This window comes from Streptomyces sp. A01, assembly GCF_059026195.1.
In genome coordinates this window covers 172,739-229,029 of record NZ_JBWLKN010000009.1, presented here as the reverse complement: position 1 = coordinate 229,029, position 56,291 = coordinate 172,739, and the positions used below count along the sequence as shown (strand labels likewise).

The 56,291-nt window shown below is 70.8% G+C and carries 51 protein-coding genes, 3 pseudogenes and 1 riboswitch (2 of these 55 running past the window's edge); of the genes and pseudogenes, 27 read left to right on the top strand and 27 right to left on the bottom strand.

Annotated elements, in window-relative coordinates; all coding sequences use genetic code 11:
• Positions 1-384 carry the beginning of a class I SAM-dependent methyltransferase gene (locus AC5P1B_RS15090; protein ID WP_493887590.1) on the bottom strand. The gene continues 399 nt to the left of window position 1, outside the view, so the window shows 384 of its 783 coding nt (coding positions 1-384); it begins with the start codon at positions 382-384; the stop codon falls past the left edge of the window.
• A gap of 94 nt (positions 385-478) precedes the next feature.
• Here AC5P1B_RS15090 and AC5P1B_RS15085 point away from each other — a divergent pair.
• Positions 479-967 (top strand): annotated as a pseudogene (locus AC5P1B_RS15085) (CGNR zinc finger domain-containing protein); the annotation flags it as partial.
• Positions 968-1,011: 44 nt separating this feature from the next.
• Here AC5P1B_RS15085 and sodX read toward each other — a convergent pair.
• On the bottom strand, positions 1,012-1,500 hold the full coding sequence (gene sodX / locus AC5P1B_RS15080) for a nickel-type superoxide dismutase maturation protease (RefSeq protein WP_493887589.1): 489 nt from the start codon (positions 1,498-1,500) through the stop codon (positions 1,012-1,014).
• A 143-nt stretch (positions 1,501-1,643) separates the two neighbouring features.
• Here sodX and sodN point away from each other — a divergent pair, with 143 nt between their 5' ends.
• Complete coding sequence (gene sodN, locus AC5P1B_RS15075; RefSeq protein WP_493887588.1) at positions 1,644-2,039, top strand: superoxide dismutase, Ni; 396 nt, start codon at positions 1,644-1,646, stop codon at positions 2,037-2,039.
• A gap of 385 nt (positions 2,040-2,424) precedes the next feature.
• Positions 2,425-2,796, top strand: a pseudogene (locus AC5P1B_RS15070) (M24 family metallopeptidase); the annotation flags it as partial.
• A 156-nt stretch (positions 2,797-2,952) separates the two neighbouring features.
• On the opposite strand, the gene AC5P1B_RS15065 reads toward AC5P1B_RS15070, so the two are convergent.
• On the bottom strand, positions 2,953-3,303 hold the full coding sequence (locus AC5P1B_RS15065; RefSeq protein ID WP_493887587.1) for a hypothetical protein: 351 nt from the start codon (positions 3,301-3,303) through the stop codon (positions 2,953-2,955).
• Between the two features lie 398 nt (positions 3,304-3,701).
• Here AC5P1B_RS15065 and AC5P1B_RS15060 point away from each other — a divergent pair, with 398 nt between their 5' ends.
• The 5 genes from AC5P1B_RS15060 (at position 3,702) to AC5P1B_RS15040 (ending at position 10,663) form a co-directional block, all read left to right on the top strand.
• Positions 3,702-4,640 carry a GNAT family N-acetyltransferase gene (locus tag AC5P1B_RS15060; protein WP_493887586.1) on the top strand — a complete coding sequence of 313 codons (939 nt, stop codon included), beginning with the start codon at positions 3,702-3,704 and terminating at the stop codon, positions 4,638-4,640.
• A 298-nt stretch (positions 4,641-4,938) separates the two neighbouring features.
• Positions 4,939-6,408 (top strand): magnesium and cobalt transport protein CorA, encoded by a 1,470-nt coding sequence (locus AC5P1B_RS15055; protein WP_493887585.1) that lies wholly within the window; start codon positions 4,939-4,941, stop codon positions 6,406-6,408.
• Between the two features lie 411 nt (positions 6,409-6,819).
• Entirely contained in the window at positions 6,820-7,362 is a 543-nt protein-coding gene (locus tag AC5P1B_RS15050) for an SAV_915 family protein (RefSeq protein ID WP_493887584.1), read from the top strand.
• 12 nt (positions 7,363-7,374) lie between these two features.
• Positions 7,375-8,964 (top strand): diaminopimelate decarboxylase, encoded by a 1,590-nt coding sequence (gene lysA, locus AC5P1B_RS15045; protein ID WP_493887583.1) that lies wholly within the window; start codon positions 7,375-7,377, stop codon positions 8,962-8,964.
• Between the two features lie 760 nt (positions 8,965-9,724).
• Complete coding sequence (locus AC5P1B_RS15040) at positions 9,725-10,663, top strand: beta-ketoacyl-ACP synthase III (RefSeq protein WP_493887582.1); 939 nt, start codon at positions 9,725-9,727, stop codon at positions 10,661-10,663.
• A gap of 83 nt (positions 10,664-10,746) precedes the next feature.
• Here AC5P1B_RS15040 and AC5P1B_RS15035 read toward each other — a convergent pair whose 3' ends face one another.
• Positions 10,747-11,658 (bottom strand): glutaminase, encoded by a 912-nt coding sequence (locus AC5P1B_RS15035; protein ID WP_493887580.1) that lies wholly within the window; start codon positions 11,656-11,658, stop codon positions 10,747-10,749.
• Between the two features lie 405 nt (positions 11,659-12,063).
• Between AC5P1B_RS15035 and AC5P1B_RS15030 the strand changes: the two genes are divergently transcribed.
• Together AC5P1B_RS15030 and AC5P1B_RS15025 are read left to right on the top strand one after the other, a co-directional pair.
• Positions 12,064-12,654: an N-acetylmuramoyl-L-alanine amidase gene (locus tag AC5P1B_RS15030; protein ID WP_493887579.1), complete on the top strand. Its 591-nt coding sequence runs from the start codon at positions 12,064-12,066 to the stop codon at positions 12,652-12,654.
• 208 nt (positions 12,655-12,862) lie between these two features.
• A complete protein-coding gene (locus AC5P1B_RS15025; RefSeq protein WP_493887664.1) occupies positions 12,863-13,885 on the top strand; it encodes a 1-aminocyclopropane-1-carboxylate deaminase/D-cysteine desulfhydrase in 1,023 nt (340 codons plus the stop codon).
• A gap of 275 nt (positions 13,886-14,160) precedes the next feature.
• Here the strand turns inward: AC5P1B_RS15025 and AC5P1B_RS15020 are convergent, their stop codons facing one another.
• On the bottom strand, positions 14,161-15,762 hold the full coding sequence (locus AC5P1B_RS15020) for a Na+/H+ antiporter (RefSeq protein WP_493887578.1): 1,602 nt from the start codon (positions 15,760-15,762) through the stop codon (positions 14,161-14,163).
• Positions 15,763-15,835: 73 nt separating this feature from the next.
• Here AC5P1B_RS15020 and AC5P1B_RS15015 point away from each other — a divergent pair, with 73 nt between their 5' ends.
• The 4 genes from AC5P1B_RS15015 (at position 15,836) to AC5P1B_RS15000 (ending at position 18,314) form a co-directional block, all read left to right on the top strand.
• A complete protein-coding gene (locus AC5P1B_RS15015; protein ID WP_493887577.1) occupies positions 15,836-16,096 on the top strand; it encodes a UBP-type zinc finger domain-containing protein in 261 nt (86 codons plus the stop codon).
• Positions 16,097-16,184: 88 nt separating this feature from the next.
• On the top strand, positions 16,185-16,700 hold the full coding sequence (locus AC5P1B_RS15010) for a GNAT family N-acetyltransferase (RefSeq protein WP_493887576.1): 516 nt from the start codon (positions 16,185-16,187) through the stop codon (positions 16,698-16,700).
• Between the two features lie 272 nt (positions 16,701-16,972).
• Positions 16,973-17,386, top strand: a complete 414-nt coding sequence (locus AC5P1B_RS15005; RefSeq protein WP_116213824.1) for an ATP-binding protein — start codon at positions 16,973-16,975, stop codon at positions 17,384-17,386.
• A gap of 40 nt (positions 17,387-17,426) precedes the next feature.
• Positions 17,427-18,314, top strand: a complete 888-nt coding sequence (locus AC5P1B_RS15000; RefSeq protein WP_493887662.1) for an RNA polymerase sigma factor SigF — start codon at positions 17,427-17,429, stop codon at positions 18,312-18,314.
• 244 nt (positions 18,315-18,558) lie between these two features.
• Here the strand turns inward: AC5P1B_RS15000 and AC5P1B_RS14995 are convergent, their stop codons facing one another.
• Positions 18,559-19,221, bottom strand: a complete 663-nt coding sequence (locus tag AC5P1B_RS14995) for a hypothetical protein (protein ID WP_493887574.1) — start codon at positions 19,219-19,221, stop codon at positions 18,559-18,561.
• 114 nt (positions 19,222-19,335) lie between these two features.
• Here AC5P1B_RS14995 and AC5P1B_RS14990 point away from each other — a divergent pair, with 114 nt between their 5' ends.
• Both AC5P1B_RS14990 and AC5P1B_RS14985 read left to right on the top strand, forming a co-directional pair.
• Entirely contained in the window at positions 19,336-20,304 is a 969-nt protein-coding gene (locus tag AC5P1B_RS14990) for a diacylglycerol/lipid kinase family protein (RefSeq protein ID WP_493887573.1), read from the top strand.
• A 317-nt stretch (positions 20,305-20,621) separates the two neighbouring features.
• A complete protein-coding gene (locus AC5P1B_RS14985) occupies positions 20,622-20,879 on the top strand; it encodes a WhiB family transcriptional regulator (RefSeq protein WP_003953983.1) in 258 nt (85 codons plus the stop codon).
• A 347-nt stretch (positions 20,880-21,226) separates the two neighbouring features.
• On the opposite strand, the gene AC5P1B_RS14980 is transcribed toward AC5P1B_RS14985, so the two are convergent.
• Together AC5P1B_RS14980 and AC5P1B_RS14975 are read right to left on the bottom strand one after the other, a co-directional pair.
• Positions 21,227-22,696 (bottom strand): sensor histidine kinase, encoded by a 1,470-nt coding sequence (locus AC5P1B_RS14980; RefSeq protein WP_493887661.1) that lies wholly within the window; start codon positions 22,694-22,696, stop codon positions 21,227-21,229.
• A 427-nt stretch (positions 22,697-23,123) separates the two neighbouring features.
• Positions 23,124-23,834 (bottom strand): TetR/AcrR family transcriptional regulator, encoded by a 711-nt coding sequence (locus AC5P1B_RS14975; RefSeq protein ID WP_493887572.1) that lies wholly within the window; start codon positions 23,832-23,834, stop codon positions 23,124-23,126.
• 72 nt (positions 23,835-23,906) lie between these two features.
• Here AC5P1B_RS14975 and AC5P1B_RS14970 point away from each other — a divergent pair, with 72 nt between their 5' ends.
• Complete coding sequence (locus AC5P1B_RS14970; RefSeq protein ID WP_493887571.1) at positions 23,907-24,662, top strand: SDR family oxidoreductase; 756 nt, start codon at positions 23,907-23,909, stop codon at positions 24,660-24,662.
• 73 nt (positions 24,663-24,735) lie between these two features.
• Here AC5P1B_RS14970 and AC5P1B_RS14965 read toward each other — a convergent pair whose 3' ends face one another.
• The 5 genes from AC5P1B_RS14965 to AC5P1B_RS14945 form a co-directional block, all read right to left on the bottom strand.
• On the bottom strand, positions 24,736-25,833 hold the full coding sequence (locus tag AC5P1B_RS14965) for an SIS domain-containing protein (protein ID WP_493887570.1): 1,098 nt from the start codon (positions 25,831-25,833) through the stop codon (positions 24,736-24,738).
• 44 nt (positions 25,834-25,877) lie between these two features.
• Positions 25,878-27,455, bottom strand: a complete 1,578-nt coding sequence (locus AC5P1B_RS14960; RefSeq protein ID WP_493887569.1) for a glycoside hydrolase family 3 protein — start codon at positions 27,453-27,455, stop codon at positions 25,878-25,880.
• Between the two features lie 10 nt (positions 27,456-27,465).
• Complete coding sequence (locus tag AC5P1B_RS14955) at positions 27,466-28,332, bottom strand: carbohydrate ABC transporter permease (protein ID WP_493887567.1); 867 nt, start codon at positions 28,330-28,332, stop codon at positions 27,466-27,468.
• Positions 28,329-29,312 (bottom strand): carbohydrate ABC transporter permease, encoded by a 984-nt coding sequence (locus AC5P1B_RS14950; protein ID WP_493887565.1) that lies wholly within the window; start codon positions 29,310-29,312, stop codon positions 28,329-28,331. Before AC5P1B_RS14950 ends, AC5P1B_RS14955 begins: the two co-directional genes overlap by 4 nt.
• A 109-nt stretch (positions 29,313-29,421) precedes the next feature.
• The gene (locus AC5P1B_RS14945) at positions 29,422-30,693 is read right to left on the bottom strand and encodes an extracellular solute-binding protein (protein ID WP_493887563.1); all 1,272 of its coding nucleotides are present in this window, start codon (positions 30,691-30,693) and stop codon (positions 29,422-29,424) included.
• Positions 30,694-30,976: 283 nt separating this feature from the next.
• Between AC5P1B_RS14945 and AC5P1B_RS14940 the strand changes: the two genes are divergently transcribed.
• Positions 30,977-31,771 (top strand): GntR family transcriptional regulator, encoded by a 795-nt coding sequence (locus tag AC5P1B_RS14940; RefSeq protein WP_493887561.1) that lies wholly within the window; start codon positions 30,977-30,979, stop codon positions 31,769-31,771.
• A gap of 150 nt (positions 31,772-31,921) precedes the next feature.
• Here the strand turns inward: AC5P1B_RS14940 and AC5P1B_RS14935 are convergent, their stop codons facing one another.
• Both AC5P1B_RS14935 and AC5P1B_RS14930 read right to left on the bottom strand, forming a co-directional pair.
• Entirely contained in the window at positions 31,922-32,557 is a 636-nt protein-coding gene (locus AC5P1B_RS14935) for a DUF1796 family putative cysteine peptidase (RefSeq protein WP_493887559.1), read from the bottom strand.
• Positions 32,554-34,026, bottom strand: a complete 1,473-nt coding sequence (locus AC5P1B_RS14930; RefSeq protein WP_493887557.1) for a class I SAM-dependent methyltransferase — start codon at positions 34,024-34,026, stop codon at positions 32,554-32,556. The genes AC5P1B_RS14935 and AC5P1B_RS14930 overlap by 4 nt, the downstream gene beginning before the upstream one ends.
• Positions 34,027-34,317: 291 nt before the next feature.
• Here AC5P1B_RS14930 and AC5P1B_RS14925 point away from each other — a divergent pair, with 291 nt between their 5' ends.
• From AC5P1B_RS14925 to mctP, 4 genes are all read left to right on the top strand, one after another.
• Positions 34,318-36,420, top strand: coding sequence for a carbon starvation CstA family protein (locus tag AC5P1B_RS14925; RefSeq protein WP_493887660.1), 2,103 nt, complete (start codon positions 34,318-34,320; stop codon positions 36,418-36,420).
• Positions 36,417-36,665 carry a YbdD/YjiX family protein gene (locus tag AC5P1B_RS14920; protein ID WP_493887556.1) on the top strand — a complete coding sequence of 83 codons (249 nt, stop codon included), beginning with the start codon at positions 36,417-36,419 and terminating at the stop codon, positions 36,663-36,665. Before AC5P1B_RS14925 ends, AC5P1B_RS14920 begins: the two co-directional genes overlap by 4 nt.
• Positions 36,666-36,850: 185 nt before the next feature.
• Positions 36,851-37,117: a DUF3311 domain-containing protein gene (locus AC5P1B_RS14915; RefSeq protein WP_493887554.1), complete on the top strand. Its 267-nt coding sequence runs from the start codon at positions 36,851-36,853 to the stop codon at positions 37,115-37,117.
• The gene (gene mctP, locus AC5P1B_RS14910; RefSeq protein WP_493887553.1) at positions 37,114-38,748 is read left to right on the top strand and encodes a monocarboxylate uptake permease MctP; all 1,635 of its coding nucleotides are present in this window, start codon (positions 37,114-37,116) and stop codon (positions 38,746-38,748) included. The genes AC5P1B_RS14915 and mctP overlap by 4 nt, the downstream gene beginning before the upstream one ends.
• Positions 38,749-38,874: 126 nt before the next feature.
• On the opposite strand, the gene AC5P1B_RS14905 is transcribed toward mctP, so the two are convergent.
• Positions 38,875-39,459: a Uma2 family endonuclease gene (locus tag AC5P1B_RS14905; protein ID WP_493887551.1), complete on the bottom strand. Its 585-nt coding sequence runs from the start codon at positions 39,457-39,459 to the stop codon at positions 38,875-38,877.
• 258 nt (positions 39,460-39,717) lie between these two features.
• Positions 39,718-39,873: riboswitch (cobalamin riboswitch) on the top strand.
• A 159-nt stretch (positions 39,874-40,032) separates the two neighbouring features.
• Here AC5P1B_RS14905 and AC5P1B_RS14900 point away from each other — a divergent pair.
• Together AC5P1B_RS14900 and AC5P1B_RS14895 are read left to right on the top strand one after the other, a co-directional pair.
• Complete coding sequence (locus tag AC5P1B_RS14900) at positions 40,033-42,432, top strand: ribonucleoside-diphosphate reductase subunit alpha (RefSeq protein ID WP_493887549.1); 2,400 nt, start codon at positions 40,033-40,035, stop codon at positions 42,430-42,432.
• On the top strand, positions 42,423-43,448 hold the full coding sequence (locus tag AC5P1B_RS14895) for a ribonucleotide-diphosphate reductase subunit beta (protein ID WP_493887547.1): 1,026 nt from the start codon (positions 42,423-42,425) through the stop codon (positions 43,446-43,448). The genes AC5P1B_RS14900 and AC5P1B_RS14895 overlap by 10 nt, the downstream gene beginning before the upstream one ends.
• 95 nt (positions 43,449-43,543) lie before the next feature.
• Here AC5P1B_RS14895 and AC5P1B_RS14890 read toward each other — a convergent pair whose 3' ends face one another.
• From AC5P1B_RS14890 to AC5P1B_RS14880, 3 genes are read right to left on the bottom strand one after another with little or no spacing between them, the layout of a single operon-like run.
• Positions 43,544-43,726 carry a DUF397 domain-containing protein gene (locus AC5P1B_RS14890; RefSeq protein ID WP_493887545.1) on the bottom strand — a complete coding sequence of 61 codons (183 nt, stop codon included), beginning with the start codon at positions 43,724-43,726 and terminating at the stop codon, positions 43,544-43,546.
• A gap of 29 nt (positions 43,727-43,755) precedes the next feature.
• Complete coding sequence (locus tag AC5P1B_RS14885; protein WP_493887543.1) at positions 43,756-43,941, bottom strand: DUF397 domain-containing protein; 186 nt, start codon at positions 43,939-43,941, stop codon at positions 43,756-43,758.
• A 10-nt stretch (positions 43,942-43,951) separates the two neighbouring features.
• Positions 43,952-44,842, bottom strand: coding sequence for a helix-turn-helix domain-containing protein (locus AC5P1B_RS14880; protein ID WP_493887542.1), 891 nt, complete (start codon positions 44,840-44,842; stop codon positions 43,952-43,954).
• A 251-nt stretch (positions 44,843-45,093) separates the two neighbouring features.
• On the opposite strand from AC5P1B_RS14880, the gene AC5P1B_RS14875 reads away from it, so the two are divergent.
• Positions 45,094-45,540, top strand: a complete 447-nt coding sequence (locus AC5P1B_RS14875) for an ATP-binding protein (protein WP_493887540.1) — start codon at positions 45,094-45,096, stop codon at positions 45,538-45,540.
• Between the two features lie 73 nt (positions 45,541-45,613).
• Here the strand turns inward: AC5P1B_RS14875 and def are convergent, their stop codons facing one another.
• The 8 genes and pseudogenes from def to AC5P1B_RS14835 all read right to left on the bottom strand — a co-directional run bounded on the left by def (position 45,614) and on the right by AC5P1B_RS14835 (position 55,139).
• On the bottom strand, positions 45,614-46,264 hold the full coding sequence (gene def / locus AC5P1B_RS14870) for a peptide deformylase (protein ID WP_493887538.1): 651 nt from the start codon (positions 46,262-46,264) through the stop codon (positions 45,614-45,616).
• Between the two features lie 155 nt (positions 46,265-46,419).
• A complete protein-coding gene (locus tag AC5P1B_RS14865) occupies positions 46,420-47,418 on the bottom strand; it encodes a tetratricopeptide repeat protein (RefSeq protein WP_493887537.1) in 999 nt (332 codons plus the stop codon).
• A gap of 357 nt (positions 47,419-47,775) precedes the next feature.
• A complete protein-coding gene (locus AC5P1B_RS14860; protein WP_493887536.1) occupies positions 47,776-49,269 on the bottom strand; it encodes an HD-GYP domain-containing protein in 1,494 nt (497 codons plus the stop codon).
• A gap of 913 nt (positions 49,270-50,182) precedes the next feature.
• A pseudogene (locus AC5P1B_RS14855) lies at positions 50,183-51,535 on the bottom strand (HD-GYP domain-containing protein); the annotation flags it as partial.
• A 447-nt stretch (positions 51,536-51,982) separates the two neighbouring features.
• Complete coding sequence (rsrA, locus tag AC5P1B_RS14850; protein WP_493887535.1) at positions 51,983-52,414, bottom strand: mycothiol system anti-sigma-R factor; 432 nt, start codon at positions 52,412-52,414, stop codon at positions 51,983-51,985.
• Complete coding sequence (locus tag AC5P1B_RS14845) at positions 52,411-53,160, bottom strand: sigma-70 family RNA polymerase sigma factor (RefSeq protein ID WP_493887659.1); 750 nt, start codon at positions 53,158-53,160, stop codon at positions 52,411-52,413. Before AC5P1B_RS14845 ends, rsrA begins: the two co-directional genes overlap by 4 nt.
• 255 nt (positions 53,161-53,415) lie before the next feature.
• Positions 53,416-54,084, bottom strand: coding sequence for an alpha/beta hydrolase family protein (locus AC5P1B_RS14840; protein ID WP_493887658.1), 669 nt, complete (start codon positions 54,082-54,084; stop codon positions 53,416-53,418).
• Positions 54,085-54,296: 212 nt separating this feature from the next.
• Positions 54,297-55,139 carry an SOS response-associated peptidase gene (locus tag AC5P1B_RS14835; RefSeq protein ID WP_493887534.1) on the bottom strand — a complete coding sequence of 281 codons (843 nt, stop codon included), beginning with the start codon at positions 55,137-55,139 and terminating at the stop codon, positions 54,297-54,299.
• A gap of 316 nt (positions 55,140-55,455) precedes the next feature.
• On the opposite strand from AC5P1B_RS14835, the gene AC5P1B_RS14830 reads away from it, so the two are divergent.
• Entirely contained in the window at positions 55,456-56,169 is a 714-nt protein-coding gene (locus AC5P1B_RS14830) for a M50 family metallopeptidase (RefSeq protein WP_493887533.1), read from the top strand.
• A 102-nt stretch (positions 56,170-56,271) separates the two neighbouring features.
• On the top strand, positions 56,272-56,291 hold the 5' portion of the coding sequence (gene aroA / locus AC5P1B_RS14825) for a 3-phosphoshikimate 1-carboxyvinyltransferase (protein ID WP_493887531.1). It continues 1,402 nt past the right edge of the window; only the first 20 of its 1,422 coding nucleotides appear in the window; it begins with the start codon at positions 56,272-56,274; the stop codon falls past the right edge of the window.

Genomic DNA, 56,291 nt, shown 5'->3' with positions numbered 1-56,291 from the left:
GTGCAGCGCGGTGGCGGTGAGCACGGCGTCGTACGACGCGTGCGGCAGCTTGCCCATCCACTGCGGGTCCCGCAGGTCCGCCGTCACGAACTGGACGCGCCCCTCGCCGGCGAAGTGCCCGCGCGCGATGGTGAGCAGCGCCGGGTCCAGGTCGATGCCGGTGCTCGTGGCCTCGGGGAAGCGGCGGAGCACCCGGTCGGAGATGCTGCCGGTGCCGCACGCGAGGTCGAGCACGCGCGGCGCGGGGCCCACGACGGCCTCCACCATGTCCAGCATGACGCGGAACCGCTCCTCGCGGTCCGGGAGATACCACTCCTGCTGCCGGTCCCAGCTGGCCTGCCAGGCGCTCCAGTCCGTTCCTGCTCCAGCCACGGTGTCCGTCATCCCCACGCCACTCCCTTACGTAATACCCTTTGAGACATAGCAGTCATTACCGATCACCAGTAACGACCCTAGACCGCCTCCGTAAGGACTACAAGTGGAACTGGCCTATTACTCGGACCTCGCTGTCCAGTTGGTCAACAGCGAGGAGCCCGCACGGGGTACCGACAGGCTGACCTCCGTCGATGCCGTACGGGACCTGTTCGGCGCCAGCAAGCAGGCCGCCCGCCGGGCGACCGACGCCGACGTGACCCGGCTGCGCGGCGTACGGGCCAGGCTGCGGGCCATCTTCGAGGCGGCCGACGGCGGCGACGAGGTGCTGGCCGTGGACCTGCTCAACGCCCTGCTCATGGAGTTCCCCGTCAGCCCGCAGATCTCGGGGCACGAGCACCGGGACGAGGACGGGCGCCCCAAGTGGCACATGCACATCGCCGACTACGCGGCCAACGCGGGCGCGGGGTACGCCGCCACCGCCTCCATGGGGCTCGCCTTCCACCTCACCGAACTCGGCGCCGACCGGCTCGGCATCTGCGAGGCGACCCCCTGCCGCAACGCGTATCTCGATACATCGACAAACCGTTCCCGGCGCTACTGCTCCGACCGCTGCGCGACGCGCGCGAACGTCGCCGCTTACCGCGCCCGCAAGCGCTTGGAGAGCGACCGGTCCGGCCTGACCAGCCGTGCGGCCCACCCCCCGCGCCCCGAGCGCACCGGGCGCACCGCCGACGCCGCCCACGAGAGCAGTCCGGTCACCGAGCGCTGATCACCACGCGGCGGCGGCCGCAGCCGCGCCAGCGCCCGGGCCACGACCAGCTCGTCCGGCACGACGCCGAACTCCCGGCTGTCGTTCTCCACATACGGGTTGTCGCCCTGCACCCACCAGCCGCCCGCGCGCCGCTCCACCGCGCGCTTGACGATCAGCAGGTCCTGCCCGAACGGGTGACGCAGCACCACCACGTCACCCGGACGTACGCTCGCGCCGTACTGAACGACAAGCTGGTCACCAGGCCGCAGCGTCGGCACCATCGACGGGTTGTACACCTCGGCGAGCCCGATGCGCAGCAGCCCATGGCGCTCGCGGTCTTCCTCCTGCCCGCGATCGTGCGCCCGCTCCTGCATCCCGGCACCTCCCGGTCCGTTCCTCCACCAGTCCCAGGCTGACACTGGACTTTTGTCCTAAGCACCCCGGGCCACCCGAGAAAAGCCTTCCCTCACGGAGTAATCTCGCACCTGAGAAGACGATCACGAGGAAGGACAGCTCTATGCTCTCCCGCCTGTTCGCCCCGAAGGTGAAGGTCAGCGCCCACTGCGACCTTCCCTGCGGCGTCTACGACCCGGCTCAGGCCCGTATTGAGGCTGAGTCGGTCAAGGCAGTCCAGGAGAAGTACCAGGCCAACGAGGACCCGCACTTCCGGGCCCGCGCCACCGTCATCAAGGAACAGCGCGCGGAGCTGGCGAAGCATCACGTTTCCGTGCTGTGGAGCGATTACTTCAAGCCCCCGCACTTCGAGAAGTACCCGGAGCTGCACCAGCTGGTGAACGACGCCCTTAAGGCCCTCAGCACGGCCAAGGGGTCGACCGACCCGGCCACGGGCCAGAAGGCTCTGGACTACATCGCCCAGATCGACAAGATCTTCTGGGAGACCAAGAAGTCCTGATCTCCGATCAGGCGCTTTGACCTGTGGCTTTTCTCCGCAGAGTCGATCTGTCCGCACCCGGTCTCGCCAAGGACTCCCCACCAGGGGTCCCTGACAGGCCGGGTGCGGTCGTCTCTGCCGGGCCACCGGCCACGGACGCCCGGCATCCTTCCGGCACTCCTGCCCCGACACCCCCCGCACGCCCGCGCCTTCGGGCGCCCCCGCGAGCCTCCGTGAGCTCCTGGACCCCCTTCCGTACGGACATACGATGAACGCCCCACCAGCGGCGAACGGCAGGAGGCAGCCCGTGGCCGACCAGCTCCCCACGGAGACCCCGGAAGAGACGGAAGCGCAGCCGGTCACACAGCGCGAGAACCGTCTGTACCCGGGTGTCTCCGACGAGCTGGTGCTCGCCGGGAAGGTGGTGGATTGGGGCCTGGCCGACGGCCCTGTCGAGCGCGTCCTTGAGCTGGGTCTCCAACGCCGCTGGACCCTGCACGGCACCGGCCACATGCTCGGCATGGACGTCCACGACTGCGCCGTCGCGCGCACCGAGACGTATGTCGAGGGCACGCTTGAGCCGGGCATGTGCCTGACCGTAGAGCCGGGTCTGTACTTCCAGGAGGACGATCTGACGGTGCCGGAGGAGTACCGGGGCATCGGCGTCCGGATCGAGGACGACATCCTGGTCACGGAGGACGGCAACCGGAATCTCTCGCAGGCGCTGCCGCGTACGAGCGCCGACGTCGAGGCGTGGATGGCACGGGCCAAGGGCTGAGCGTCCGCACGACCCACCGGGCCGGGCCGGGCATGGCCTGCTCGCGCGCGCACGTCCCGCCGCCGGCACCCGCCATGCCCGGCCCGCCCGCCGACCGCCCCTCCGACGGTCCTGGCCGCGCTCCCGATCGCGGCGACAACCCGCTCTCGCGTGCCCTTACCGCACGATCGCGATCGTCGCCGCCCCCGAGGACACCGACCCGCCGCCGCTCAACTCGACGGAGTACGAGACGGTGACCGGCTCATCCGTCGCCTTCAGCACATCGGTCGGAACGACGAACGCCATCTCCCGCCCCACCCACGACGTGGAGACGGGCGAGGCGTCCGTATAGGCGCGTCCGAAGAGGACGGTGATGACGTCCCCCTTCGCCATGCCCTCGTACGGCGCGACTCTGATCGTCGCCCCATACGGCGCGTCCGCTACGGCCAGGGCTCCCTCGACCACATCGTCCACCTCCGGTGCGGGCAGCCGCGCAGTACTGCCGTCAGCCGCTGATAGCTCGCTCATGGCGTTGGCCCTCTCCAGAATGCCGACGATGCCGACATGCGGCGATGTCTGCGGATTGACTACGGATTGATCTTTCCTACCCGCGGCCCCTTCGACAAGAGGGCGTCGGGCCAACGAGCGCGAGAGCGCGAGCCGACCACCAACACCGCCACCACCGACGGCTCGCACGACCGATGTGCTTGTAGCACCCCCGGCTCACGCGACCGGCGGCGTCGCCAACTTGAGCCGTAACAATGGTCATTGCGGCAGCCGTCCGGTCATCACCGTCGCCGCGATGACGCTGGGGGATTTCGCTGCTTGCGGCTCACCTATGGCGTTGCGCGTGGCCCGGCGGGCTGGCTAGCGTCTGCGGGTCGCAGGGCTTCCTGGGGCCGTAACCACCTGACGACGGAGTCTCCTTGTCGATGCGCGTCACCGCCCTGACCGACACCGAACGCGGCGACTCCGCGTACCGCCTCGTCTGGCTGGCCTCCGACGCCGCGGGGTACCCCGTCGGGTCTGCCTTCCTGCGGTTGTTCACCAAGCCCGGGCAGGCCCACCTCGGCGAGCTGGAGCTCCACGTCCACCCGGCGGAGCGCCGCGGTGGCACCGGCTCCCGGTTGCTGGCCGCCGCCGTGGCCGCGGCCGGGGCGGCGGGTCGGCGCAGCGTCATCGCGCAGGCCGAAGCCGGCTCACCAGGCAGCGCGTTCCTCGTGGCTCGGGGTTTCCGGGCCGTGCTGACCCTGACGTTCGCCCGGCTGCCGCTCCCGCCGGCGGACTCAGAAGCCGCCGCCGTCGCCGGGATCACCGCAGCCGGACACCCCGGCTACCGGCTGGTGTCCTGGGACGGGACGGTGCCCGACGAGCTGGCCACGACGTTCACGGCGTCACGCCGCGCCATGGACGACATGCCGATGGACGACACCGACTACGGCACGGTCGTCTGGGACATGGAGCGGGTGCGGGCGGCGGCCGAAGCCATCGCCAAGCGCGGCGACCTGCTGCACACGGTCGCCGCCGTCGACACGTCGGACGGCTCCATCGCCGGGTTCACCGAACTCGTCGTCCCCGGCGACGGCACCGGTGACGCCCAGCACTACGGCACCGGCGTCCTCCCCGCGCACCGCGGGCACGGCCTGGGCCGCTGGATGAAGGGCGAGGCCATCCGGCAGATCCAGGAGCGCCATCCCGGCCTCGGCGGGCTGCTGACCGACACGGCCGACAGCAATCACCCCATGCGGAAGATCAACGACGCGCTCGGCTACGTACCGACCCACCAGACCATCGAGTACCAGCTCGACCTGGCGGCGTCCGAGGGGGCGCCGTCGCCGGAGTGCGGCGGCGGTACGTCGGCCTGATCACACTCCGGCCCGGTCGGCTCGCCCAGCTCCGGTTTGGCCGCGCTCAGCTCCAGCGGTACGCGCGGCTCCTTCATCGGCCGGTCCCCTCGGCGCGTCGCACCGCGTCGCCGGGCGCTCCGTCCAGGAGAGTGACCATGTGAGGCGGTCCGCCAGGCCGCTGAGCACGGCCGACACCCCGGTGGGTGGTGCCGGAGAGGCGGCGTCCGCCGCGCCGCTCCGGCCATCGCCGCCCGTCGGCCGACGGCGCGCTGGGCATACTGGGGCGTCCCGTCCCTTCGCAGGAGCCACCGTGTCGATGATCCACAGCATCCGAGCCCGCCTGGGGCGCCGCCGCCCCGGAGGCGTCGACCTCAGCCATCCGGCGCGGTCACCGCTGGGCAGCGCCGTGGTGAACTGCGTGGTCTACAAGGACGGGCTGCGGCAGCAGGGCGACTGCTCGGCAGCCGAGGCGATCGCGCGGGTACGCGCCGACAACGGCTCCATCGAGACCTCGGAATGGTCCGGCTTCTCCAGCTCCCCGGCTTCCTCCGTCTCCCATGCCTCCAACGCCACGGCGTCACCGTGTGCCACAGCCGCTCCTCTGGCCCATCCCACCGTCCCAGCAGCCCGTTCGTCGGCGATCGCGGAGCCGGACTCCGGGCCCGGGGACGGCGCGGAGTCCGGCTCCGCTGGGGGAACAGAGGCGGGGGCCGACTCGGGGTGGGGAGTCGAAGCGGTGCCCGGGTCAGCGACGGCGACCCCCGGCAACGGCTTCGTATGGATCGGTCTGCATGAGCCGGACCCCGAGGAGTTCGCCGTCATCGCCCAGCTCTTCGGCCTGCACCCGCTCGCCGTCGAGAACGCGCTCCAGGCCCACCAGCGGCCCAAGTTGGAGCGGTACGACGACACCCTCTTCGCCTCTTTCAAGACCGTGCGCTACGTCGAGCACGACCAGCTCACCGCGACCAGCGAGGTGGTGGAGACCGGCGAGATCATGGCCTTCACCGGCCCGGACTTCGTGATCACGATCCGGCACGGCGGCCATGGCTCGCTCGGTCCCGTACGCGAATACCTGGAGTCCCAGCCCGAGTTGCTGTCCCACGGCCCCGCCGCCGTGCTGTACGCCATAGCCGACCACACGGTGGACGACTATCTCGCCGTGACCGCCGCCGTGCAGGACGACATCGACGTGGTCGAGACGGACGTCTTCTCCGGCCGCATCGGCGGCTTCGACAGCGCGGGACCCGGCGCGACGGGCACGGTCAACGGGCCTTCCGGCACCGGCCCGGCCCCCGCCGGGAAGCACGGGCCGCGACGCGCGTCCGCCCGGCGCACGAGCCGCGCGGACGACGCCGGGCGGATCTACCAGCTCAAGCGGGAGCTGCTGGAACTCAAGCGTGCCGTCGCCCCGCTGGACCGTCCGCTGCACGCGATCTCCACCCAGCCGCCGCAGCTTGTCGATGCGGATATCAAGGCGTATTTCCGGCATGTGGCCGACCGGCTCTCCCGTACCGCCGAACAGATCGCCTCGTTCGACGACCTGCTGAACTCGATCCTCCAGGCCAACCTCGCGCAGGTGACCGTGGCCCAGAACGAGGACATGCGCAAGATCAGCGCCTGGGTCGCGATCATCGCCACGCCCACCATGGTCTGCGGGTTGTACGGCATGAACTTCGACTACATGCCCGAGTTGCGCTGGTCCTACGGCTACCCCGCCACCCTCGTCTCCCTGGCGGCGCTCTGCTACGTCCTTCACCGCGCGTTCCGCCGCAGCGGCTGGCTCTGAACCCGCCACTCCCACCCGCTCCCACCGCGTCCGCTCAGCGTCTACCGTCCCGGCGCCCATCCGCGCTGGCTGTGCCCGCCCGGTCCCGTCAGCTCCGCCCCGTAGAGCGCCGCCTCGTGAGCGCCGATCCGCAGGCGGCACACCGCGGAACGCCGCCCCGTGGAGCTCCGGCCGCGTCAACTTCCCGACTCGGGGCGGTTGGTTCACCGACCGCCGGGCGGGCGCTTCCCCTCCGCCGGGCCGGACCCTCCCTGACCATGAGCCGGACGCTAGAGACGCGTTAACGGAAGCCGCCATTCCGTCAGTGCCGCGTCAGGAACCGCCGCACTCCCGCGCGACCGGGCATAACGTCACTGACACGCCCCGGCCCCGCACACGGGCCTGGCCTCTGCTTCTCCCTCAGGAGGAACCATGACCAACAGCCCGTACCAGGAAGATCCCGACCCCTGCGAAACCGTCCCGGCCGGACCTCTCGGGTGCCTCTTCGTCCCGGTCCGGTCGGGTCCCATGGGCCTTACGGCTCGCCTCTTCCGTACGCCGCTCGGCGGGCGCACCGCGGTCGGCTTCACCAGCGAGCGGCGGTTGACGGACACCCTGGGCACCGAACAACGATGGATCAAGCTGGGCGAGTCCGCGCTGCGCGCCCTCACCGCCCCGCTCGGCTGCACCCGGATCACCCTGGACCCGCAGTTCGCGGCGCGCGCTCCCGACCCCTTCGCGGTCCGCGCCCCCGAGGTGGCCGGGGCCACCACGGACGGCGAGCGCGGCCCCCGAGGCGAGGCCACCGGCGCTGACACGACCGCGCCGCCCGCACCCATCCCCGCCACTGTCCCCGCCCCCATCTCCGCAGCCCCGTCCTCCGCGGTCCGCCCCGCCTCCGTCCCGGCTCCTGCCCGGGCCTCCAGCGGCGAGCGCGAGCGCGCCGGTTCGCGCCGCGGCGTACGAGTCGTCTGAGGAGCCGCGGCCATGTCAACCACCACGACGTCAACCAACCCGTCGACCAACACGTCAACCGACACGTCGGACAGCACGCCGGGCAACAGGACAAGCACGGCAAGTACGCCGCATACGCCGAGTTCGCCGCGCACACCGACAAGCAGCGGCGCGTCAGCCAAGACACAAGCCGTCCCCGCGCGGCGCACCGCGCGCGACGCGGGGCCGGACACCGCTCCAGCCACCGCCCTTCCCACCATCAGCGCCACCGGCGCCGCCACCGGGCCCGTCCCCGGCGCCGAGACCGTCGTCCCCGCCGACGAGCGGCATCAGCTGTCCGTCTGGCCCCGTTCGGCCACGCCGCTGGCCGAGCGTGACGTGGCCATCGGCGATGTCCCGCTCACTGAGATCGCCGAGCGGTTCGGCACCCCGGCCTACGTCATCGACGAGGACGAGGTGCGCCAGCGGTGCCGTGCCTACCGCCAAGCATTCCCGGACGCGGACGTCATCTACGCCGCCAAGGCGTTCCTGTGCCGCGCGATGGCGCACTGGGTGCAGGAGGAGGGTCTCGGCCTGGACGTCTGCTCCGCGGGCGAGTTGGAACTCGCCGTCACCACCGGCTTCCCGCCGGACCGCATCGTGCTGCACGGCAACGCGAAGAGCCCGCACGACCTCGACACCGCGCTGCGGCTCGGCGTGGGGCGGATCGTCATCGACAGCGGTTCCGAGATCGCCCGGCTGGCCGCCCAGGTCACGCCCGGAAGTCGGCAGAAGGTCATGGTCCGCGTGGTGCCGGGGATCTCCGCCGGTGGCCACACGTCCATCCGGACGGGCACCGACGACCAGAAGTTCGGCCTCTCGATCACCGATGGCTCCGCCCAGCACGCCATCAGCCGGATACTCGACCAGCCCCGGCTGGAGCTGGTCGGCCTGCACTGCCACCTGGGTTCGCAGATCCCGTCCGCCAAGCCGTATCTGCTGGCGGTGCGCCGTCTCGTGGGGCTGCTCGCCCGGGTGAGGGACCAGCACGGCGTCGCCCTTCCCGAGCTCGATCTCGGCGGTGGCCACGGCATCGCCTACCGGCCCGGTGACCCCGCGCTGGACGTGGCGGATCTCGGCAGCCGGGTAACGGCCGAACTGCTCGCGAGCTGCACGGCGGCCGGGCTGCCGGTGCCCCGGCTGACGATCGAACCGGGCCGTGCGGTCGTCGGCCCCGCCGGTGTGGTGCTGTACAGGGTGCTCGCGGTCAAGCGGACCGGCGAGCGGATGTTCGTCGCCGTCGATGGCGGCATGAGCGACAACCCGAGGCCCGCGCTGTACGGAGTGCGGTACGCGCCTCGCCTGGTCGGCCGCCACTCCACCGCGGCGACCTGCCCGACGATCGTGGTGGGCCGGCACTGCGAAGCGGGCGACGTCCTCGCGAACGATGTCGAGCTGCCAGCCGACACCCGTCCCGGCGACCTCATCGCCGTCCCCGCCGCCGGGGCGTACCAGGTCTCCATGGCCTCCGGCTACAACATGGTCGGCAGGCCGCCGGTGGTCGCCGTCACGGGCGGCCACGCCCGGCTGCTCGTACGGCGCGAATCACTGGCCGACATCCGCAGCCGCGACGTCGGCCTGTAACCACCCACCGGCTCCGTCCACCCCCGCCCGCCCCTCCAGTCGCAGAGCCCCTGCCCCCTCGCGGCCGCCCAGCGCGGCCCCCGGGGGCAGGGGCTCAGGCGCGTCGTACGGGCCGAGCGCGTACGACACCGCCAAGGCACCCCGTACGCGCTCCGCCCGTTCCGTACGGCCGGGGCACCCGCCTGCCGCTCGCGCGCCGTCGCACACCGCACCGCTCCCCGCCGCACCCCGGCGCATTGTCTCGCCACTGTGTCGAACCACACATTCACGCGTACGCCGGAACACCCGCGCGCACACGCCGGCCGCCGGCGACCGCGCACCGACCAGGCAGGCACGCCTCCGACGGACCACCCTCGGCGCATCCGGACGCCGGTTCCGGCCAGGATTCCGGCCAGTGGTTCAGCCGGCGGTGCCGGCCGCTCCACGGGCGGGCCCCCGCGGCCGCACGGGCAGCGACTAAAGTCCGCAGAACGGTGCAGAGCACGCCCAGGGACGGCAGAAGGCTCCAGATCTCGCCGCCGAACGTTGGTGGATCACACACCGGTGTGCCGTCTCCCCGCCCGCAAACTGGTACACACCGCATCGGTGACCCGCCCACCACCCTCGCTCCACCCGGCCGACACCCGCCGCTTACCCGCCGCATACCCGCGGCCAGGGCACACTCCGCTCACCGCGCCACCGACGCTCACCCAGCGACACATGACCTCAGCGACACCCGCGCTCAGGGACACCTGCCAGCTCAGAGGAAGGGGCGCACCCCATGCCCGGATCACGCGTACTGGCTCTCGGCCACTACCAACCCGCCAAGGTGCTCACCAACGACGACCTGGCGGCCATAGTCGAGACCAGCGACGAGTGGATTCGCAGCAGGGTCGGCATCCGCACCAGGCACATCATGGCGCCCGACGAGACGGTGGACGAGATGGCCGCGCACGCGGCCGCCAAGGCCGTGGCCAACAGCGGGCTTGAGCCCGCCGACATCGATCTCGTACTCGTGGCCACCTGCACAGCGGAAGGCCGCAGCCCCAACACGGCCGCCCGGGTCGCCGCCCAGCTCGGGATGCGGTCGCCCGCCGTCATGGACCTGAATGTCGTCTGCGCCGGGTTCACTCACGCGCTGGCCACCGCCGATCACGCACTGCGGGCCGGTGCCGCCACCAAGGCCCTGGTCATCGGGGCCGAGGCGTTCACGTCCGTCGCCGACTGGACCGACCGGTCCAGCTGCGTCCTGGTCGGCGACGGGGCGGGCGCCGCCGTGGTCGTGGCCTCCGACGAACCCGGCATCGGGCCGGTCCTTTGGGGCTCCATGCCCGAGATGAGCGACGTCGTACGCATCGAAGGCTCGCCCACCCGCTTCTCGCAGGAAGGCCAGAGCGTCTACCGCTGGGCCACCACGCAGCTGCCGCCACTGGCCCGCGAGACGTGCCTGCGGGCCGGCGTCACGCCGGAGGAGCTGGGCGCCGTCGTCCTGCACCAGGCGAACCTGCGGATCATCGAGCCGGTCGCGCGCAAGCTCGGCGCGGTCAACGCGGTCGTCGCCCGCGACGTGATCGACTCCGGTAACACCTCGGCGGCGAGCATCCCCCTCGCGCTGTCCAAGCTGGTCGAACGCGGCGAGATCCCCTCGGGCGCACCGACGCTCCTGTTCGGCTTCGGCGGCAACCTCTCGTACGCCGGACAGGTCATCCACTGCCCGTGACGTCCCCGCTACGGAGAGAGCCTGCGCGTTCCGCACGTCCTGCGCGTTCCGCACGTTCCGCACGTTCCGCTGGCCCTGCCGGGTCAGAAGACGGACAAGCCGGTCAGCGTCGTGAAGTGATCGAGCGCTGAGACCCCGGCCACCGAGTTGCCGCGCGTGTCGAGCCCCGGACTCCACACGCACAGCGTGCAGCGCCCCGGGATGACCGCGATGATCCCTCCGCCGACGCCGCTCTTCCCGGGCAGCCCGACGCGGTACGCGAAGTCACCCGCCGCGTCGTACGTACCGCAGGTGAGCATGACGGCGTTGACCTGCTTGGCCTCACGCCGGGGCAGCAGCCGGGAGCCGTCGGCGCGCAGCCCGTGCCGGGCCAGGAATCCACACGCGAGCGCCAGGTCGCGGCAGCTCATCTCGACCGAGCACTGCCAGAAGTAGTGCTGGAGCACGGTCGGAACGGGGTTGTCGAGGTTTCCGTAGCTCGCCATGAAGTGCGCGAGGGCGGCGTTGCGGTCGCCGTGATCGGTCTCCGACGCGGCGACGGCCGGGTCGAAGGCGAGGGACGGATTGGCGCTCTCGGTACGCAGGAACTCCAGCAGCGTGGTGCTGGCGTCGCCCGTCAGCGTCTGCAACCGGTCCGTGACGACCAGCGCCCCGGCGTTGATGAACGGGTTGCGCGGGATGCCGTTCTCGTACTCAAGCTGTATGAGCGAGTTGAACGGGTTGCCGGACGGCTCCCGGCCGACCCGCTGCCAGACGGCCTCGCCGCCATGGGCCAGGACGAGCGCGAGGCTGAAGGTCTTGGAGATGCTCTGCACGGAGAACGGCACCGTCCAGTCGCCCACCCCGTAGACCCCGCCCTCGACATCCACGACCGCCATGCCGAAGCGGTCGGCGCCCACCGAGGCGAGCGCCGGAATGTACTGCGCCACCTGTCCGTGGCCGACCTGCGACCGCACGGCGTCGGCCACCTCTTCGAGCACCGCCTGGTAGTCCACGTGACCGCGCTCCCTCTAGCAACCCTGCGAGAACCGGAAAACCCCGTTATCGCCGTACGACAGTGACCGTGACAGTGAACCCGACCGTGGCGGCGGCGTAGCGACGGCGACGCCGTACGCGGCGGCCCGCGCGGTGGCTGCGAGCCCGCACAGCCGGCACTGTCCCGCGCCCGACGGATCGCCTCGTCCGCCACGCGCCGACCTCGGCCGTCGCACGCCGGATCGTGCGCCAGGCGTGCCCTCACCTGCGCAAACGCTGAGGTGCGGGCCGCGCGCCGGGTGTCCGGCGGCCGGATCGGTTCGCACGATATCCGAACGGCTAGTCCAGCAGCGAACGTTCCGGTACAAGCAGGACTAGAGAGGCGGGACGCGAACGGCGACCGTCGTGCGAGAACGGAGGCGGTCATGTCCCCACCCATGTCCGCGCGGAACTTCCTCAAGAGCCTCAAGGACGAGGGCATCCGGATCAAGGAAGTCGGCGACTGGGAGCATCACAACCGCAACCACAAGGGTCCCTGGGGCCCGGTGCACGGCGTGATGATCCACCACACGGTCACCTCGGGCGCCGCGCGCACCGTGCAGATCTGCCGCGACGGGCACCCGAGCCTGCCGGGCCCGCTGTGCCACGGCGTCATCACCAAGGACGGCACCGTGCATCTGGTCGGCTACGGCCGCGCCAACCACGCCGGGCTCGGTGACGACGACGTGCTGCGAGCGGTGATCGCGGAGAAGGGGCTGCCGCCCGACAACGAGGCCAACACCGACGGGAACCGGCACTTCTACGGCTTCGAGTGCGAGAACCTCGGCGACGGCAAGGACCCCTGGCCCGCCGCCCAGCTGGAGGCCATCGAACGCGCGGCCGCGGCGGTCTGCCGCCACCACGGCTGGACCGAGCGGTCGGTCATCGGCCATCTCGAATGGCAGCCGGGCAAGGTGGACCCGAAGGGGTTCACCATGGCCGGCATGCGCGAGCGCATCCGCGAACGGCTGAAGTAGCACAGCCGCGAGAAGACCTCACAGAACCCCACGAGACGCCACTCAAGGCACCCCACGTGACAATGGGCGGGTGAGCAGCACCGCCTCCGCGCCCGTTCCCGACCCCTGCCCCGACCACCCCCGCCAACCCGGCCGTCCCGTCGAAGCCGACGCCGCCCAGCCCGGCCACCGCTCCGGCACGCCCGCCGCCACCAGCGCCCGCGCGCGCGTGCCGTCGGCTGCCGGCGGCGGCGTCGGCTTCGACGCGCTGCGGCCCCGGCTGCCCTCCCCGCTCCAGGAGACGAGGGACGCGCGGTTCGCGCGGCACGGCGTCCGCCTGCTGCTCAAACGGGACGATCTCATCCACCCCGAGCTACCGGGCAACAAGTGGCGCAAGCTGGAGCCGAACCTCCGTGCCGCCGCCCGCGCGGGCCAGCGGCGGTTGCTCACCTTCGGCGGCGCGTACTCCAACCACCTGCGCGCCACCGCCGCGGCCGGGCGCCTCCTCGGTCTGTCCACCATCGGAGTCGTACGCGGTGAGGAGCTGGCCGACCAGCCGCTGAACGCCTCCCTCCAACGGTGTGCCGCCGACGGCATGCGGCTGCACTTCGTCAGCCGGTCCACTTATCGGCGCAAGACGGACCGCGAGGTGCTCGACGCGCTGCGCGAGCGCTTCGGCGACTGCTACGTGCTGCCCGAGGGCGGCAGCAACGCCCTGGCCGCGACCGGCTGCGCCGCCCTCGGCAGGGAACTGCGCGAAGCCCTCACCCCCGGCCCGGAAGCGGACCCGCACGCCCTGCAAGCCCCGAGCGCCCCGTACCTCGCCGAAGCCGTCGCCGGGCCGCACGTCGTCGGGGTGGCCTGCGGCACGGGCGGCACCCTGGCGGGCCTCGCGGCCGGTCTGGCCAGCGGCCCTGGCGTGGGGCCGCGCGCGATCGGGTTCCCCGTGCTCAGGGGCGGTTTCCTCGACGCGGAGATAACCGGGCTGCAGCGTGCCGCCTTTGGCGCCAGGACCGGTGACTGGACGCTGGACGACCGCTTCCACTGCGGCGGTTACGCCCGTACCACCCCGGAACTCGACGCGTTCGCCCGCGATTTCGCCGATCGGCACGGACTTGTCCTCGATCGCGTCTATGTCGCCAAGCTGCTGTACGGCCTGACGACGCTGGCGGAGGAAGGCGCCTTCGCTCCCGGCGCAACGGTCACAGCCGTAGTGACAGGCACCGCCCCAGACCCCGCCACGGCCCCCTGAACAGCGCCAAGCCGCGCGCCCCCTCCGCTGGTGCCCCGCCAGGGGCGCGGGGAACTGCGCGACCAGCCACAACGCACCCGCACTCCGCGGCGACGCATACCCGCCACCAGGCTGCCCACAGGGCCCCGCAGACCACGCACAGCACAGGGATTCGCCCCGCCAGGGGCGCGGGGAACTGCGCGACCAGCCACAACGCACCCGCACTCCGCGGCGCACGGACAGGGACTCCCCTCGCTCTCCCGTCCGCCCGGTCCGCCCGGTCCGCCGGACACGGCTTAGTCGGCCTCCTCCTCCCGGTAGGCGGCCGCCTCCTCCAGGTCCAGCCTGCGCAGCAGGGTCCGCAGCATCTCGTCGTCGATCCGCCGCTCGTCCCGCAGCCGTACGAACACCTCACGCTCGGCGCCGATGACCTCCCTGGACAGCCGCCGATAGGTCTCGTCCGCCGATTCGCCGGTGGCGTCGCTGACCGTGCCAAGCCGCTCCCATACGGAGTTGCGCCGCCGCTCCATCACGGTGCGCAGCCGTTCGGCCAGCGGCTGCGGCAACTGGTTGCGGTCGTCGGCCAGCAGCTCGGCCAGGCGGCGCTCGGCCGCCTGGGACGCCTCGCTCTGCGCCTGGGCCTCCGCGAGGGTTTCCGCCTGCGCGTCGCGTGCGGGCAGCCGCAGCGCGCGGATCAGCAACGGGAGCGTCAGCCCCTGGACCACCAGCGTGCCGATGACGGTGGTGAAGGTGAGGAGGAGGACAAGCTCCCGGGCGGGGAAGTCGTCGCCGCCGTGCGCGCTGGTGGGGAGCGAGAACGCGATGGCCAGCGAGACCACGCCGCGCATCCCCGCCCAGCCCACGACGACCGGCGCCTTCCAGTCGGTGTCGGGTTCGCGTTCCCTGATCCGGGCGGACAGGGCACGCGGCAGGAACGTCGCGGGGAAGACCCACAGGTAGCGGACGACCACGACCGCGGCGAACACGGCTGTGGCGTACCAGGCCGCCTCCGCGATGCCGTACTCGCCGAGGCCGCGCAGCACGACCGGGAGCTGGAGCCCGATGAGTGCGAAGACCGCCGACTCCAGCACGAAGGAGACCATCTTCCAGACCGCGTGCTCCTGGAGCCTGGTCGCGAAGTCCACCTGCCAGGACCGGTGGCCCAGATACAGCGCGACGACCACGACGGCCAGCACGCCGGACGCCCCGACCTGCTCGGCCACCGCGTACGCCACGAAGGGGATGAGCAGCGACAGCGTGTTCTGCAGCAGCGGCTCGCGCAGCCTGGTGCGCAGCCAGTGCAGGGGCACCATCAGGATCAGCCCGACGCCGACGCCGCCCACGGCGGCGAGCAGGAACTCCCGTACGCCGGAGCTCCAGGTCGCCCCTTCGCCGACCGCAGCCGCCAGCGCCACTTTGTAGGCGGTGATGGCGGTGGCGTCGTTGACCAGCGACTCGCCCTGCAAGATCGTGGTGATCCGGGAGGGCAGCCCGGCCTTGCGGGCGATGGCGGTCGCGGCGACGGCGTCCGGCGGGGCGATCACCGCGCCGAGCACCAGGGCCGCGGTCAGCGGCAGGTCCGGCACCACCAGATACGCGACCCAGCCGACAGCGAGCGTCGCGAACAGCACGTAGCCGACCGACAGCAGCGCGACGGGCCGCACATTGGCACGCAGGTCGAGGTAGGAGCTGTCCAGGGCCGCCGTGTGCAGCAGCGGCGGCAGGAGCAACGGCAGCACGATGTGCGGGTCGAGGACGTAGGTGGGGACCCAGGGCACGTACGAGGCGACCAGCCCGGCGGCGACCAGCAGCAGCGGCCCCGGCACCGGTGTGCGACGGGCGGCTCCCGCGATGGCCGCGCTGCCCGCGACCAGGGTGAGCAGGGGAATGACGTCCATCGGCCTCGCCCGTCCTCCTCGTGGGCACCGCCGCGGCTACCACGGTCCGGCGATGCGATTTAACCTGGCAATCATGAGCGAGTGCACGCATGTTCCCGAGCTGCCGCGCCCCGAACCGGCCCCGCTGAGCGAGACCTGTCCGGAATGCCTCGCGACCGGTAGTCACCCCGTTCACCTGCGGCTATGCCTGGTGTGCGGGCACGTAGGCTGCTGCGACTCCTCCCCGTACCGGCATGCCACAGCGCACTTCACGGAGACGGGCCACCCGGTGATGCGCTCCTTCGAACCGGGCGAGAGCTGGCGCTGGTGCTTCCGGGACCAGGCCCTCGTCTGAGGACGAGGCCGCCGCTTCGGCGTGCGGCCGGCTGCCTGCCGGAGGGCTGTTCGCCGCGTTGTCGGTGCGGCCGGTTACCTTAGGTCTCATGATCCGAGCCGCGCTGCCGTCCGATGTGCCCGCCATCCACGCGATGATCCGCGAACTCGCGGAGTACGAGCGGGCGCCTGAAGCCGCCAGGGCGACCGAGGAGCAGCTGCACGAGGCGCTCTTCGGCGCTCACCCCGCTGTGTACGCGCTGATAGCCGAGGAGCCCGGGGCCGGGCCCGCCGAGGGGGCGGCGGCTGCCGGGGAGCCGGTGGGCTTCGCGATCTGGTTCCTCAACTTCTCCACGTGGACGGGTACTCACGGTGTCTACTTGGAGGACTTGTACGTACGCCCCTCGTCGCGCGGCGGTGGTCACGGCAAGGCGCTGCTGGCCGAGCTGGCACGGATCTGCGTCGAGCGGGGATACGAGCGCTGCGAGTGGACGGTGCTCGACTGGAACGAGCCCGCCATCGCGTTCTACAAGTCCATCGGCACCGAGGCGATGGACGAGTGGACGGTGCGGCGACTGACCGGAGAGCCGTTGCGCGAACTGGCCGCGCTGGCCGTGAAGAGCTAAACGATCAACGGGGCGACATCTCTTTCGAATTGACCCCCACAAACCCCTAGCCACTGTGCGTACTCATGGGCTTACCATGAGTGACAGTCGTGAGGCTCTGATTCCGCACTCGCCCTCGGCGGACCATGCACCGTCCGGGCGACACGGGACCACAGATCGCGATAGCGTCGCAGGCGAACCATGTGCCGCGCCGGTATGTCTCCCTCCACCATAAGGGCTGACGACCGGCGCTCGTATCAGCTCAACCAGCTTGTGTCACCTTGGAGGTGAGGGTGTCCCAGATCGCAGGCGAGCCCGGGACCCAGGACTTCGTAGAAGTCCGGTTGCCCGCTGCGGGTGCCTACCTGTCGGTGCTGCGTACGGCCACCGCCGGCCTAGCGGCCCGTTTGGACTTCACCCTCGACGAAATCGAGGATCTACGCATCGCGGTCGACGAGGCGTGCGCGATCCTTCTTCAACAAGCGGTCCCCGGAAGTGTTCTCAGCTGCGTCTTCCGCCTGGTCGGCGACGCGCTGCGGGTCACCGTATCGGCACCCACCACCGACGGCCGCGCTCCCGAGCGCGACACCTTCGCCTGGACGGTGCTCTCAGCGCTGGCCGGTGAGGTGGACTCCACAGTCGCGGACGACCGCACGGTCAGCATCAGCCTGCACAAGAAGCGCGGCGCCGGTCCCGGACAGCCGTGACGGAAAGGGGGGCTCCGTGAGTACTGCATCATCGCGGGGGGTGCGCACGCCGCCCATCCCGCAGCAGCCGGACCGGCCGCACCCCGCGGACCCGGAGGCGGCTGGCGACGGACCAGAGCGGGCGGACCACATGGACCAGCATCAGCACGAGCAGCGGAAGCCGCACCACAACCCACAAGACCGCAGTGGTGCGCGAGCGATGTTCATAGAGCTGCGCGAACTCCCCGACGGCTCCCCGGAACGTGCAGAACTGCGGAACAACCTCGTGCGGATGCACCTCCCCCTGGTGGAGCATCTGGCGCGGCGCTTCCGTAACCGCGGAGAGCCGCTGGACGACCTCACCCAGGTCGCCACCATCGGGTTGATCAAGTCGGTCGACCGGTTCGACCCGGATCGCGGAGTGGAGTTCTCCACGTACGCGACGCCTACGGTCGTCGGTGAGATCAAGCGGCACTTCCGGGACAAGGGCTGGGCGGTGCGCGTGCCGCGCCGGCTCCAGGAGCTGCGACTCGCTCTGACCACCGCGACCGCGGAGCTGTCCCAGCGGCACGGCAGGGCCCCGACCGTGCACGAACTGGCCGAGCATCTCAGCATCTCCGAGGAGGAGGTGCTTGAGGGCCTGGAATCCGCCAATGCCTACAGCACGCTCTCGCTCGACGTCCCCGACACGGACGACGAGTCCCCCGCGGTCGCGGACACCCTGGGGACGGAGGACGAGGCGCTGGAGGGCGTCGAATACAGAGAGTCACTGAAACCGCTGCTGGAGGATCTCCCTCCGCGTGAGAAGAAGATCCTGCTGCTGCGGTTCTTCGGCAACATGACCCAGTCGCAGATCGCGCAGGAGGTCGGCATCTCCCAGATGCACGTCTCACGGCTGCTGGCGCGGACACTCGCACAGCTGCGGGAGAAACTCCTCGTAGAGGAGTAGCAGCGCCGCCGCCGCATCCGTGGCGGCGAAATCCCGCGCGCCGGGGGAAGTCCCGCGCGCGACCGATAGCCGTGCGCACTACCGAAGGACGCGCGTCTCGCCCTCCGAGGCGCGCGTCTTCGCGTCGTCCACATGCCGTACCGACCCTGTCCGTCGGCCTCACCGGCCGTACCTCATCCGGCTGACCGGCCCGCCCCGGTGGCGCGCGACGCGCGCCACCGGAGATGAACCGCTCGAACCGCCGTTACGCGTCGCGCGGCCCGATGCCCAGCGCCTCGGTCGCCGTGGGGTTGACGAGAAGAGCCAGGGCCGCGATGGCCGCGAGGCCGATCACCACTCCGGGCGCGATCAGCGCGCCACCGGAATTGACCAGTGTCCAGGCCACGGGCAGCGCCATGATCTGGGTGATCATCGCCGGGCCACGGCTCCAGCTGCGCCGCAGCCACAGCCCGCGCGCGGCGACCAGCGGCAGCGCGGCCAGGACGAGATACATGACCGCCAGCACCTCCGCCTGCTTCGGGCTGTCGGGGTCACCGGCCACGCCCATCACCATCAGATAGACGCCGTAGGCGAGGAGCAGGACGCCCTCGACGGCGGCGATGGCCGCGGCCCCGGTGATCCGGCGCCGCCGGGGCCCCGCCGGGGGACCCGCGTCCGGCCCTCCCTTGCCGTCGGCCTCGCCGGCCGCCGTGCCGGCCGCCTCGGGAGCCGCCGCCGGCTCCCCCTCGCGGGCCTTGGGCGCGGTCTCGTCCGCCGCCTTCGGAGCCGCCTGGGACGCGGCCTTGGAGCCGGTCCCGGACGCGGTCTGGGAGCCGGTCCCGGACGCGGTCTGGGAGGCGGTCCTGGACGCGGTCTTCGGGGCCGCCTTCGGGCCTCGTGCGGGCCTGCGGTTCTGCTTGCTGCTCACCCTTGCAGGGTAGACCGTCCGCCGCTGCGGCATAGGGGCACCGAGGGTCTCCGCTGGGCCTCAGAACGACCCAGGGGGTGGGAGCAGTACCAGCAGGTAGGTAGTCTGCATCGCATGCGCGCGCTTCTCGTGGTCAATCCGGCAGCAACCACTACCAGTGCCCGCACCCGTGATGTGCTGATTCACGCACTCGCCAGCGACCTCAAACTGGAGGTCGCCACGACGGAGTACCGGGGGCACGCCCGCGACCTGGCCCGCCGGGCGGCCGAGAGCGGCACATGCGACATGGTCGTCGCACTGGGTGGCGACGGCACCGTCAACGAGGTCGTCAACGGGCTGCTGCACAATGGCCCCTCTCCGCAGGACCTGCCCCGGCTCGCTGTGGTGCCGGGAGGCTCGACGAATGTCTTCGCGCGGGCGCTCGGGCTGCCCAACGAGGTCGTCGAGGCGACCGGCGCGCTGCTGGACGCGCTCCGCCAGGGCAGCGAGCGCACGGTGGGCCTCGGCCTGGCCGCGGGAACGCCGGGGACGCCGGACGAGGCGGTGCCCGCTCGCTGGTTCACCTTCTGCGCGGGCTTCGGATTCGACGCCGGTGTGATCGGGCGCGTGGAGCAGCAGCGGGAGCGCGGCAAGCGTTCGACCCATGCCCTGTACGTGCGACAGGTCGTCCGGCAGTTCTTCGGCGAGCCGCACCGTACACACGGCAAGATCACGATCGAACAGCCGGGCAAAGATCCGGTCACCGATCTGGTGCTGTCCATAGTCTGCAACACCTCGCCGTGGACCTATCTGGGCAACCGCCCGCTCTACGCGTCACCGCAGGCGTCCTTTGACACAGCCCTTGACGTGCTCGGATTGGCGAAACTGTCGACTCCGGCGGTCGCCCGTTACGCGACCCAGCTGCTCACCTCCAGTCCGGAGCGCGGCCCGCACGGCAAACACGCGGTCACACTGCATGACCTGACGGACTTCACCTTGCATTCGCAGGCGCCGCTGCCCTTCCAGATGGACGGTGACCACCTGGGCCTGCGCACAAGCGTGACGTTCACAGGTGTTCGCCATGCACTGCGTGTGATTGTGTGAGTGGCAGACCCCAAACTCCTTCCACTCGAACGTTTAGCCTGGGCTCCACCCTGTGGAAGTACGGCTGTGACCGAGGCGACACCAAGGAATCAAAAAAAAGTTTCCGGAAGGGGTTGTATCCGCCGCCGAGGTTTGCGAGTCTCTTCATGGCGATCGGGACGGCCGCACGAAGGCCCCCTTGAGAGCCCGAATCCTCCTCCTCATTCTCCTGGACCGCACCAGTGCAACTGGGCGGCGGCCCTTCCCTTGCGGAGGGATTCGTGAAAGCGTTCACATTCACAAGCAACGATCCCGTCATACGAGGAGATGGAGCAGCCATGGACTGGCGTCACAACGCCGTTTGCCGCGAGGAAGACCCCGAGCTCTTCTTCCCCATCGGCAACACCGGTCCTGCGCTGCTGCAGATCGAGGAAGCCAAGGCCGTCTGCCGCCGCTGCCCCGTCATGGAGCAGTGCCTGCAGTGGGCGCTGGAGTCCGGCCAGGACTCCGGTGTCTGGGGTGGCCTCAGCGAGGACGAGCGCCGCGCGATGAAGCGCCGCGCCGCTCGCAACCGGGCGCGCAACGCCAGCGCCTGATGTAGCCCCTCGGCCCCCGAGCCGCAGCGCGCAGTACCCCCGACGCTCCCCCAGGCTTCGCCCGGGCGGCGCTCGCACGCAAAGTGAGCTTTGAGCCCCGGACCAGATGGGTCCGGGGCTCAGTGCTGTGCCCGCACCCGGCGCCCGCACCCGGCGCCTGCCCCGCCGCACAACTCCGCAGCGGCTGGCCCTTCTTCATGCACCTCATGTGTCGCGCCTCACGTAGCGCCTTCACACAGTGCGCCTCACGTGGCGTACCTCACGCGACGCGCACTTCCGCCCAGCCGCCCAGAGCACTCCTGACACGTTCGCCGGATAGCGGACACCCGGCGCCACTTGACGGACACTCAGCTCTTTTCAGTGCGCACGGGGAGATCGAGCATGACACGGGTGCCGCCCGTCGGCACGGGCAGCATGTCGAACGTACCGCCCAACTCTCCCTCGACCAGCGTCCGTACGATCTGCAACCCGAGGTTGCCCGCCAGCCGCGGGTCGAAGCCCTCCGGGAGCCCGCGGCCGTCGTCCTGGACGGTCACCAGCAGCCTGGCCTCGGTGCGGGTACCGCCACGGACCGCCCCCACCTCGACCGTGCCCTGCTCCCCCGGGCCGAAGCCGTGTTCCAGGGCGTTCTGCAATACCTCGGTGAGCACCATGGCCAGCGGGGTGGCCACCTCGGCGTCGAGTATCCCGAAGCGGCCGGTGCGGCGGCCGGTGACCTTGCCCGGGGAGATCTCGGCGACCATGGCGAGGACCCGGTCGGCGATCTCGTCGAACTCCACCCGCTCATCGAGATTCTGCGACAGCGTCTCGTGGACGATGGCGATCGAACCGACCCTGCGCACCGCCTCGTTGAGCGCCTCGCGGCCTTGCTCGGAGTCCATGCGTCGGGCCTGCAGGCGCAACAGGGCGGCCACGGTCTGCAGGTTGTTCTTCACCCGGTGGTGGATCTCGCGGATGGTGGCGTCCTTGGTGATCAGCTCCCGCTCCCTGCGGCGCAGCTCGGTGACGTCCCGTAGCAGGACGAGCGAGCCGATGTGGTTGCCCTTGGGCTTGAGCGGGATGGCCCGCAGCTGGATGACCCCCTCCTCGCCCTCCACCTCGAACTCGCGCGGCGCCCAGCCGCTCGCGAGCTTCACCAGCGCCTCGTCCACGGGCCCGCGCGCCGGGGCCAGCTCCGCCGTGGTCTGGCCGAGGTGGTGGCCGACCAGGTCGGCGGCGAGACCGAGGCGGTGGTAGGCGGAGAGCGCGTTGGGGCTGGCGTACTGGACCACCCCGTCGGCGTCGAGCCTGATCAGGCCGTCGCCCGCGCGCGGCGAGGCGTCCATGTCGACCTGCTGCGCGGGGAAGGGGAAGGACCCGGCGGCGATCATCTGGGCGAGGTCGGAGGCGCTCTGCAGGTAGGTGAGTTCCAGGCGGCTCGGGGTGCGTACGGTCAGCAGGTTGGTGTTCCGCGCGATGACGCCCAGCACCCTGCCTTCCCTCCGGACGGGGATGGACTCGACCCGTACGGGGACCTCCTCCCGCCACTCCGGGTCCCCCTCGCGCACGATGCGGCCCTCATCGAGGGCGGCGTCGAGCATGGGCCGGCGGCCACGGGGAACGAGGTGGCCGACCATGTCGTCCTGATAGGAGGTGGGCCCGGTGTTGGGCCGCATCTGGGCGACCGACACATACCGGGTCCCGTCCAGCGTGGGCACCCAGAGGACCAGGTCGGCGAAGGAGAGGTCGGAGAGCAGCTGCCACTCGGAGACCAGCAGGTGAAGCCACTCAAGGTCGGAATCACCGAGAGCGGTGTGCTGGCGTACGAGGTCGTTCATGGAGGGCACGTGGCGAGCCTACCCGCGTACCCGTTCGAGCAGGCCGCGCCGAAGCGTAGACAGCGGCGAATGGTCTAGTCCACAATGGTTCATTAAGGCTTCCGCTCTCCCCGCACAGGAGAGCGGATCGAGGCTCGCGGCGCTCTCTGCCCTGACCGCGCCAGAGTCTCAGATCGGCCGCACCGGCCGATGCAACTCCGGGCTGCGGTGCCGGGCGGGTTGAGGGTCCCGCTCTGGCGCCGCGGCCCGCGGGTCTGTCACGGGCCCTTGCCGCAGCTTCCCGCACCACGTCGCACCTCGCAGCTCGGTCACCTTCCGCCCCGCCAGGGGCGCGGGGAACCGCGCGACCAGCCACGACACACCCGCACTCCGCAGCGCACGGACGGACGGGCAGGATCTCCTCCAGCACGCTCCGCCGGACGAGGGCCTAACTCACCCTGGAAGCCCCGCGCGCACCGGAAGACCGTCTCCCCTCGGACCCCGCGTCCTCATCAGCGCCCACGGCCGGGCTCGCGTCCGGTGGCCAGGCCCCCATCGCGGTCCGCGCCACCTCTTCGAGAGTGGCCTGGTCCACTCCGTCGCGTGCCTGCTGGGCCATGCCGTGGAGCACGGCCGTGCAGTAGACGGCGAGCGTTCGCGCGCCGGTACCGGGCGGCAGTATCCCCGCCTCGACATCGGCGCTGATGCGGCGCTCGATCAGCGCGACGCCGTCATTGCGCCGATCCACCAGCCCCTCGGCCACCTCCGCCGACTGGGCCGTGCAGTTCGTGGCCGCGCTGATCAGCATGCAGCCGCGCGGATGGCCGGGCAAGGTATGCCAGGCGGCGGCCTCGTGCAGCATGCGGGCGACGCCGCGGCGGGCGGTCGGCTCCTCGTCCAGCGCACGGTCGATGAAGCCGCCGAAGTCGCGGATGTACGCCTCGATGGCCTCCTCGAACAGCGTCCTCTTGTCGCCGAAGGCCGCGTACAGGCTCGGGGCCTTGACGCCCATCACCCGCGTGAGGTCGGCGATGGACACCGCCTCGAAACCACGGTCCCAGAACTCCATGGTCGCCGCCCGCAGCGCCGCCTCACGGTCGAAGGACCGCGGCCTGCCCCGCTTGCTCGTTCCCTCGTTCGTGGTGTTCACGGAAGTCATTCTATAGCGAGCGCTACGCAATGTGCTACGTTTTTTCTGTAGCGACTCCTACAGAAAGAGGGGGGCGTAGCCATGGGCACGCTCGACGGCAAGACGGCGCTGGTGACCGGCGGCAGCAGGGGCATCGGCCGGGCGATCTCGCAGCGCCTGGCCCGCGATGGCGCCAGGGTGGCCGTGCACTACGGGCGGGATGACGGGGCGGCGAAGGAGACGGTGGCGTCGATCGAGACGGCAGGCGGGCAGGCGTTCACGCTGCGCGCGGAGCTGGGTGTGCCGGGGGACGCTGAGGCGCTGTGGGCCGCTTTCGACGAGCAGGCCGACGGTGTGGACATCCTGGTCAACAACGCGGGCATCAACAAGGTGTACGAGTCGTCCGCCGAGGTCACCCCGGAGGACTTCGACCACATCTTCGCGGTCAACACCAAGGCCCCGTTCTTCGTGACGCAGCACGGGCTGCGGCGGCTGCGGGACGGCGGGCGGATCGTCAGTGTCTCCACCGGGCTGACGCGCGGCGCGGCGATGCCCGGCTTGATCTCCTACTCCATGACCAAGGGCGCCATCGATGTCTTCACGCTGACCCTGGCGAAGGAGCTGGGCCCCCGGGGGATCACGGTCAACGCGGTGGCCCCGGGGGTGGTGGACACCGATATGAACGCGGACTGGCTGCGGGACAACCCGCAGGCTCGGGAGGCCACCGCCGAGGCGTCGCCCCTCAACAGGGTGGCGAAGGGCGACGACGTCGCGGACATAGTCGCGTTCTTGTCGTCGCATGACAGCCGGTGGGTCACCGGCCAGTGGATCGACGCGACGGGAGGCGCGCTGCTCTGACCCGCGTGCCCCGGCGGGAACCGAGCGGCCCCACTGCGCGGAGCAGGGCCGCCGCGCGCGAGGGCGCCGCGCGTCAGTGGGTCTCGGTGACCTTGGCGAGCGCGCGGGGGGCGTCGGGGTCCTGGCCGCGCGCGATCGTGACCTCGTACGCCAGCATCTGGAGCGGCAGGATCTCCAGGATCGGCTGGAGCTCCTCCGGGACCCCTTCGGTCGGCAGGGCGAACCCGGCCGATGCCTTGGCCACCTCGGCCGCCGTGCCGATGACCGTCAGGTCGGCGCCCCGGCCCCGCAGCCGCTCCAGCACCGGCTGCAACGCCTCGCCGCCCTTGCCGTCGGTGACGATCGCGATGACCGGCGAGATGTTGTCCACCATCGCCAGCGGACCGTGCAGCAGGTCCGCGCCGGAGTACGACAGAGCGGGAATGTAGCTGGTCTCCATCAGCTTCAGCGCGGCTTCCTTCGCCGTCGGATAGCCGTAGCCACGCGACGTCAGCACCATCCGCTCAGCGAACCGGTAGCGGCTGGCGAGCTGCTTGACCTCCTCCTGGCGGGCGAGGATCTGCTGCGCCAGCTCCGGCAGTGCCTTGGCGCTCTCCCCTCCCCCGGCGTCCGGCCCGGGAGCCTGCGTGGCGGCGCGCAGCCCCTCGACGAACAGGTACAGGGCCAGCAGCTCGGCTGTGTACGTCTTCGTCGCCGGGAGGGCCTTCTCCTCGCCCGCCAGCACGTCGATGTGGAACTCGGAGGCCTCAGCCAGCGGCGACCGCGCGTTGTTGGTCACCGCGAGAGTGATCGCCCCGGCCTCGCGGGCGGCCTGAGCGGAGGCGACCAGGTCGGGGGAGCCGCCGGACTGGCTGACGGTGATCACCAGCACGTCTGTCAGCTCGGGCTTCGCCCCGTACGCCGTGGTCGTCGACATCGACGTCAGCCCGCACGGCAGCCCCAGCCGCACCTCAAGGAGGTACTTGGCGTACAGCGCCGCGTTGTCGGAGGTACCGCGCCCGGTCAGCAGCACGAAGCGCGGGGCGCGTGCCGCGACCGCCTCGGCCACCTCGCGGATTCTCGGCGCGCCCTCGTCGAGGATGCGGCGCAGCACCGCGGGCTGCTCGGCCATCTCACCGGACATGATCCGGCCAGGCTGGTCGCTCTCCTGGGCCAGGGTCGTGTCGGACATCCCCGCTGCCTCCCGTGCGCTCGGTGCTGTACGGACCGTGGCCGTCAACGCCCGGCCTCGTTGCCGGTGATGACCTCAGCGGCGGCGCGGCCGCAGACCCGGGCGGCGCCGAAGGTGGCGATGTGCGGCGCGCCTCGGGGTGGTGCCTGGGGAACGCCCATCTCGACCACGACGGTGTCCGGGCGGGCGGTCAGCAGGACATCCAGAGCGGCGGCCATCCACGGGTGGCGGTGGACGTCGCGTACCACTGCGACGATCCTACGGTCCGCCGCCGCGTCGAGCATGTCCGCGATCATCGCGGGCGCGCCCTGTTCGGCGGCGGCAGCGCTGCCGTACGTGGCGGTCTCGGTGCCGGGGAGCAGCCGCACCAGTTCGGCGGCGACGCCCCAGGGGGTCTCGTCTCCGACGGCGATGTTCGCCATGGGAGTGAAGGCGGCGACATACGCGGGCTCGGTGAGCGGTGAGAAGCCGCCGTACTTGACCGTCACGCGCACCGCGCGGCGTGCGGCGGACAGGCCCACTTCGGGGGCGGGCGCTGTTCCCTCCCCGCGTTGCGCCGGGTGAGTCCCCTCCTTCGCGCCCGCCGCCCGGGTGGTGTGCCGCGCCCAGTCCCCGAGGGCGCGGACCCGTGCCGCGGCGTCGGCGAGCCGCTCCTCCTTCAGCTCGCCGCTGTGTACCGCCCCCACCAGGGCGTCACGCAGTCGCAGCACGGTGTCCTCGTCGGCGAGTCCGCCGCCGACGCAGATGGCGTCGGCACCGGCGGCGAGGGCGAGGACGCTGCCCCGTTCCAGGCCGTAGGTGCCGGAGATGGCCCGCATCTCCATGCCGTCGGTGACGATGAGCCCGTCGAAGCCGAGGCCGCCCTCGGTGACGGGGCGGCGCAGCAGGCCGTGCAGCGCGGACGGGCTGAGGGTGGCGGGCAGTTCGCTGTCCAGGGCGGGCACCAGGATGTGCGCGCTCATCACCGCCCGCGTTCCCGCTGCCACGGCGGCGCGGAAGGGCACCAGGTCGCGGGTGTCCAGGACGCTCAGGTCGGCGTCGATGCGCGGCAGGGCGTGGTGGGAGTCCACGGCGGTGTCGCCGTGGCCGGGGAAGTGCTTGACACAGGCGGCGATGCCCGCGGCCTGCATGCCCTCGACGTACGCGGCGGTGTGGCGGGCCACCAGGTGCGGGTCGGCCCCGAAGGAGCGGACGCCGATCACCGGGTTGTCCGGGTTGGCGTTGACGTCGGCGGAAGGGGCCCAGTTGAGGTTGACACCGCACTCGGCGAGGCGGCGGCCGAGTTCCTGGGCGACGGCCCGGGTGAGGCTGGGGTCGTCCACCGCGCCGAGGGCGAGGTTGCCGGGGAAGGAGGAGCCGGCGCGTACCTCAAGCCGGGTGACGTCGCCGCCCTCCTCGTCAATGGCGACCAGGACGTCTTCGCGTGCCTCCCGCAGTTGCGCGGTGAGGGCGGCCAGCTGCTCGGGCGATGCGATGTTCCGGCCGAACAGGCCGACGGAGGCGAGGCCCTCGCCGAGTCTGCGCAGCAGCCAGTCGGGGGCTGTGGTGCCTGCGAAGCCCGGCTGGAGGACGGCGAGTGCGTCTCGGGTGAGGGTGTCGGATTCGCGTGCGAGGGTGGTCATGGGGAGTGGGTTATCCCTTCACCGCGCCGGCGGTGAGACCGCCGACCGCCTTGCGTTGCAGGAACAGGAAGAGGATCAGGATCGGGACGGCGAAGATCGAGGCGGCGGCCATGGTGGCGCCCCAGTCGTCGCCGAAGGCGGTCTGGAAGCTCGACAGCCACAGCGGGAGGGTCTGGGCTTCCTTGTCCTTGTTCAGGATGAGGACCATCGGGAATTCATTCCACGCCGTGATGAACCCGAAGAGCGAGGTGGCCATCAGCCCGGGCGCCAGCAGCGGGAAGATCACCTTGATGAACGCCTGGGTCCGCGAGCAGCCGTCCACCATCGCCGACTCCTCCAGCTCCTTGGGCACCGCCGCGATGTAGTTCCGCAGCGTCAGGATGGTCAGGGGCAGCACCATGACCATATAGAAGAGGGTCAGCGGGATGAGGCTGTTGAGCATGTCGGCGTCGCGCACGATCATGTAGATCGCGATGACCATGACTTCCCAGGGGGCCATCTGGGCGACCATGAAGGCGAGGATGATTCCGCGGCGCCCCTTGAAGCGCATCCGCGCGATGGCGAAGGACGTGAAGAGCGCGATGGCCAGGGAGAGCAGCACCGCGAGGACGGTCACGGTGAGGGAGTTGCGGACCAGGGTCCAGAAGTTGTCCGCCTTCACGGCCCGCTCGAAGTGGTCGAGCGTCGCGTTCGTGGGGAACCAGACCGGGTCCTCGGTGACGATGTCCCCGGTCGGCTTCAGGGCCGTGGTGAACATCCAGTAGACGGGGAAGGCGAAGGCGACGCACAGGACGAGAGCTGTCGCGTTCGGCCAGACGCGTCCGAAGAGCGCCGCGTTCCGCCGGGGAGCGTTCCCCGTGCCGCGGTTTTTCCTCACAGCTCGTCCCTCTCTTGCTTGAGCACGATGCGGAAGTATGAGGACATCAGGACCAGCAGGATCACGATGGTGAGCACGGAGATCGCGGCGCCCATGCCGTAGTGCTGGTTGCCGACGCCCTCGACGAACGCGTAGATCGGCAGCGTCTCGGTGAGCCGGTCGGGACCGCCCTCGCTGATCGCGTAGATCTGCGGGAACGCCTTGAAGACCCAGATGACCTCAAGGAAGGTCGTGGCGAAGAGGAAGGGCTTGATGAAGGGCAGGGTCACCGAGGTGAAGGTCTTCCACGCCCCAGCGCCGTCCAGCGCCGCCGCCTCGTACAGCTCGTCGGGGATCGTCGTCGTCGCGGCGTACAGGCTGAGCGCGACGAAGGGAATGGAGTGCCAGACGATCAGCAGGGTGATCACGAAGAAGGTGGAGAGCTGACTGCCGGTCCAGTTGTAGTCGGCCATCGAGTGCCAGCCGAGCTTGTCCAGGACCCAGTTGACGACGCCGAAGCGCTGGGCGAACAGCCACTGGTAGACGGTGGTCGCCGCGATGACCGGCATGGCCCACGTGAGCACCAGGGCGACCTGGAGGGTGAGCCGCATCTTCTTGCCAAGCTTGGCGAGCAGCAGGCCCACCAGGGTGCTCAGCACCATGATGAGGATGACGTTCACGGCGGTGAAGACGATGGTCCGTACGGTGACCCGCCAGAACTCCTCGCTCTTGAGGATCTCCCGGTAGTTGTCACCGCCGTTCCATTCGGTGGCGTGCCGGATCAGCTGGCCCATGTTGAGGTTCTGGAACGACAGCTGGCCGTTCTTCACCAGGGGCCAGCCGAGGAACAGCGCCGTCACGGCCAACGCGGGGAGGACCAGCAGATAGGGCGCGATATCGGGATACCGTCCGCGCCGCCGAGGGGGCGGGGCGGGTTCCCCTCCGCTCTTGCGGACATCGGCCGCCGGGCCGGTCTCCGCCCGTTCGGTCTGCACTGCCATGCTCGCCATCTCTTCCTTGGCCGCGTCCACGGCCGAATCCACCGGCGCGACTACCGCGCCCGGAGGGGGACGGACGTCCCTCCGCCCCCCGGCCGGTTCGGGTGCGCTGTTACTGCTTCTGGCCGAGGCGCTTGTTCAGGTCGTCCTCGACGGACTTGGCGGCTTCCGCGTGGGACTTACCGTTCAGGACGGCGGTCATGTACGCCTTGATCGGGTTCGGCGGGTTCTCCACGGCGGCCCATTCCGGGACCAGCGGGGTGGTTCCGCCGGAGCCCGCTGCCGGAGCGGCGGCCTCGGCGGCCGGGTTGCCCTTGAGGTGGGTCTGGAGCGCGTCCTTGTTCGGGATCACGCCGCCTTCCTTGGCGAGCTGGCCCTCGAACTTGTCGGACAGCGCGATCTTCAGGAACTCCTTGGCCAGCTCCTGCTTCTCGCTGCCCGCGGCGACGGCGAGGTTGGAGCCGCCGAGGAAGACACCCTCGGGCTTGCCGGCGGTCTCACCCGGGATGGTGAAGTAGCCGATGTCCTTCTCGATCTTCGGGTTGGCCTTGATGGCGGTGGCGCCTTCCCAGCCCATGCCGATGAACGCGCCCGTCTTGCCCTTGGCGAAGACCTCGGCCTGCTGCGGGGTGGCCTCGTCCTTGTCCTTGGGGGCGTCGCTGAAGGAGGCGTACTGCTTGTAGATGTCCATGGCCTTGCCGACCTTGGGGTCGGACAGGTTGGAGACGTACTTGTCGCCGTCCTTCTTCACCAGCTCGGCGCCGGTGCCGATGGTCAGGCCGTCGAAGAAGTACCAGTTCTGGCCGGGCATGTAGACCGGCTCGGCGTCGGTCTTCTTCTCGATCGTGTCCAGGGCCTTGAACATCTCGGTGCGCGTCTTGGGAAGCTTCTTGATTCCCGCGTCGGCCCAGATCTTCTTGTTGTAGATGACGACCCGGTTCAGGACGAACCACGGGGCGGCGTACTGCTTGCCGTCGAAGACCGCCGACTTGTTGATGCTCTCGGACCAGTCGGCGCCGATTTCCTTCTTGAGGTCGGAGAGGTCGGCGAGGCCCTCGGTCTGCGCGTACGCGGGGGTCTGGGTGTTTCCGAGTTCGATGACGTCCGGCGGGTTCGACTCGGAGAGTGCCGTGGTTACCTTCTGCTGAATGCCATTCCACTGCTGAATTTCAAACTTCAGCTTGGCACCGGTCTTCTTTTCGAAGGCAGCCTTCACGCCCTTCGACCAGCCGTCCGGAGTAGACCCGTCCATGGCCCAGACGGTCAGAGTCTCGCCTTTCCACCCGTCCGCGCCGGACTTCTTGTCGTCGCTGTCGGACCCGCAGCCCGCGACGCTCACCAACATGGCCGCGACACTCGTCGCCGCTATGAGCCCACGCTTCACAGCACTCTCCTCAAAGAACCGGAATTGGTCTTTAATGGTTTAGACCAGTTCCCGCAGCTTGGCCTAGACCTTTAGGGGTGTCAAGGGTGTATAAGAGTCGCTGTCAGGTCCGTTATCGGACCGACACCTGGGGCCCGCCAGCACGTTGATGAAGGCGTCGATGGGCCCGCCCATGCCACGATGTGAGCCGCGCTGAGTTGTCCGGGGACCAACCCCCGTACCTCCAGCCGAAGTAACGGAGGAGCCGGTGACGGCAACAGGATCGGAGTCGGGACGTCACGCCATGGGGACCGACCGGGACACGAGCGGCGGCGTCGGCGGCGCGGCGGAGAACGGCAACGGCGCGGCACCGAGCGGGACGCGCACCGCGCGCGTCCCCAAGTACTACCGGCTTAAGCGCCACTTGCTGGAAATGACCGAAACCATGCCCCCGGGCACTCCGGTCCCGCCAGAGCGCACGCTCGCCGCCGAGTTCGACACGTCACGCACGACCGTGCGCCAGGCCCTCCAGGAACTGGTCGTCGAGGGGCGCCTGGAACGCATCCAGGGCAAGGGCACCTTTGTCGCCAAGCCCAAGGTCTCACAGGCCCTGCAACTCACCTCGTACACGGAGGACATGAAGGCCCAGGGCCTCGAACCCACCTCCCAGCTGCTCGACATCGGCTACGTCACGGCCGACGACCGGCTCGCCGGGCTGCTGGACATCGTGACCGGCGGCCGGGTGCTGCGCATCGAGCGGCTGCGGCTCGCCAGCGGCGAACCGATGGCCATCGAGACCACCCACCTGTCGGCGAAGCGCTTCCCCGCGCTGCGCCGCAGCCTGGTGAAGTACGCCTCGCTCTACACGGCGCTGGCCGAGGTGTACGACGTCCACCTCGCCGAGGCCGAGGAGACGATCGAGACGTCCCTGGCCACGCCGCGCGAGGCCGGCCTGCTGGGCACGGACGTCGGCCTGCCGATGCTGATGCTCTCCCGCCACTCGCTGGACGCGAGCGGCGAGCCGGTGGAGTGGGTCCGCTCCGTCTACCGGGGCGACCGCTACAAGTTCGTCGCCCGGCTGCGGCGGCCGAACGGCTGAGCCCGGGTCACGGCCCGGGCCCGGCCGCGCCCCGGGCTCCGGCGGACGGCCAGGCCCGGGCCGTGCGGCGGCGGCCGAGCCGTGAGCCACCGCCGCCGCAGCGGCCCCGGCCCGCCCCCGCCGGTGCCGGGCCCGGTTCCGGCGCGTCCGTCATGAGCGCGTCGTCCCCTCGCAGATGAGCGTACGTGCGGGGCCGGCGAGCAGCGCGTCCCAGCTGGCGTCGTCGCCCTGCCAGCGCCCTGGCACCGGCGTGGTCAGTGCCCAGCGGACGCCCGGGGGCAGCCCCCCGCCCGCTCCCGGTGGCGGAGTGCGGCGGACCCACAGCAGCTCGAAGGGGCGGCCAGCGCGACCGGCCGCGAGGGCCGTGTGCAGGCGGCGGACATCGGCGGAGGTGGCCTCGTCGAGGGCGTCGTGGTGGAGGTAGCGGATGGCGTCGGCCGTGCGTGTGGTGTGCCGCCAGCGCTCGGCGAGATACCGGAATTTACGCCGTACGCGCGCGTGTTGCCGCGCGATATCGGTGGAGGTCAGCGGCTCGCCCGGGGCCGTGGGCAGAAAGTCGTGATAGAAGCGGATGCCCGTGTACCGGTCCAGCACGCAGTCCCCGCCGTCGTCGGGCACCAGGTCCCCGGGAAGGGCAAGCACCTCGTCCAGGCCGCCGGTCAGGGCCCGGGTGACGGCGCCGCAGTCGAGGTCGAGCCAGTCGAAGAAGTGGGCCCGCCGCTGACCGGTGACGCGGCGGATCTGATACGTACTCTCACAGTGCCGTCCAAGGCCGACGCAGATCATGACCGGCGCTCCCCCGTCCCGCCCTCGCGCCGCCCGGCATCCCGCGCGCCTGCGGCCCGTGGGGCACCGCTCGCGGCGCCCCTCTCGGCCCATGGTCCGCCTTCGGGCCGCCGCAGGGTCACGCCCCGGCTGCCGCGCTTGCGCAGATACGCGCGGCCTCCGCAGACCGTTTCCAGCCGGGCGCCCACCAGTTCGCGTTCCTCCTCGGCCTGCCAGCCGGTGGTGGCCAGCCAGGGCCGTAGCCGCACGTCGAACGCCTCGGGTTCCAGCGCGATGAACAGCCGGTCGCCCGGAAGCCGGTCAAGCAGGTGGAAGTCCTGCCCGTAGTAGAGCATCTCGATCAGCAGATACGCGGCGTCCGGCCACGGCTCTCCGGCCGCCAGCTCAGCGAGCCCGGCCGCCCGTATGTCGCGTACGGACGCGCCGACGCCTTCCCGCAGACGGCGCCGGAAGACCGGGTTGGGCTCGGTGGCGATCACGGAGAAACCCTTCTCCGTCAGCCTGCGGGTGAGCGCCCCCTCGCATGCCCCGGCTTCGACCAGCGGCCCGCCGCCCGGGGCGCGCCAGCGGGCGATCCACGCGGTCGTCGCGTCCAGCCGCTCCGCCTCGTACGCGGAAGAACCGAACTCCCACGGGTCGGGGACGGACGCCGCCTCGTCCCCCATGCTGGCCAGCAGCGCGTAGAGCGCGGCGCTTTCACCAGGGGCGGGGCGGAAGAACCGTTCGGTGGCGGGGACCCGCCCGGTGTCGATGGCGTACTCCGGGCCGGGGGCCGGTGCGCTGGGGGCCAGGGCGTCGGAGGCCGGGGCGTCCGGGGCCGGGGCGTCCGGGGCCGGGGCGTCCGGGGCCGGTGTGCCGGGGGCTGACGCTCCGGAAGCCACCGCGCCGGGCCCGGCCGTGGTCAGCAGCGCGGCGCAGTTCCGGTTGACGAAGCCGAGCTTGGCGCCCACCTGGCCGGGCGTGAGGGGCTGGTCGAGTTCCGTGACGAACTCCAGGTAGGGGCTGTCGCCCACCGCGTGCCACACCGGTAGCCCGCCGACGGACCCGGCCACGTCGAGGCCGAGGCGGGCGCGGCCGCGCCGGTCATCGGCCGGAGAGTGGGTCCACACGGAGGCTTCCCTTCCAGCCATGGCGCGCGCGACGATTTCCGCCAGCCGTCCGGCGGGTACCGGTGCGGACGCGGAGAACTCAGCGGCGGGCTCCGGAGCGCGGACATGCCGCGCCAGCGCGGCAAGGCGGGACGTGAGCGTGGCGTCTGGGGCTAGAGGGAAGGATGTTCCGGTGTCGGCGAGGACGATATGGGTCTCTGCGTTCCGGTCGAGGACGGAGAGGAAGTCGAGAGCGACGTCCTCTGCCCGCAGTACCACCACGATGTCGAGCACGTTCAGGTCCCGTCGCAGGTGTGGGGAAGCGGAGTTGAGCCAGATGCAGGTGATCGTACGAGCCGTCGGACAATTGGTCCAGACCACGCATGGAGGCTGGTCGGACGGGTCCGCGGAAGGGACCGGCGGCGCCATCAGCCGGTCCGAGCGAGCCGCCGGGAGAGCCGGGCGAACCGCCGGGAGAGCATGGCGGCCCGCCGGGCAGCCGGGCCGAACGGCGTGGCGCCCCGGCCCGGGCCGCCACGCCGCACGCGGTGCGGTCCGGTACGGAAACTGACGGGGGCAACAGTGGTACGCACGCTCATAGCGCGGCCCCTCCGGCCGCGGACGATCGTCATCTGGACCGCCGTCGCGCTCATCGGCGCGACCGGCTGGGCCATGCTCGCGCTCTCCCGGGGCGAGGAGGTGTCGGCCGCATGGATGGTGGCCGCCGCCCTCGGCACGTACGCCATCGCCTACCGCTTCTACTCCCGCTTCATCATCACGAAGGTGCTGCGGGCGGACAAGACACGGGCCACCCCGGCCGAACGGCTCAACAACGGCCTGGACTTCCACCCGACCGACCGCCGGGTGCTGCTCGGCCACCACTTCGCCGCCATCGCCGGGGCGGGACCGCTCGTCGGGCCTGTGCTCGCCGCGCAGATGGGCTACCTGCCCGGCACCATCTGGATCATCGTCGGCGTCATCTTCGCCGGAGCCGTGCAGGACATGGTGACGCTGTTCTTCTCCACCCGCAGGGACGGCAAGTCCCTGGGGCAGATGGCGCGTGAGGAGATCGGCCCGATCGGCGGCGCCGCCGCGCTGCTCTCCGTGTTCATCATCATGATCATTCTGCTGGCGGTGCTGGCGCTGATCGTCGTCAACGCGCTGGCCGAGTCGCCCTGGGGTGCCTTCTCCATCGCGATGACCGTGCCCATCGCGCTCGGCATGGGCTTCTATCTGCGGGTGCTGCGCCCCGGCAGGGTCACCGAGGTCTCGGTGATCGGCGTCGCGCTGCTGCTGCTCGCCATCGTCGGCGGCAACTGGGTCGCCGAGTCCTCCTGGGCGAGCGCCTTCACCCTGGACCACAGCACGCTGGTGCTCTGGCTGGTCGGCTACGGGTTCATCGCCTCCGTACTGCCGGTGTGGATGCTGCTGGCCCCCCGCGACTACCTCTCGACCTTCATGAAGATCGGGACCATCGGGCTGCTCGCCGTCGGTGTCATCTTCACCCTGCCGAACCTGAGGATGGACGCCGTCACGGACTTCGCGGCGCGCGGCGACGGCCCCGTCTTCGCCGGTTCGCTCTTCCCCTTCGTCTTCATCACCATCGCCTGCGGCGCGCTGTCCGGCTTCCACTCCCTCATCTCCTCGGGCACCACGCCGAAGATGATCGAGAAGGAGACACAGGTCCGGATGATCGGCTACGGCGCCATGCTGATGGAGTCGTTCGTGGCGGTGATGGCGATGGTGGCGGCGTCCATCATCGACCCCGGCCTGTACTTCGCGATGAACGCTCCCGCCGGAGTGATCGGCGACACCGTGCAGTCCGCTTCGGACGCGGTCGCCGGGCTCGGGTACACCATCACCCCCGAGCAGCTGGCCGCGGCGGCGAAGGCCGTGGAGGAGGAATCGCTGCTCTCCCGTACGGGCGGCGCGCCGACGCTGGCCGTGGGCGTTTCGGAGATCTTCTCCGACGTCGTCGGCGGGTCGGGGATGAAGGCGTTCTGGTACCACTTCGCGATCATGTTCGAGGCGCTGTTCATCCTCACCGCACTGGACGCGGGCACCCGCGTCGGCCGGTTCATGCTCCAGGACATGCTCGGCAACATCTACCGGCCGTTCCGCGACGTGAGCTGGAAGCCCGGTGTGTGGATCGCCAGCGCCATCGTGGTCGCGCTCTGGGGGTACTTCCTGTGGGTGGGCGTCCACGATCCGCTCGGCGGCGTCAACCAGCTCTTCCCGGTCTTCGGCATCGCCAACCAGCTGCTGGCCGCCGTCGCGCTGGCGGTGTGCACCACGCTGCTGGTGAAGTCGGGCCGCCTGAAGTGGGCGTGGGTGACGGCGGTCCCGCTGGTCTGGGACGCCGTGGTGACGCTGACCGCCAGCTGGCAGAAGGTCTTCTCGGACGACCCGCGCGTCGGCTTCTTCAGCCAGCGCGACGTCTACCAGGACGGCATCGACGCCGGGAAGGTCCTGCCGCCCGCGAAGAACATGGACGACATGCACACCGTCGTCACCAACTCCACGGTCGACGGCGTCCTCACGGCGCTGCTCGCCGTCCTGGTGATCATCGTGGTCGCCGACGCCCTGCGCACCTGCGTGAAGGCCATCCGCGACCCGGCGTCGACACGGCTGCACGAGGCGCCGTACGTGGAGTCGAAGCTGACCGCCCCGGCCGGGCTCATCGCGACCCGGGAGGAGAAGGCGGAGCTGGCCGCGGTGGCGGACGGGCAGCCGGGTGACGACGCGAAGGCGGGCCAGGGGGGACGGTCGGCATGATGACGCGCACGGCCCGGCGGCCGGAGGCCCGGGCACCCCGGCCCCGCTGGGGATACGGGACGCGCTGGGTGCGCTGGGCGCGCTGGTACGTCCGCGAGCTGACCGGCGAGGGCGCGTACGAGCGCTACGTCGAGCACTTCCGGCGGCAGCATCCCGGCGAAGTGCCGCCGAGCCGCCGGGAGTTCGAACGCAAGCGGATGGACGACCGGGAGGCGGACCCCCGCGGCGACTTCCGCTGCTGCTGACCGAGCGCCCCCGCACCGCCTGCCACCTGGGCTTTCGCGGGGGCGTCCGGCTGCCTTCTCTGCCGTACCGATATGCGGACAGGTAGTGACGGCCGCGCCGTCCCTGACTTAGATTTCGTGCGCGTTACACAGTTGATCTCTTCAACTGATTCTGCGGGTGATCTCTAGGGAACGGAGCCACGGTCGTGTCAGAACCATCCGCGGCGCAGAGCAGGAGACCGGTCGTCACGCCCTCGCGCGTCGTGGTCGGCCTGTGCCTGATAGCGCCGTTTATCGCCATGCTGTGGGTCGATTCGTACGCGAAGGTCGATCCCACGCTGATCGGCATTCCGTTCTTCTACTGGTACCAGATGCTCTGGGTGTTCATCTCGGCCGGTCTTACGATGGTCGCCTTCGTCCTGATCCGCCGTGAGCAGCGGGCCCGCAAGGCGGAAGCGGGTGGGTCGCGGTGAATGACGGAGTGAACGGCGTCGCACTCGCCGTCTTCATCTTCTTCTTCCTGGCCGTCACGGTCATGGGTTTCCTCGCCGCACGCTGGCGCAAGGCCGAGCAGGCCGAAAGCCTCGACGAATGGGGCCTGGGCGGGCGCAGTTTCGGCACCTGGGTCACCTGGTTCCTGCTGGGCGGCGACCTGTACACGGCGTATACCTTCGTCGCAGTGCCCGCGGCCATCTACGCGATGGGCGCCTCCGGCTTCTTCGCGGTGCCGTATACCATTCTGGTCTACCCGCTCATCTTCACCTTCCTGCCCCGGCTGTGGTCGGTGTCGCACAAGCACGGCTACGTCACGACCTCGGACTTCGTCCGCGGCCGGTTCGGCTCGAAGGGCCTGTCACTGGCGGTCGCCCTCACCGGCATCCTGGCGACGATGCCGTATATCGCGCTGCAACTGGTCGGCATCCAGGCGGTTCTCGACGTCATGGGCGTCGGCGGTGGCGAGGACACCAACTGGTTCATCAAGGACCTGCCGCTGCTGATCGCCTTCGGCGTGCTCGCCGCGTACACCTATTCCTCCGGGCTGCGCGCGCCCGCGCTGATCGCCTTCGTCAAGGACGGTCTGATCTACCTCGTCATCCTCGTGGCGATCATCTACATCCCGATCAAACTGGGTGGCTTCGACGACGTCTTCGCGAAGGCGGGCGCGGCGTTCTCCACACCCGATGAGGCCACCGGAAAGCCCCGCGGCGAGCTGGTGAGCGGCGACAACAGTCAGTGGGCGTACGCGACGCTCGCCCTGGGCTCGGCGCTCGCGCTGTTCATGTATCCCCATTCCATCACCGCGACGCTCTCCAGCCGCAGCCGCGAGGTGATCCGCCGCAACACCACGATTCTGCCGCTGTATTCGCTGATGCTGGGGCTGCTGGCGCTGCTCGGTTTCATGGCGATCGCCGCCGGTGTGAAGGTGGAGAACGGCCAGCTGGCGATCCCGCAGCTGTTCGAGAACATGTTCCCGGACTGGTTCGCGGGGGTCGCCTTCGCCGCCATCGGAATCGGCGCGCTGGTCCCGGCGGCCATCATGTCCATCGCCGCGGCGAATTTGTTCACCCGCAATATCTACAAGGACTTCATCAAACCGGACGCGACGCCCGCGCAGGAGACGAAGGTCTCCAAGATGGTGTCCCTGCTGGTGAAGGTCGGCGCGCTGGCCTTCGTCCTCACCATGGACAAGACCGTGGCGATCAACTTCCAGCTGCTGGGCGGCATCTGGATTCTCCAGACCATGCCGTCGCTGGTGGGCGGCCTGTTCACCCGCTGGTTCCACCGCTGGGCGCTGCTCGCCGGGTGGGCGGTCGGCATGCTGTACGGCACGCTGGCGGCGTACGGCGTGGCCAGCCCGAGCCAGAAGCACTTCGGCGGCAGCCAGAAGGAGATCCCCGGCATCGGGGAGATCGGCTACATCGGGCTCACCGCGTTCGTGCTCAACGTCGTCGTCACGGTCGTCATGACCTTCGTGCTGCGGGCCATGAACGCGCCCGAAGGCGTGGACGAGACCAAGCCCGGCGACTACACGGCCGACGCGGGCGACCCCGGCGTCGAGAGGGAGCTGCCCCCGGCCACGGTGGGCGCCCCCGCCGGCCACTGAGCAGCCGGCTGACACGACGCCGCCGCCCCTTCCGCCCCACGGGGACCGGGAGGGGCGGCGGCGCGTCCGGGGGCCTCCCGCCAGCGGCTCACGCCGCGTGGAAGCGGGCCACCCACTGCCTCGTCATCAGTGCACCCAGTTCTTCAGCGGCTCGGTGTCCAGGCTGATGCCCACCGGCTCCGGCAGATCGACCACCTTGCCGAAGGGCACGATGCGTACGCTCTCGTACCGCGCGCCGTCGGGCTCGCTGAAGACCGTCACCTCGCAGGTGTCACGGTCGATCAGCAGATACAGCGGAATGCCGGTCTCCGCATAGGCGCGAGGCTTCTCCACCCGGTCGCGCTGGTCGGTGTCCGAGTCGTACGAGGTGATCTCGACGGCCATCAGGACCGAGGCCGGATCGGCCCACTCCCCCTGGCCGACGAAAGCGCCACTGGGAGCGAGCGTGCCACCCGGCCGGGCCCTGCCCTTCCGGTACGCCTGCGCCTTCAGGCCCTGATCCGGGTAGAGCCACAGCTCGGGGCGTGCCTGCATACAGACACGGGTCAGCCACTCGATGATCCGTCCGTGATCCCCGTCCGGCATGGGCTTGCTCCTGAGCTTCCCGTCGATGAACTCCAGCCGCGCGCTCTCCTCCGAGCGGGCGAGTATCCGGGCGGCCTCCTCGAAGTGCTCGGTGAGCATGTGCGGCCGGTCGGCGAGCGCGGTCATGGAGCTCCTTCTGCTGTCCGGACGGAGCAGGGGACGTCATCACGACGATAGCGGAGGGGCCCCGGCCGTCGCGGCCGCGTCACCGGCTGCCCCTCCCGCCCTCTCGGGCCGGGCCGACACGCCCGGCGTTGTGGCAGACCACCAAACAGACCGGGTGCGTCAGGGCCGCCCCAGCCCCTGAATACGGGCCCGGCGGGCACCGGCGCGAGTCGTCCCATTAGCACATCCGTACGGGGAAGCTGACGGTACGACACAACATGTGGGGGTGGGCGCGGCGGCCGACACAAGATGTATGCTCGTGCTCGCTGTCGCCGCAGGGGAATCCGGTGCAAATCCGGAACTGTCCCGCAACGGTGTATGTGTGCTGTTTTGCGCACCGTGAGTCCGAGGACCTGCCGACGGTACGCCCACGACCGGGACACGTTACCCGGCACTGGGCGTCACATACGTCTGGGCCTCGCGGGTTGGGCCGATGGACGCTGCGAGGCGTGCCCTGCCGAGGGCTGAGACACGCCCGTACGCGCCCGTCGCTCCGTCCCGCCTGGCCCCTTGCCGAGCGAGGGAGAGCCACACGTGACCATCGCGCCAGCGGACCCGGTTTCACGCCAGTCCGTCTCAGAGTCAGCGGCCGAAGGGGCCGGGACCGCGTTGCTGCGCGTCCTGACCGACCTCACCGCCGATCTGCCCGCCACCGACCCCGGGAAGGTCGCCGCCGCGGCGCTGCGCGGCCGGCACGCCGGTTCCGACGAGGCGGAGTTGCGGTCGCTCGCCACCGAGGCGGCGGCCGGACTGATCTCCGAGGAGCCGCAGTACTCGCGGCTCGCCGCTCGGCTGCTGACGCGCGCGATCGCCGATGAGGCCGCCGGGCAGGGCGCCGTCTCATTCTCCTCCTCCGTCGAGACGGGGCACCGGGAAGGTCTGATCGCCGATGAGACGGCTGCCTTCGTACGGGCCCATGAGGCGCGGCTGGACACGCTGCTCGACAAGACGGTCGCCGACGGCGCCGACGACCGCTTCGGCTACTTCGGGCTGCGCACCCTGCACAGTCGCTACCTGCTGCGCCACCCGATCACCCGGCAGGTCATCGAGACCCCGCAGCACTTCCTGCTGCGCGTCGCCTGCGGGCTGGCCGAGGACCTGACCGAGCAGGCCCTGGCCGACGTCGAGGAGCTGTACCGGCTCACCAGCTCACTGTCGTACCTGCCCAGCTCCCCCACGCTGTTCAACTCCGGCACCCGGCACCCCCAGATGTCGTCCTGCTACCTGCTGGACTCCCCGCTGGACGAGCTGGACTCGATCTACGACCGCTACCACCAGGTCGCACGGCTGTCGAAGCACGCGGGCGGCATCGGCCTCTCGTACTCGCGCATCCGCGCCCGTGGTTCGCTCATCCGCGGCACCAACGGTCACTCCAACGGCATCGTGCCATTCCTGCGCACCCTTGACGCCTCCGTCGCCGCCGTCAACCAGGGCGGCCGCCGCAAGGGCGCCGCCTGCGTCTACCTGGAGACCTGGCACGCGGACATCGAGGAGTTCCTGGAGCTGCGGGACAACACCGGCGAGGAGGCCCGCCGCACGCACAACCTCAACCTCGCGCACTGGATTCCGGACGAGTTCATGCGCCGCGTCGAGGCGGACGCCGACTGGTCGCTGTTCTCCCCCGTCGACACGCCCGAGCTGGTGGACCTGTGGGGCGACGAGTTCGACGCCGCCTACCGCGCCGCCGAGGCCGACGGCCGCGCCATCAAGACCATCCCGGCGCGGACGCTGTACGCGCGGATGATGCGTACCCTCGCGCAGACCGGCAACGGCTGGATGACCTTCAAGGACGCCGCCAACCGCACCGCGAACCAGACCGCCGAGCCCGGCAAGGTCGTCCACTCCTCGAACCTGTGCACCGAGATCCTTGAGGTCACCGACGACGGCGAGACCGCCGTCTGCAACCTCGGCTCGGTCAACCTGGCGGCGCACCTCGGCGACGACGGCGCGATGGACTGGGAGCGGCTTGACGCGACGGTCCGTACCGCCGTCACCTTCCTCGACCGCGTCGTGGACATCAACTTCTACCCGACCGAGCAGGCGGGCACCTCCAACGCCCGCTGGCGCCCGGTCGGCCTGGGCCTGATGGGCCTCCAGGACGTCTTCTTCCGGCTGCGGCTCCCCTTCGACTCGCCCGAGGCGAAGGCGCTGTCCACGCGGATCTCCGAGCGCATCATGCTCGCCGCGTACGAGGCGTCCGCCACCCTCGCCGAACGGCACGGCCCCCACCCGGCCTGGTCGGCGACCCGCACCGCGCGCGGCGTGCTGCACCCGGACCACTACCCGAGCGCCGAGCCGCGGTGGGCCGAGCGCTGGGACGCGCTGCGCGCCCGCATCGCGAAGACCGGCATGCGCAACTCCCTCCTGCTGGCCATCGCTCCGACGGCGACCATCGCCTCCATCGCCGGTGTGTACGAGTGCATCGAGCCGCAGGTCTCCAACCTCTTCAAGCGCGAGACGCTGAGCGGTGAATTCCTCCAGGTCAACGCGTACCTGGTGGAGGAGCTGAAGAAGCTCGGCGTGTGGGACGCGCAGACCCGTGAGGCGCTGCGCGAGGCCAACGGCTCGATCCAGGACTTCACCTGGGTGCCGAAGGAGGTCCGCGACCTGTACCGGACCGCCTGGGAGATCCCCCAGCGCGCCCTGATCGACATGGCCGCCGACCGCACCCCGTACCTCGACCAGAGCCAGTCGCTCAACCTCTTCCTGGCGTCGCCCACCATCGGCAAGCTCAGCTCGATGTACGCGTACGCCTGGAAGCGCGGCATCAAGACGACGTACTACCTGCGCTCACGCCCGGCGACGCGCATCGCCCAGTCGGCACGGGGCACGGAGGCCGCCGCTCCCGTTCCCGTACCGGCGCAGATGGCGCCCGATGACGACGCCATCGCCTGCTCCCTTGAAAACCCCGAATCCTGCGAGGCATGCCAGTGACGGCCCCGACCCAGTCCAAGAACCTTCTCGACCCGGGCTTCGAACTGACGCTGCGCCCCATGCGGTACCCGGAGTTCTACGACCGCTACCGCGACGCGATCAAGAACACGTGGACCGTGGAGGAGGTCGATCTCCACTCCGACGTGACCGACCTGGCCAAGCTCTCCGCCGGTGAGCAGCACATGATCGGCCGACTGGTCGCGTTCTTCGCGACGGGCGACTCGATCGTCGCGAACAACCTGGTCCTCACCCTCTACAAGCACATCAACTCGCCCGAGGCGCGGCTGTACCTGTCGCGGCAGCTCTTCGAGGAGGCCGTGCACGTCCAGTTCTATCTGACGCTGCTCGACACCTACCTCCCCGACCCGGAGGACCGGGTGGCGGCCTTCGACGCGGTGGAGAACATTCCCTCCATCCGTGAGAAGGCGCAGTTCTGCTTCAAGTGGATCAACGAGGTCGAGAAGCTGGACTCACTCCAGACGCGTTCCGACCGGCGCCGCTTCCTGCTCAACCTGATCTGCTTCGCCGCCTGCATCGAGGGCCTGTTCTTCTACGGCGCCTTCGCCTACGTGTACTGGTTCCGCTCGCGCGGCCTGCTGCACGGCCTGGCGACCGGCACCAACTGGGTCTTCCGCGACGAGTCCATGCACATGGAGTTCGCGTTCTCGGTGGTCGACACGGTCCGCCAGGAGGAGCCCGACCTCTTCGACGACGAGATGGCCCGCGAGGTCACCGCGATGCTGGAGGAAGCCGTCGAGGCCGAGCTCCAGTTCGCCCGCGACCTGTGCGGCGAGGGCCTGCCCGGCATGAACACCGAGTCCATGCGCGAGTACCTCCAGTGCGTCGCCGACCAGCGCCTGCGCCGCCTGGGCATGCCGGCCAGGTACGGCTCGGAGAACCCGTTCTCCTTCATGGAACTCCAGAACGTCCAGGAACTGACGAACTTCTTCGAGCGCCGCGCCTCCGCGTACCAGGTGGCGGTCGAGGGCTCGGTGTCGTTCGACGACGAGTTCTAGGCCGTCCCTGGTTCTCGTCTTCGCTGGCTGGGCGGTCGGCCCCGGTGGTTACCGGGGGCGGCCGCCCAGCTTTGTGGGCGGTGGTGGGAAACCGGTCACCCTCCAGCCTTGATCGCCTTGAGGAAGACGCGCAGGGCCGCCCGGGGCACGACGACGACGGCGTCAGGGGCGGCACTCTCCCGGATACGGATTAGTCCGTCGGGACCAGCGGCCACCTCTACGCAGTCGTCTTGCCCGCTTCCGCTGAAGCTTGACTTCCGCCACCTGGAACCTGGCATACAGATTCCTCCAAGGAGCGTCCTAAGGTTCAGCTTTCGGCCTTGATACGCCGCAGAAGAGACCCGAGAGCGGTACGGGGCACGACAACGACGGCGTCCGGCGCGTCACTCTCACGTATGTGAATCAGGCCGTCGCAGCCGAGCGCCACCTCGACGCATTCGCCGCCGCCACTGCTTCCGCTGAAGCTTGACTTCCGCCACCGGAGCTCTGACATCACGTCCCTTTCACAAGGCGTACAGCAGGTGCTGAATGAGTCCAAGGGAATCCTTCCGCACATGGAACTCGGGTTCGTCTCCGAGGTCAATCGGCTCCAAGGCCACCTTGCTCAGGAGGTCGAAAGCCTCCGAGAACTGGGCGAGCTGAGACTGGTCGCTGGCGAACGGCGACGAGACGGGGTGCTCCACGTAGACCGTGTTCAGCTCGCGTACGACGGCCTCGAAGAGGACGAAGGGCGTGCCGAAGTGAGCCGGGTAGGCGTGTGCCTCGAACGGCAGGATCTGAATACGTACATGCGGTAGACGCGCCATCTCAGCAAGGTGTTCGATCTGTCGCCGCATGACCTCGACACCCACGAACTGCATGTGAAGTGCGGCCTCATGGATGACCGCGTGGAAGGCCGGTGGGGATTCTCCCGTCAGAATGTGCTGTCGCCTCTGCCGGAACTCGACGTACGTGTCCACCGTCTCGGGCGCCGCCTCCCGCTCTCCGCTGCTGAACAGAGCCCGCATGTACTCCGGCGTCTGGAGCAGACCGGGCACGTGAACCCATTGGAAGGACTTGTAGCCCACGACGGAGCTCTCCAACTCCGCCAAATCAAGAGCCTCAACAGGAATGACCTTCCGGTACTCCGACCACCACCCCTTGCCCGTGGACGCCCCCATGGCCACCAGAGCATCGACCAAAGCTTCATCCTTGCAACCACATCCGGCAGCCAAGGCGCGTAGCTTGGCCTCGGGAATGGCCGTTCGAGCCGCTTCGACGTGGCCCAGGTGCGGCGGGCCGAGTCCGGCGAAGCCAGCAGCCTCATAGAGCGTGAAGCCGCGCGATTCGCGTAGCTTCCGCAGCTCAATTCCCAAACGTCGTTGCCGTTGCGTCGCGTTGGTCCGTAGCCCCATGTCGTCCTCCTCGCGGTTCGGCAGCAGTCTGCCTGCCGCTGGCGCACCGAATCCACCCGTGGGGAGTAATTCCTCCGATCGAGTTGCATATTCGCAACTCGACTCCCTACCGTCGAAACGAACCGCCCAACCCGGCGACGCAAGCCGGAAGCGCACCGCAGCCATGCCCAGTTGACCGAGCGTCAGCGAACTCGCGGCAGAGCCACCGCATTCCGCAGGGAAGGGCCCCCGGTGACCGAAGGAGTCACGTCATGTGTCCCATCACCGCGACAGCGGAGGCGAATCCGCGCCCGGACTTCTCCCTCGTCTTCCCACCCGGTCCCGGGTGGGTCCATACAGCCCGCGAAGCCGTACGGACCGCGCTGGCGTCAGCCGACCGGAGCGAACTGCTCGACGCCGCCTTGCTGTTGACCTCGGAGGCGGTCACGAACGCGGTCAACGCTTGCCGAAAGAGCGGCTGTTCGTCTCCTGTCACCCTCTACGCCGAGTGGAGCGCGAAGGGCTCGCTTCGCGTTCTCGTCTGTGACGACGCGCCCGGCGCTCCGGTGCGGCACGCCTTCGGCGCCGACGACGAGCACGGCCGTGGCCTGTTTCTGATCGGGGCGTGGGCCGCCGAGTGGGGCGTGTGCCGCCATGGGCCGGGACCGGGGAAGGCCATCTGGTTCCAGCTCGGAGCGGAGCGGCTGGCGGGGCCCTGATCAGAGACGGCGAACGGGCCGCCCCCTGACCGGCGAGGTCAGAGCGCGGCCCGCGAAAGCCGTCGGCGAGACGTCAGGCGTTGGGCACCGTTTCGTAGCGGGGGGTGCCCTCCTCCATCTGGCGCAGGGCGTCCTTGCGGTCCCGCTTGGAGAGGCGGTCGATGTAGAGGTAGCCGTAGAGGTGGTCGGTCTCGTGCTGGAGGCAGCGGGCGAAGTAGCCGGTGCCCCTGACCTTGATCGGGTTGCCCTGCGCGTCCTGGCCGTGTACTTCGGCGTAGTCGGTGCGGGGCAGCGCGGCGTACGCGGTGGGGACGGAGAGGCAGCCCTCGTTGGAGTCGTCCAGGTTGCGGCGGTCGGCGGGCAGGTCCACCAGGACCGGGTTGCAGACCACGCCGACGTGCCGTACGCCCTCGTCGTCCAGGCAGTCGTACACGAAGACCTTCAGGTCCACGCCGATCTGGTTGGCGGCCAGGCCCACGCCCTCGGCCGCCCGCTGGCTGGCGAACATGTCGTCGATGAGCGCGCCGAGCTTGTCGTCGAACTCCGTCACGTTCCGGCACTCCTTGTGGAGTACCGGGTTGCCCACGACGGTGATCGGGCGAGCGGTGCCGCGCTCGCGGTGGGCCAGCTCGCGCTCCTCGCAGTCCTGCGTGTCGATGACGAACCCGTCCTCGGTCAGGGGGGACCCGTCGTTCACCTGCTGGTCGGTCTCTTGCTGCGCCATGGTCCGCCGTACGCCTTCCTGAAAACCCTGCTTCGTCGCCCTACAGGGTACGGGTATCGGCGCTCCGCCCGGTCCGCGCTGCCGCATCCTCCGTCCGGCCATGATCAGTGGGCGGCGCCGGGGGCGTATCCCGGCGGCTGCCCGCCGGGGGCGGGTCAGCAGACTTCTTCGAGGTCCCGCCATTCGCGGGTGTCGGGGCTGTCCGCCACCCACCCGTCGAGCAGGCCGCGCACCAGACCGGCGGGGGCGGCGATGCCGCACTCGCGCTCGGGGACCCACAACGATCCGGAACCCGCCGTCCGGTGGCCCAGCGGCCCGGGGTGGCCCGGCTCGCTGTGGTCGTGCGGGTCCAGGTGCTCGCCGTCGCCCTCGTCGCTCGGCATCCGGCTCTCGGAGCAGGAGCGGCACAGCAGCCGCACCGAGGACGACCAGTCCTCGGCGGCGAAGCCCGCGTCGGCGGCCAGCCGCTCCAGCGCGTCCCGGTCGGCCTCGCGGGCCGCCTCGATCAGCACGACCCAGGTCGGGACGGGGGACGGGGCCCACAGCTCGATCTCGTCGAACACCGGGTACGAGGGCCCTGCGGCCGTGGTCCGCTCGCCGTGCGGGACGCCGTCGTGCAGCACGACCTCGCCCCAGCGCCGCCCGGAGGACGGCAGCGGAATGCTCAGGACCTCGATCCGGGCCGGATCGAGGCGGCGGCCCCACACGACCTCGGCCTCGCCCTCGGGCGACAGCCGGACCGCCGCGCTGCCGAGGTCCATGTCCACGGGGGCGCTGGGCGTCCCCGCGGCCGCCACCTGGTCGCCGCGTGACTTCAGGCCGTATGCCTGCCAGGCCCGGCGGGCCAGCGGCCAGTCCTGCAGGGCGGTCGCGGCGATGCCGACGTTCCACCAGTCGGGGGCCCCGGAGTCCCGGTCGAGCAGGGCGACGGCGCGCAGCCCTGCGGCCCGCGCCTGCTCCCAGTCGTGCCGGAACTTGTGCAGAAGAGCCAGGTTGAACCAGGACTCGGACAGCCACGGCTCCAGGTCGGCGGCACGGGTCAGCAGCGCGCCCGCGTCCTCATACCGGCCATCGCCGATGAGCGTGAACGCACGGTCGGTGGCCTGCCGCCACGAGGCGGATGGCCTGTGCCGTACCTTGCCGAAGATCCTCACGATTCCCGCCTGCCGATTGCTGCGTCGTACCGGCGCCATTGCCCTCGCGGGCGGCGTCGCCCTCCCTGACGACAACCTGCCACACATTCACGGACATCTCAGCCCGGCCCCTGAGATTCAGTCGGGGAACGGTGCTCACTACACCTCCTTGCCGCTAGCCAGGTCCCCGACACTCCCTCTCTTCGCATCCAACCATGCCCATTCTCGGCCCCGCTCATTACCCATGGGTTCAGGCAGACGGCTGCCAGGCACGTACCCGCTGAACACCCCGCGACGCCGGTACGGGCGGCTCCACCCGGCGCGGGACGCGGCCCCGGGCGCCCCACTCAGCCCGGCTCAGGGGCGGCCACCAGCGCGTTAGCCCCGGCCATGCCGCCGCAGCACGCGGGCCAGGGCCGCCACGACCGCCGGATCGTAGTCATGCGCCACCCCCAGCCGCAGCTGTTCCAAGGCGCGCAGCGGCCCGCCGGGGCCCTCATCGCCGTCGGCGCCGTCACCCGTCAGATCCGTATACGCGTTGACCGCGCGGATGATGCGGGCGCTGAGCGGCTGTTCCCGGTACGGGGCGGCCTGGCGTTCGACAACGACGGCGACCTCGGTGGGAGCCCCGGTCTGCCGCACGACGGCGCCGCCGAGCAGTGCGATCCGTTGCGCCTCCTCGGCGGGCAGCGGCTCGGTGGCCCCGGCCGGAACGGGATCGACGAGGGACAACTGTCCGATGTCGTGCATGAGCGCCGCGCACTCCAGGACCGTGAGCGTCCGGCCCGACAGGCCGAGTTCCCTGCCGACGGCGCCGCTGAGCCGCGCGACCCGGCGCGCATGGCCGGGCGGGGTGTACCCGGCGATCTCCGGGGCGCGGGCGAGGGAGGCGATGGTCTGCCGGTAGGTGGCCCGGACGGCCATGTACCGGCGGAAGGAGAACTGGGTGAGCAGCAGCGGTACGCACAAGACCGGCAGCGTCCACAGCCCGGCGGCGGCGACGGAGAGCACCATGACCGCCCCGGTGGCGCAGACCGCCGAGCCGATGCCGAGCAGCGCCCTCAACTCCTCGCGCAGCGAAGGACCGTACGGCCAGCCGTTCCCGGCCGCCAGCACGGCGGCGAGCATCGCGTCACACAGTGCGGTGAGCAGCAGGAGCAGCAGTAAGTACAGGACGTAGGCCGGGCCTTCGTCGTCCAGGTGCGCCAAGGGGCCCGTGCTGTGGAGTGGTTGGCAGCACAGGGTCGCGAAAGCCACGGTGAGCACCCGGCGCGCGAGGCGGTCGAGGCCGGGCGGATGGCCGAGCGCGACCGGCAGCACGAGCCCGGCGAGCGACGCCGCCAGCACGATGGCCACGCTCTGCGCCACACCGGGCGCCGCATGCTCCCCGGCGACCTCGGTGAGCAGCGCGTACGCGAGAGACCCGGCGGTGGCGAGCGCGGCGTGTTCGCGGTCTCGGTCGGGGGTCAGAACGGGGGTCGGGTCGGGGGTCAGGTCGCGGACGAGTGCGTCCTGCGTTCCGGGCGCTCCCGGCATGCCGGACGCGCCGGGCGCACGGGCCGCCGGGAGGAGCGCGGTCTCGGCGCGCCCGCCGGGTCCGGCGCCTGTCCCGCGCGCGGGGGCGCCCCAGCGGGCGGCCTCGCCCACGGTGATCAGCACGGCGAACGCGAGGGCCACCCGTGGCGCGGTGATGCCGTGCCACAGCGTCCACCCGAGCGCGTACGCGGCGAGCGTCCCGACCGCCCCGTATACGGCCACGGCGGCGGAGTGCCGCCGTCCCCTCTCCCCCACACCACCCCTGCGGCTCCTCAGCCCCTCGGTCAGGCAGCCACCGTCCCCCGGGCCCGCCGGGGCGGCGGCGTCGTCAGCCATGCTCCCCGGCCGGTGGGCAGCTCCGCGCCGGGGACCAGCCGGGCCCCGGCGCGGGTCGGCGGGGCGTGGCACAGGGGAACGCCCCCTCACCGAGCAGTCCGGGAACATCCGGAGCGTCGCCTGACGCGTCGGCTCCGCCGTAGGCACCGCCACCGTAGGCACTGCCGCTGTAAGCACCGCCGCCGTTGTCAGCACTGTCGTTGTCAGCACCGCCGTCGTACGCGGTTCCGTCGTACGCGGCTCCGTACGCGGCTGCGTGCGTGCCGCTGCCCGTGTCCCCGAGGGCGGCACCGCCGACATCCCCGAACCCGGCGCCGGCCGGGTCCCCGCTCCCGGCATCGCCGACGTCCCGAGGCGCGGCATCGCCTGCGTCTCCGCGCGTGGCAGCGCCCGTGTCGGCGCGCCTGGCAACGCCGACATCCGCACGCCCGGCACCGTCCGTACCGCCGTACGGAGTGTCCCCTGGCCCCGTCCCGTTCGCCGGGTGCGGCGTGGGATCGCCCCGGCCACGGTCCACGGCCGGGTCGCCGCCGCGCGCCCCGCCAGGGGTGTCGTCCCCGGTGCCGGTCGCTGGACCGGCTGGCCCGGGGGCGTCGGCCAGCCCGCGCGCCCCCGCTCCGGCGTCCCGCGCGGACCACCCCGGTGACGCGCCGGGTGCCAACTGGCCCGCCTCTCGCCCAGCGGCTTCGCTTCCTGCGGTGTCACGCCCTACGGGGACAGGCTCGGCGGGCACACGCTCGGCGGGCACACGCTCGGCGGGCACACGGTCGGCGGGCACACGGTCGGCGGGCGCTGACCCACCGGGCTCCGGAACAGCTGACTCCGGAACGGCGGGCCCAGGGTCCGTTGGGTCCGCCAAGGTGAGGTCCGGGATGGCGGTGTCCGGGATGGCGGTGTCCGGGATGGCGGTGTCCGGGATGGCGGTGTCCGGGTCGGCGGTGGCGGTGGACTGCCAGCCGTGCCGGGTCAGCGCGCGGGCCAGGGCCCGCACCATCCGGGCGTCGAACTGCGACCCCGCGCAGCGTTTCAGCTCGTCCACGGCAGCGGGCACCGGGCGCGCACGCCGGTACGTGCGGGTCGACGTCATCGCGTCGAAGGCGTCGGCGACCGCGACGACCCGGGCCGACTCGGGGATCTCGCGCCCAGCGAGGCCGTACGGGTAGCCGCTGCCGTCGAGGCGCTCGTGATGGTGGAGGATCGCCGCGCGCGCCTCGTCCAGGAAGCCGATGCCGCGCACCATCTCGTGCCCGTACTCGGGGTGGAGTTCGATGACGCGCCGCTCCTGCGGGGTCAGCGGACCGTTCTTGCGGAGCAGCCGGGTGGGAACGCCGAGCTTGCCCACGTCGTGCAGAAGACCGGCGAAGCGCAGCGCCTCCAGCCGGTCACCGTCCATCCCCAGCTCGCGGGCGATCAGCGCCGAGGCCCGCCCGACGCGCTCGCTGTGCCCGCGCGTGTACCGGTCCTTAAGGTCGACCGCCTGCACCAGGGAGCGGATGGTGGCCTGGTGGGCGGCGCGTTCCCGGTGGTACTGGGCGAAGACCCAGCAGGAGACGCAGATCGGCAGCAGTACGAGCAGCCCGGCCGGCGGCCCGTACGAGCTGCGCCACAGCACCGCCATCATCAGCCCCGCCAGTCCGTGCACCAGGTGCGGGGCGCAGGAACGGGGCAGCGGGCCGCGCCAGACGGTGCGCGGCGAGCGGCCTTCGGCCGTGATCAGCACTCCGCAGTCGAGGGCGACGACGGTCAGGCAGAGGACGAGCGCGGCGCTGGTCGCTGGAAGCAGCGCGTAGGGAGCGCTGGGCGAGGCGACCGCCGCCGGGCCGCCCATGGCGGTGAAGACGGCTCCCGCCGCGTACGAGGCGAGGGAGAGCTGCGCGGCGTGCCACACGCGCCGGGCGGCGACCGGCCGCTGCTCGACGCGGCCGATGAGCGCGCCGGGCACGGCGACGAGCGCGGCGGCGGCGGGTGGCAACAAGAAAGCCCCGGCGAGGAGCACGGGGCTGCACCATTCGGGGGGCGGACCGCCCACGGGGGCGCGGTCGGCGCCCTGGGCCGCGCGTTGACTCAGCTCCTGGCACGCCGCGTAGACGACCGCGAGCAGCGCGACAGCCGGCCAGAGCGTGCCGTCAGGGGTGCCGGGGCCCGAGTCAGGGCCGGAACCGAGCCCGGCGTCCGGACCGGCGGCGAAGGCGGGGGCGGCGCACAGGGCTGCGACCAGTACGGCGCACACGATGTAGACCCGTGCCCCGCGTGGGAGTGCCCCCATGGCGCCCTCCTCCCCGTCCGTACAGGCTTCGCCGTCAAGATGGGGAGAATAGGACGGCCGGGAGGCAAAAACGTCCGCCCCAGTGGAATCGGCCGTCCGAAGGCCATATATGCACACCTTCGGGTGATGACGGGAAGACATACCCGCGGTGAATCGCACATGACGCGAAGACGCCGCAGGCGCCTGAGAGCCGGGGCTTCAGGCGCCGTGCGAGACGGTGACGCGGGGTGTCTGCGCTGGGGGCGCGGGGTGTCGGCGCGCGTGTTCCGGGGGCATCCGGCGGTACGGCGTTCCCCGTCACGCCGGTTGCCCGAGAGCCGAGCCGCGCCGGGCACGAGCTACGGCTGCCGGGCTCATGCGGCCTGTGGCCGACCAGGCCGTGCGGCCTACGCCAGGCTGGCGCGTCGGCCGCGGCTCACAGGCACACCGGCCGGGTCACGCGGGCGCTCAGTCGCGGGCTGCGGTCTTCGCGCCGGACTCCGTCGCGTCGGCGGCGGCCCGGGCTCCGGCCGGAGCGGAGCCCGTGGCGGCCGAGCCGCCGGTGTCCGCGTCGCATCCGGCCGATCCGGCCTTACCGCCGCCCGTGGGTCCCGTCTCCAGCACCGGCTGCTCGGGGACGGTCTCCCCGGCGCGGATCAGCTCGATCCGGCCCATGACCTTCGACCGAAGGTCGGCGGGGACGTCGTCGTGCCCGCAGCAGCGCTTGACGAGCTTCTTCACGGCCTGTTCCAAGCCGTATTTCTCCAGGCACGGCGAGCACTCGTCGATATGCACCTCGAACTTGGCGCAGTCGCCGTCGGGCATTTCGTGATCGAGGAACTCGTACAGATGGTCGAGGACCTCTGAGCAGTCCGTCTCGTGCGGGTCACCGCAGCTCATGAGCCCGAGCCTTTCCGATCGTGCGACTCTTCCCCTGACTTCGCGGGGGAGACCCCACTCGGCACAGCGCCCGCGCCTGCCGGCACCAGCCCGCGCCCACGGGCGTAGTCCTCCAGCAGGCCCCGCAGTTGGCGACGCCCACGGTGCAGTCGAGACATCACCGTACCGATGGGTGTACCCATGATGTCCGCGATCTCCTTGTAGGCAAAGCCCTCGACGTCCGCGAGATAGACCGCGATACGGAATTCCTCGGGGATCGCCTGGAGCGCGGCCTTCACATCCGAATCCGGCAGGTGATCGAGCGCCTGCGACTCGGCGGAACGCAGCCCGGTCGACATATGCGACTCGGCCCGCGCGAGCTGCCAGTCCTCGATCTCCTCAGCCGCGCTGCGCTGAGGCTCCCGCTGCTTCTTGCGGTAGGAGTTGATAAAGGTGTTGGTCAGGATGCGGTACAGCCACGCCTTGAGGTTGGTGCCCTCGCGGAACTGGTGGAAAGAGGCGTACGCCTTCGCGTACATCTCCTGCACCAGATCTTCCGCGTCCGCCGGGTTGCGCGTCATGCGCAGCGCGGCCGAATACATCTGGTCGAGGAAAGTCAGGGCATCCCGCTCAAAGCGTGCGTTCCGCTCCGCGGCGGTCTCGTTTTCGACACGGCTCGCAGGGTCGGCGGCGTCCTGCTGCCGCACGTCAGCCGAGCCGTTCATCGTGCCGTCGGTCCCCGCGTCGGTCCCAGTGACCGGACCCACCTCCTCCAACACTGTGGCGAGCCCGGATGCGGACCCGCTTGAATCGGAGAATAGACGACGATCCGGTCCGCCCGCCGCTCCAGCCAGCGTGGACTGGTCGACCCGCAGCTGCGACCACGCCAGGTCGGCTGCCTGCGGGCGGGACGGGCAAGCAAGCGAACCCATGCGGGGAACTCCCTCTCCTCGTGCTGATGCCGCTACGTATAAGGACTTACGACTCGGACAACAGCGGTCTCCCGTTGCGCATTCCCGCGCTCAGTGACCGATGAGATCCAGCCATCCCGCGACCGCGTCGGTGAGCACGGCGAGCGACTCGTCCTGCGTCAGCGCGGCCTTCTTCGGCACAGCGAAGCCGTGATCGGCGTCCGGGACCTCTACGACATCCGTGCCGTCGGGAAACTCCTCCGGACGGCCGAAGGGGTCCTTGCCGCCCTGGACGACGAGCGTGGGCAGACCCGCGCCCGTCAGCTCGGCCACCCGGGACTTCTCCGGCTTGCCGGGCGGGTGCAGCGGGAAGGACAAGGCGAGCACGGCGCGGGCCCCCAGTTCGCCACCGGTGCGGCAGGCCACCCGCGCGCCCGCGCTCCGGCCCCCGGCGACCACCGGCAGCCCTGGCCCCTCCAGTACCGGCCACACCGCCCGCCACCCTGCGTCCAGCGTCTTCGGCGCGGGCGCGAGCTTCTTGCCGGCCACCCGCCACGGCTGCTCCACCAGGGCGACGGTGACCCCGCGGGGCGGCAGGGCGGCGGCCAGCGCCCGCAGATCGCGCGCCTCGATGCCGCCCCCGGCCCCGTGGCTCAGCGCCAGCGTCAGCCGCGCCGACGGCGCACGGTGCCACGTGACGCGGGCGTCTCCCGCGGGGGTCGGGACGGTCTCGCTCCGGGGCGGGGGCTGGAATCCGGTTCCTGGCTTCTTCTCACTCACGTCACTCACGCGTTCTCACTCACGTCACTCACGGGCCCATCCTGACGCGTGGGACGCCTCGCGCGGGGCACCTCCGTCGCGTGGCACGGCAGGGGTCGCAACGGCAGGGGTCACATCCGCCACGGGTGCCAGCCGGGACGCCCGGCCCCGCCCCTACCCCCCTGCCACCGTGCTCCATCGCCTCGGCCCGCGCGATCAAAGGCCGCGGCCTTTCAGAACAGCGTCTCCTCCTCCGGCGCGGGCAGCGGTTCCAGCAGCTCCGGTCCGTTGTTGCGCACGTTGCTGACCTCCGTCGTGACCGGGTAGGCGCGCACCAGGCCGCCGGGCGGCGGCGCGAGCAGCGCGCGCAGGGACTCCGTGTCCGTGCGGGCGGGGTCCAGCCAGGCGTCCCAGCGGTCGCTGGTGAGCATCAGCGGCATCCGGGGGTGGATCTCGGCCAGGGACCGCGGCCCCCTACTGTCGCCGTCGCCGCCGTCGCCCCCGTCGTCCTGGCCCGGCAGCGGCGTCGTCTCGGCCTCCGTCGTGAGCACCGTGCACGTCGCCCACCACGCCCGCGGGTGGTCATCGGGCAGCGTGCGGTCCCGCCAGAACTCGTAGAGACCGGCCATCGCCATGACCGAGCCGTCCACCGGGGTGACGAAGTACGGCTGCTTTCGCGGACGCTTCTTGCGTCCCTGCTCCTCCAGCCGGCGCTCAGCGGCGGCGGTGACCCACTCGTAGTAGCCGTCGGCCGGTATCAGGCAGCGCCGCGCCTCGAAGGAGCGCCGGAAGGAGGGCTTCTCGTGCACCGTCTCGGCGCGCGCGTTGATCATCTTCACGCCGACGTCGGGCGACTTCGCCCAGGAGGGCACGAGCCCCCAGCGCAGCGCCCGCAGCTGGCGCACCGGGGCGCGGTCGACGGCCTGCTTCAGTGGCCGTTCGAGGACGGCGTACACGTCCTTCGTCGGCGCCACGTTCCAGTCCGGGGCCAGCGCCTCCGTCGGCTCCCACTTCGCCACGTCGAAGAGGCCGACCAGATCCTCCGGCTTCCGGCTCGCCGCGTACCGTCCGCACATCTCGCTACAACCCCTCTGACCGCTCCCGTCGCCCCACCATGCTGCCTCAGCGGGCGCCCCGTCCGTACCGAGAATGTGAGCTTCCTCTTCCAGCCCCGGCCGGGGCACCGGCCCGAGCGCCGGCCCGGACCTCGCTTCAGGCCCCGGCCCAGGCCCAGCTCGGCCCCTGGCTCCAGTCCCCGGTTCCGGCGTTCCCGCCCGCACCCCCGCCACCCCGTTTTTCATACCGGTCACCCATTGGTGCCACACTGCCTCAGCACCTGCCGGAGTCGATGACGGCCACAGGCGCCGACCGGAACCAAGGAGTCGCCCGCACATGGACAGCACGAGCGCCACCGAGCTGTGGGACCGCGTCTTCGGTACGCAGCCGGACCCTTCCCTCTGGCTGGTGGCCATCACGGGCCTGGTCGCGCTCGCGACCGTGACCTCCCGCGCGACCTGGCATCTCGCCCGTAACGCGATCACCATCGCCCATGAGGGCGGCCATGGGATCGTCGCGCTGGTCAGCGGGCGCCGCCTGGACGGCATCCGGCTGCACTCGGACACCTCGGGCCTGACCGTCTCCCGGGGCAAGCCCACCGGCATCGGCATGATCCTCACCGCCGCCGCCGGATACACCGCGCCCTCGCTGCTGGGCCTCGGCGGCGCGTGGCTGCTGGCCGCCGGGCACATCACGGCGCTGCTGTGGGGCGCGACCGCGCTGCTCATCGCGATGCTGGTGATGATCCGCAACGCGTACGGGGCGCTGACCGTGGTGGTCACGGGCGCGATCTTCCTGCTCGTGTCCTGGCTGACGGAGCCGGAGGTGCAGGCGGCGTTCGCGTACGGGGTGATCTGGTTCCTGCTGCTCGGCGGCGTCCGCCCGCCGTTCGAGCTCCAGCGCAAGCGCCGCTACGGCCACGCCCACGACTCCGACCCCGACCAGCTGGCCCGGCTGACGAACGTACCGGCCGTGATGTGGATGTTCCTCTTCCACGCCGTTTCACTGTGCTCGTTGGTCGGCGGCGGCCGCTGGCTTCTCGGCCTGTGAACGACTCTGGCCCCAGTCCCCGCTATCAGTGCCGTGTTACGTGAGGGTTTCACCGTTTTTGATCAGGAATGCTCTTCCGGGGGAGCCACTAAAGTAAGGCGCATGACCGGCACTGAGACTTT

Bases quoted from the DNA above. Each gene is read 5' to 3' on its own strand.
- AC5P1B_RS15040 (WP_493887582.1), top strand. From the start codon at position 9,725: ATGCCCGGATCACGCGTACTGGCTCTCGGCCACTACCAACCCGCCAAG.
- rsrA (WP_493887535.1), bottom strand. From the start codon at position 52,414: ATGAGCTGCGGTGACCCGCACGAGACGGACTGCTCAGAGGTCCTCGAC.
- AC5P1B_RS14925 (WP_493887660.1), top strand. From the start codon at position 34,318: ATGCTCGCGCTCTCCCGGGGCGAGGAGGTGTCGGCCGCATGGATGGTG.
- sodX (WP_493887589.1), bottom strand. From the start codon at position 1,500: ATGCAGGAGCGGGCGCACGATCGCGGGCAGGAGGAAGACCGCGAGCGC.
- AC5P1B_RS15020 (WP_493887578.1), bottom strand. From the start codon at position 15,762: ATGGACGTCATTCCCCTGCTCACCCTGGTCGCGGGCAGCGCGGCCATC.
- AC5P1B_RS14920 (WP_493887556.1), top strand. From the start codon at position 36,417: ATGATGACGCGCACGGCCCGGCGGCCGGAGGCCCGGGCACCCCGGCCC.
- AC5P1B_RS14990 (WP_493887573.1), top strand. From the start codon at position 19,336: ATGCGCGCGCTTCTCGTGGTCAATCCGGCAGCAACCACTACCAGTGCC.
- AC5P1B_RS14875 (WP_493887540.1), top strand. From the start codon at position 45,094: ATGTGTCCCATCACCGCGACAGCGGAGGCGAATCCGCGCCCGGACTTC.
- AC5P1B_RS14980 (WP_493887661.1), bottom strand. From the start codon at position 22,696: ATGAACGACCTCGTACGCCAGCACACCGCTCTCGGTGATTCCGACCTT.
- AC5P1B_RS14880 (WP_493887542.1), bottom strand. From the start codon at position 44,842: ATGGGGCTACGGACCAACGCGACGCAACGGCAACGACGTTTGGGAATT.
- AC5P1B_RS14885 (WP_493887543.1), bottom strand. From the start codon at position 43,941: ATGTCAGAGCTCCGGTGGCGGAAGTCAAGCTTCAGCGGAAGCAGTGGC.
- AC5P1B_RS15065 (WP_493887587.1), bottom strand. From the start codon at position 3,303: ATGAGCGAGCTATCAGCGGCTGACGGCAGTACTGCGCGGCTGCCCGCA.
- AC5P1B_RS14895 (WP_493887547.1), top strand. From the start codon at position 42,423: ATGCCAGTGACGGCCCCGACCCAGTCCAAGAACCTTCTCGACCCGGGC.
- def (WP_493887538.1), bottom strand. From the start codon at position 46,264: ATGGCGCAGCAAGAGACCGACCAGCAGGTGAACGACGGGTCCCCCCTG.
- AC5P1B_RS14965 (WP_493887570.1), bottom strand. From the start codon at position 25,833: ATGTCCGACACGACCCTGGCCCAGGAGAGCGACCAGCCTGGCCGGATC.
- AC5P1B_RS15015 (WP_493887577.1), top strand. From the start codon at position 15,836: ATGAGCGAGTGCACGCATGTTCCCGAGCTGCCGCGCCCCGAACCGGCC.
- AC5P1B_RS14935 (WP_493887559.1), bottom strand. From the start codon at position 32,557: ATGATCTGCGTCGGCCTTGGACGGCACTGTGAGAGTACGTATCAGATC.
- AC5P1B_RS14985 (WP_003953983.1), top strand. From the start codon at position 20,622: ATGGACTGGCGTCACAACGCCGTTTGCCGCGAGGAAGACCCCGAGCTC.
- AC5P1B_RS14975 (WP_493887572.1), bottom strand. From the start codon at position 23,834: ATGACTTCCGTGAACACCACGAACGAGGGAACGAGCAAGCGGGGCAGG.
- AC5P1B_RS14830 (WP_493887533.1), top strand. From the start codon at position 55,456: ATGGACAGCACGAGCGCCACCGAGCTGTGGGACCGCGTCTTCGGTACG.
- AC5P1B_RS14960 (WP_493887569.1), bottom strand. From the start codon at position 27,455: ATGACCACCCTCGCACGCGAATCCGACACCCTCACCCGAGACGCACTC.
- AC5P1B_RS14860 (WP_493887536.1), bottom strand. From the start codon at position 49,269: ATGGCTGACGACGCCGCCGCCCCGGCGGGCCCGGGGGACGGTGGCTGC.
- AC5P1B_RS15055 (WP_493887585.1), top strand. From the start codon at position 4,939: ATGATCCACAGCATCCGAGCCCGCCTGGGGCGCCGCCGCCCCGGAGGC.
- AC5P1B_RS14970 (WP_493887571.1), top strand. From the start codon at position 23,907: ATGGGCACGCTCGACGGCAAGACGGCGCTGGTGACCGGCGGCAGCAGG.
- AC5P1B_RS14950 (WP_493887565.1), bottom strand. From the start codon at position 29,312: ATGGCAGTGCAGACCGAACGGGCGGAGACCGGCCCGGCGGCCGATGTC.
- AC5P1B_RS14940 (WP_493887561.1), top strand. From the start codon at position 30,977: ATGGGGACCGACCGGGACACGAGCGGCGGCGTCGGCGGCGCGGCGGAG.
- AC5P1B_RS14890 (WP_493887545.1), bottom strand. From the start codon at position 43,726: ATGCCAGGTTCCAGGTGGCGGAAGTCAAGCTTCAGCGGAAGCGGGCAA.
- sodN (WP_493887588.1), top strand. From the start codon at position 1,644: ATGCTCTCCCGCCTGTTCGCCCCGAAGGTGAAGGTCAGCGCCCACTGC.
- AC5P1B_RS15050 (WP_493887584.1), top strand. From the start codon at position 6,820: ATGACCAACAGCCCGTACCAGGAAGATCCCGACCCCTGCGAAACCGTC.
- AC5P1B_RS15010 (WP_493887576.1), top strand. From the start codon at position 16,185: ATGATCCGAGCCGCGCTGCCGTCCGATGTGCCCGCCATCCACGCGATG.
- AC5P1B_RS14905 (WP_493887551.1), bottom strand. From the start codon at position 39,459: ATGACCGCGCTCGCCGACCGGCCGCACATGCTCACCGAGCACTTCGAG.
- AC5P1B_RS15030 (WP_493887579.1), top strand. From the start codon at position 12,064: ATGTCCCCACCCATGTCCGCGCGGAACTTCCTCAAGAGCCTCAAGGAC.
- lysA (WP_493887583.1), top strand. From the start codon at position 7,375: ATGTCAACCACCACGACGTCAACCAACCCGTCGACCAACACGTCAACC.
- AC5P1B_RS14835 (WP_493887534.1), bottom strand. From the start codon at position 55,139: ATGTGCGGACGGTACGCGGCGAGCCGGAAGCCGGAGGATCTGGTCGGC.